Raw genomic sequence first — 57,671 nt, 5'->3', positions numbered from 1 at the left:
TCGCCCGTTGGGCCCGTCGCCCTTGCCCTCGCTGGGCAGGGAGGCCTTGACCCCGGTCGGAGCCTCGGGCACCGCCCAGGGGACGACGGCCTCCGACGGCGAGGACGCACCGGTGCCGCGGCCCACGGAGTTCACACCGATGTAGGTGAAGGTGTGCTCCTTGTTCCGGTCGAGGTCCCTGAAGGTGGCCGACCTCGTGCTCGCATCGACCGTCTGCTCCGCGCCGGAGGAGGCCTTGACGATGTACTCGGTGATCGGCTCGCCGTTGGCCTCGGCCGTGGTCATCTTCGGCCAGGTCACCTTGACGCTGCCGCCGAGCGCAGTGCTGACGCGTTCAGCGGTCGCGGTGCCGCTGGGGGCGGCGGGCTTGCCTGCCGGGTGCTCCGCCCGCGACCAGCCCGACCAGTCCGACGGCTGGTCGGCGAGGTTGTGGGCCCGCACCCGGAACCGGTAATCGGTCCCATTGGTCAGCCCCTCCCAGGCGAGCTCGGTCGAACCCGACTCCACCTCGCGGGTGTGGAGCTCACCGGTGGCGGTGTCCTGCATCTGCAGGTCGTACTTCTGGATGGCGGAGCCATGATTGACCGGCGCACTCCAGCCCACGGTCAACTGCTGGTCGCCGCGCTGGGCCGACGGGGTCTCCGGCTTCTCGGGGCGCACGTCCGGCCGTGCCGTGGCCGAGGCCACCGAGGCCTTCGACGGGCCCACCTCGTTGTTCGCGACGACCTGGAAGGTGTACTCCACGTCGTTCTGCAGCCCGGAGATGGTGCACGAGGTCGAGGCGCACTCCTGCGTCACGGACGGCCCGGTGGCCGTGGAGACCTCGTAGCCGGTGATCGGGGCACCGTTGTCGGCCCCGGCCTTGAAGTTCAGCTCGACGAACCCGTCGCCCACCTCGCCGATCCGCGGGGCCGACGGCGGCTCGGGCGCGGCACGCACGGTCACCCGGATCTCGCCGGTGACCTGCCGGTCCGGGTCGCCGGTGTCATCCTTGACGCCGTACTGCGCAGTCAGGATCCCGTGGAAGCCGGCATCCGGGGTGATCGTCACCTTGTTCCCATCCAGGCCGATCTCTCCCTCACCGCTGGTGATGGTGGGGCTGACGACCTCGCGCTTGCCGCCGGGGAACGGGTTGGAGTCGTTGGCGAGCACGTCGATGGACTTGGTCTGCCCCGCGTCGATCTGGTCCTTGTCCAGTACGGCGGCCAACAGCGGCCGGTTCGAGCCGCCCACGGTCAGCTGGACCTTGGCCGGGACCGGGTCGCTGTGCCCGTCGGTGACCGAGACCGGCACGTCCACGATGGTGCCCTTGGGCACCTCCGCCCCGGCCTTCGCGGTCACGGTCGAACCCTCCAGGCCGACGCTTACGCCGTCCGTGGCCGGGACCTCGCCGAGGGAGAAGGTGAGCTCGTCGCCCTCGGGATCCTCGGCGGAGGCGGCCAGGTCGACGCTCGCCTGCGGCCCGCCCTGCTCGACCTCCAGCACAGCGCCCTGCAGGGTCGGCGGCAGGTTGGAATCCTCCGGCGCGACCTCCACGGGGATCGCGAGGGTCGCGGTCGCCGCGGTGGAGTCGCCCACCTCGCCGTCGGTGACCTCCACCGAGATGGTGTCCTTGCCCGAGAAGCCCTCCGCCGGGCGGTAGGCCAGCGTGGATTCGTCCTGGACGAGTTCGGAGCCATCGCTGTGGGCAGCGGTGACGAGGCTGGGATCGGTGATCGTCGCCGGCTCCGCGCCCGGCCGCACCCGCACGTTCTCGGAATCGGAGAGGTCCACCGTCGCTTCGGCCCCGCCCTGGACCTGGATCGGCTCGCCCACCCACACGGGGGCCTGCTTCGAGGTGCCGGGCACCCAGACGTACCCGGCCGAGGTCAGGCCGTCGACGTCCTCGATGATGTAGCGCAGTCGCTGCTGCTCCTCCTGCGGGGTCACCCGCACGATCCCGTCGTCGCGCAGCTGCGTGTCTTCGGGAGCCTCGTCCAGCGAGACCTTCAGGTCACTGGTGCTGCCGTCGGGATCCGAATCGTTGGCCAGCACGTCCACGTCGACGTACTCGGCCTCGGGATCGAGCACCTCCTCGGCGGAGACGAAGTCGTCCCGCGCGATCGGCGCGCGCTCGGGCGCATTGGGATCGACCTTGATGGTGATCGTCGCCGAGCTCTTCAGCTGCCCGTCCGAGGCGCTGTAGAGCACGGTGTGGGTTCCCGGCTCCGACGGGGTGGTCACGGTGACCACGCCGTCGTTCTTCTCCTGGTCCGGATCGGCCACCTCGATGTCCGTCATCGCCTCGACGTCCTCGCGGACGACGCTGAGCGGCGCCCCCTCGGGGTCCGTGTCGTTCTCCAGCACCGGGATCTGCACCTCGCGGTCCGGTTTCACCTCGACGGTGTCGTCGACCGCGTACGGCTCGAGGTTCATCTCGTTCGGCGGCGCCACGCCGACCTGCACGTCCGCCGTGCCGATCGCGCCGTGCCGATCCATGACCTGGTAGCTGAACCGGTCGGTGCCCGCGGCGTCCTCGTGCGGCACGTATTCGATCCATTGGCCGTTGGCCTCGGTGACCTCGCCGAGCTGCGGGGTGGGGCTGGTGATGCCCGTGAGCATCACCGAGTCCCCGTCGGCATCGATGCCCGTGGTCGGCACCGGGATCCGCACCGGCGTGCCCGCCACCGTGCGGGCGGTGAGGTTGTCCGGCTCGGGCGGCGTGTTGGGCGCATCGCGGGGCACGATCGTGATGGTGGCGCGGGCGGAGCCGGTGCGACCGCTCTCGTCGACCACCTCGTAGGTCACCACCGCCTCGCCGCTGGCGTCGTCGTCGGCCGTGAAGCGCAGCTGGTCCTCGTGCGTCTCGGCGTGCCCCTTCGTCTCGGCGTCGGAGTCGTCGAGGATCTGGCCGAGGTGCAGGTCGAGATCCGTCGGCGAGACGTCGTTGCCGACGACGTCGATGTTGACCATGTCCCCGGCGCGGACGACGGCCTCGTCGGGCACCGCCGAAGGGTTGGCGAACTGGGTGTCGGTGCTGGCCACCATCGTGCGGATGGTGCCGGTCGTGGTGCCGGCGGAGTTGGCGACCTCGTAGGTCAGCGCGACCGGTTCGTCGGAGACCTCGGCCCCCGGCTCGGCCTCGACCCGGACCAGGTGATGGGACACGATGGTCGCCTTGAGCCCGCTGTTCTCGGGCACGGAGACGGAGTTGACCACCAGCACGCCCCCGGTGGGGTCGACGTCGTTCTCCAGCGGGTCGATCAAGGTGTCCGACCCGGTGGTCACGGTTCCCATGTCATCGACCGCCACCGGCGCGAGCTCCTCCGAGGCCGGCTCGATGACGTCGACGCGGATCAGACCCTGGGTGGCCGTGCTGGAGCCGGCGGCGGCGACCGTGTACTCGAGGTAGTACGTCCCCGGGCTCTCGCCGGAGACCGAGACCGTGCCCGCATCCAGTGCCGGCTCCACCTCGAGGCCCTCCGTCTCGGACACGTTGGTCAGCTCGAGGTCCCCGCCGTTGGGGTTAAGGTCGTTGGCCAGCGGTTCGATGGTGGTGTCCTGACCGGCGACGACGCTCGCGTGGTCGGCGGTGGTCACGGGCGGGATGTCGTTCTCGCTGACCGCCTCGACCTCGACGGTGCCCTCGGCGGTCTCACCGAACTCGTCGCGGAAGGTGACCTGGACCTGCTTCGTGCCCGTCTCCAGGCCCGCGTCGTTGAACGTCAGCTGGCCGTCGGGCCGGAAGGTGACGATGTCCTCGGGCTGCGTGGTGGCGTTGGCGAGATAGAACGCGTCGCCCTCGGGGTCCTCCCAGTATGGCTTGATGTTGACGCTGACCTCCTCGCCCGAGCGGACCTTCACCTTGGTCACGGCGTCCTCGGCCGGCGCCGGGGCAGAGTTCTCCCCCTCCGGGTGCACGTCGAGGGTCACGGTGGCGGTATCGCTCTGCCCGCGGCCGTCGTCGGCGACGTAGGTGAACGAGGCGCTGCCGCTGGCGTCATCGGCGACCTCGATCTGCATCTGCGTCCCGCCGCGGATGGGGGTGACCGTGCCGATCGAGGGCTGCTCCCCCTGCAGCGAGACGGTGAGGATGTCCCCGTCGGGGTCGGTGTCGTTCCTCGTCACCGGCAGCACCACGCTCTGGCCGGGTCTGACGCCGAACTCGTCGTCGTTCGCCGTGGGCGGGCGGTTCTCCTCGTTGCGCTCGGCCGCGATGTTCGTGATTGTGGTGGTGAGGGTCTCCTTCTCCTTCTCCTCGGACGTGTTCGTCTTGATGTCCTGGTTGATCACCCAGTCATCGACGATCTGCATCTTGTCGGTGATCTTCCAGGACAGCCCGAACTCCTGGTCGTTGAGGACGACCAGATCGTTGTTCACGCGCAGCGTCAGGTCCCCCGCGGTATCCGCCTCCGGGACCGGTTCGGCCACCGGCTCCTGGCCCTCGCACGCGCGCACGTAGCGCATCGACTTGTTCCATGCCCCGTACACGCAGCCCTTGGCCTGGGCAGGGACCACCGGCTCCCCGGTCCCGCCCGCCGGGATCTCCTGGGGATCGCCGCCGCTGAAGGGAATCACGAAAAGGCTGTCCTCGGTCGCGAGCGCGAAGTTCTTCGAGGTGGGGCTGGGCTTCTGCAGGCGCGCCGACTCGAGGCTGGAGACACCCTGATCGGTGAGATCGACCGTCCTGAACTCGGTGCCGACGCGCAGGATCCCGTTCTCCTTGTCCAGGATCACGGGCTTCTCGCCGACGGCGGTCAGTTCCAGCATCTCGGGGTCACTGGAGACGTTGCTGGCCACGTTCGGCTTCCCGGGCTTCGTCTTGCGCGTGTCCTGGGAGTGGGGGAACGTCAGCAGCTGGTCGCCGTCCAGGAGGAACACGGTGCCCTCGCTGGAGACCGTCACCAGCGGCGCGCCGTCCTCCGCGGTGTAGTTGGGGTCGACTCCGCTGGGGGTGAACGCCGCGGCTTCCTCGGGCGAGAGGATCCAGACGCGCCCGTCGGGGGTGGCGATCACCACCCGGTCCCCACCGAGCTTCACATCGGTCTCGGGCGGCAGGTCGACCAGCCCGCCGCGCTGGACCGAGGCGGTGTTGATGGGGGTCATCCCGTTCGAACCGGTCTCGAACACCGTGGTCCCGGACTGGATGATGTCGAGATCGTCGCCCGTGGTCGCCAGGCGTGCATCGAGCTCACCGGCATCGACGTTCATCCGGCCCATCAGCCCGTCCTGCTGGTTCATCACCCAGACGCCGCCGTTGGAGCTCTCGATGTCCGAGGACGTCAGCCCCGGGTAGTTCAGCGCGAACCCGGTCACGACCAGGGCGATCACCGAGAGGACAGCGCTCGAGGCGACGGTGGTGCGCCGGCGACGCCGCTTCACTCCAGCGGTGACGGACATGTGGTGGGACCCCTTCGAGACGACGTTCGCAAAGCGCGCCGACCCATTCCGTAGCTCCGGATCCACCCCCGAGGACGGCCCTGCCGCGCGCACGACGGCCCCAGAGTACCTATCCTCGGCACGGCACGCGACGGGTCGCACGCACGGTGGACGGCGTCTCAGGGCGGGGCGCGCGAGGCTGGGCAGGGCGGAGCGCGCGAGCGAGGGCCGGGCGGGGCGCGCGAGGCTTGGCCGGGCGGGGTGGGCACGGCTGGGCCGGGCTGGGCGCCGACAGATCCGTGACCCCGTTGGAATCGGAGCGTCTTACCAACAGCTTCACGGATCTGGCGTTACGTGTGGTGCGCCAGCGGCACGTGGGATCCGCCAGTGGCACGTGGGGCGCGCCGGCGGCACGTGGGATTCGCCGGCACCCACGACAGGGACGCCTCACGGGGCGCCTGAGGCACCACGGGTGCGGGCCAAGGGGTCAGCGCGAGTTGCGGACCAGTTCCACGACGGTGTCGGCGTCCCGGCGCAGCGGGTGCTGGGCACCGCGCGTTCCCGCGGGAACGTCGCCGGCACGCTCACCACGCGTTCCCGCGGGAACGTCGCCGGCACGCTCATCGCGCGTTCCCGCGGGAACGTCCCCGGTGCGCTCGCCATGCGTTCCCGCGGGAACGTTGTCGACACGCGGATCGCCCTGGGCGTCCGTCCCGGAGTGCGGCGAGCCCTCCCCGACCTGCGATGGGGCCGCGTCTGCCTGCGGCGTCTCCCCCTCGGGCACGGGCGCGGCGTAGCGGGCGGCGGTGTAGGCCGAGGCGATGCGGGCCGCGGCGGCGCGGTGCTCGTCGGTGACCTCGGTGTCGCCCTGGCCTGCCTGATCCAGCAGGTCGTCCAGCGCGCGGGCCGGGGGCAGCGTCTGGTCCAGGGAGAGTGTCTGCGGGGGGACGCCCCAGGCGCCGGTCCAGCCCAGCCACCGGATCGCCAGGCTGCGGACGGCCAGTTCCCGGGTCACCTCGGACCAGGCCAGCTCCCCCGCCCGGCGCCGCACTCGCTCGACGGTCGTCGGGGAGGCGGTGCCCGCCAGCACCGCCGCAGCCATCCCGTCACCGGCCCCGGAGCCGGTCCCGCCGGGACCTGCGGACCCACCGGCACCACCAGGCCCGCTGGACCCACCGGCACCACCGGGCCCGCCGGACCCACCGGCGCCACCGGGCCCGCCGGAGCCACCAGAGCCACCGCCACCGCCGGAGCCACCAGGCCCATCGCCACCGCCGCCCTCACCGAGCAGCAGGCTGTTCCACCGGTCCTCACGCAGTCGCATGCGGTGCCGCCGGATCAGCACCACGGCTGCCGCGCCCGCCGCGGCGACCAGGGCACCGATCGAGAGGCCGAGCACCAGCCCGCTCTCGACGCGATTGACGGTCTCGGGGTTGCTGCCCAGCCCGCCGCCGTCGGATGCCGCCGCTTCCGTGGAGTCCTCCGGGTCCTCGGAGGAGGTCTCCTCGGTGGTGGGGCTCTCCTCGGCCGCCTCCGGGCTGGGCTCCGTCTCCTCCTGCGCCGGCTCCTCGGCCTCGTCGGCTCCCTGGTTCTCATCGGTGACGCCGGGCGGGCGCACCCCGTTGTTGGCGGCGGCCGGCGTCGGCTCGAACCGCACCCAGCCGTACCGGGGCCCGAACCACACCTCGGGCCAGGCATGCGCGTTCTGGGAGTTCACGGACCATTCGTCACCGTTCTGCTCCCCGGCGGTGAAGCCGATCGCCACCCGCGTGGGGTAACCCTGCGAGGTCATCATCAGGGCGAAGGCGGCGGCGAACTGCTCGCAGTAGCCGATGCGGTCGGAGAGGAACGACTCCAGCGGGTCCTCCCCGGGCGGGGTGCTGACCGTCAGGGAGTAGGCGAAGGAGGAGCGGAAGTAGTCCTGGAAGGCGACGGCGGTGTCGAAGGCGTTGTCCGCTTCGGCATCGGCGGCGATCTCCTCGGCGAGGTCGGCGGCGATCGGCGGCACCTCGTCGCGGGAGGTGTAGCCCTCGTCGAAGGGGGGCTCGAACACAGCGGGGTCCACGGTGCGCAGCTGATCGGGGCTGGCGCTGCTCTCCTCGGAGGTCACCGTGTACTGCAGGCCCGTCAGCCCCGCGCGCCTCCCGGCCACGGCGATCTCCCCGTTGGAGGGCCGCAGCGAGAGCTGCTCCAGCACGGCCGGGTCGGCGGTGGAGACGTCGCGGATGTTGTCGGGCACGGGCAGCCGGTCCCCGGCGAGGCTGCCGATCTCCACCTGCGTCTCGACCAGGTCGTCGCCGCCGAAGACGGGTGCGCCGTCGTCGCGGGCGTCGGAGAACGCGGCGGTGCTCAGAGCCGGCTCCTCGCTGTCGGAGTCGCTGCGGTAGGTCTCCCCGTCGTAGGTGTTCAGCGTGCGCAGGCGCAGGTAGGAGGGCTCGGGATCGGTGGTCGTGTAGTGGGCGACCTCGACGTCCTCCTGCTGCAGCAGGGAACGGCGCACCGAGACGTCGTCATCGATCATCACCGGGCCCAGCTGGGGGATGTCGCGGTTCTGCCAGCGGTTGATCACGTCCATGTTCAGGGCGACGCGGGGCGAGGCGACCTGCGGGAGCGCGGCGCCGAGCGGGGCGGCCAGCCCCGCCACCAGCACCAGGCACACCGCGGTGACGGCGGCATGGCGACCGGGGCGGGCCAGCGGGCCTGCCTGCGGCCGGCGGTCGCCCTCCAGATAGGAGGGGTCGGCGTGGACGGTGCGGGTCGCCAGGATCATCAGACCGGCGAGCACGGGCGCGGCGACCGTCCACCACTGGCCGCCGGAGGGCTGCTGCAGGGCCGGGACCAGCAGGAAGCACAGCAGGGCGATGCCGACGGGCGTATGCCACCCCAGGTCCACGAAGACGAGGTCCAGCACCAGCGTGACCAGGGCCATCATCAGGATCACGATGACGGTCGCGCGGGCGCCGAGGCTCAGCGGCGCCATGCCGGAGGCCAGTTCGCTGACGGCGGCCGGGAAGATCGCAGCCTGGTCGGTGATCATGCTGATGGGGCCGTCCTCGAGCCGGACCACGCCCTGGTACAGCTCGATCACGAGCACCAGCAGCGCGACCACCACGACCTGCCCGAGGGGCACGAGCGCCTGGTGCCGAAGCACCTGGCGCAGCACGATCCCGCCGAGGATCACCGGGGTCGCCGCCGCGGCCGTCAGCATCAGCCAGGAGGACCCCGCCAGGAGCATGGACATGGGCGCCGAGGCCAGCAGGATCGCCACCAGCAGCAGCAGCGAGCGGCTGACGAGGTGCCGGCCGCGCAGGGCCGGGCGTCCGATCAGGGGACTCATGGTGTCTCCTCCGCCTCGGCCGCGGTGAGCAGGTCGGTCAGGCTGTCGGCCGTCGTGCCGCGCACCAGAGTCCATGCCCCGAGCCGGGACCGGGTGGGCGCGGGGCCGACGGCGGGATCGCCGAGTGGGCCGTCCGCCCCCACACCGTCGGCCGCGGTCCCATCGGCCCGTATCCCGTCGGCCCCCACGCCGTCGTGCCCCATCTCGTCGGCCTCCGCGCCGGGGCCGATCCGGCGGGCGGGCCGGCGCCGGCCGGAGTCCTCGTCGTCCTCGCGCAGGGCCCGCAGGGCGATGGCGGTGCGGTTCGCGGCGCGACCGGCGAAGCGGTCCAGTTCGAGGCCGGCGAACGGTTCGCCGTCGTCGGGCCCGAGGGCGATGGCCAGGGCGGTGTGCCCGGCGGCGTGGTCCTGGCCGATGCCGGTGCAGTCGTCGTCGAAGTCGAGTTCGGCCAGTGCCATCAGTGAGGAGCGCTGCTCGAGCGCGTCGGCCTCGCTGCCCAGAGGCGAGGTGCCGGAGAGGCCGCGGCGGGTGCCGGTGCGGGTGATCTCGTCCCCGGAGGCCTCCAGCACGCGCACCTCCCAGCCGTTCTGGCCCAGGGACTCCAGCACGGTCGCGGCGTGGGAGACCAGGCGGTCCTCCACCTCCGGATCGGGCTCGCCGCGCCGGGTGGTGTCCAGCACGACCACGGCGCTGTGGCCTTCGGCGGGCTCGTCCTCGCGGGTCATCAGCTGGCCGGTGCGGGCGCTGGCCCGCCAGTGGATGCGGCGGATGTCGTCCCCGGTGGCGTAGGGCCGGGCGATGGGCCCGATCTCCCCCACGCCGGGGGCCATGGCGGCGCCTACCGTGCCCTCGCGGGTGATGCCGGTGGCGCGGGCGGCGGCGGGGGTGAGCTCGGCGACGACCGGCAGTCCGGTGATGCGCTGGCCGTCCTCGATGGTGCGGCGCAGATGGAACAGCCCGAACACGTCGCGCACGATGATGCTGATCGGCCCCAGCTCGTGGGGGCCGCGGTGGCTGACTCGCAGCACGTGGGGCATGTGCCGGGCCAGCGTGAGGTCGCCCTGGCCGCCGAGGGCCGCGGGAAGGTGCTCGCGCACGGCGCCGCGGCCCAGCGGCAGCACGGTCAGCGGGGGCCGGCCGACGAGGTCCAGCTGCACGCGGGCCACGGAGCCGACGGGCACGGCGTCATCGAGCACCTGGCGCCGCGCATCCAGCCCGATGCGGGAGATCAGGATCCCGGCCGCGCCGATCAGCAGAGCCAGCAGCAGGGCCGCGGCGAGGTAGCGGGCGGGCATCACCCGGGTCAGGTCCGCCAGCACCCAGCAGGCCACGGCCAGCACGATCGCGACGATGCCGCGAGCGGTGGGCCGCAGGACCGTCCCCGGGCGCGGAGTCACGACTGGGGGGTGCTGCGCAGCACCTGGTCGAGCAGATCGCCCGCGCTCGCGCCCCGCGAGAGGGCCTGAGGGGTCAGGTGCATGCGGTGGCGCCACACGGGCATGAGCACGGAGCGGATGTCCTCGGGGTCGACGAAGGTGCGACCGGCGAGGGCGGCGTGGGCCTTGGCCGCGCGCACCAGGTGCACCGCCGCGCGCGGGGACGCTCCGAGGGTGACCTGCGGGTGGGAGCGGGTGGCGTCGGCCAGGCGGACCACGTAGTCCAGGATCAGCGGGGAGGCATGGACGCGGCGCACGTCGCGTACGTGCGCCGCGATGCGTTCCGGGGTGGTGCGCCGCTGCACGGCGTCGAGGGTCTCGCGGTCGCCCTCGGGCACGGGGCCGGTCTGGGCGGCGAGCATGCGCGTCTCGGCGGCCTGGATGGGGTAGCCCATCGTGGTCTGCGCGAGGAAGCGGTCCCGCTGCGCCTCGGGCAGGCGGTAGGTGCCCTCCATCTCGACCGGGTTGGCGGTGGCGACCACCATGAACGGCTCGTCCAGCTCGTAGGTGGTGCCGTCGACGCTGACCTGGCGCTCCTCCATGGCCTCGAGCAGGGCGGACTGCGTCTTCGGGGAGGCGCGATTGATCTCGTCGGCCAGCAGGATCTGGGTGAACACGGCGCCGCGGCGGAACTCGAACTCCCCGGTGGCCTGGTTGAAGATGCTGGCGCCGGTGACGTCTCCCGGCAGCAGGTCCGGGGTGAACTGGATGCGGTGGCGCTCGGCGCCGAGGGCGGCCGCGAGGGATTTGGCGAGCATGGTCTTGCCGACGCCGGGGATGTCCTCGATCAGCAGGTGCCCACCGGCCAGCAGAACGAGCACGGCGATGCGGGCCACCTCGCTCTTGCCCTCGACGATGGTGGCGACCTCTGTGACCACGGCATCGGCCTCGGCGGCGATGTCCTGGGCCTCGGAGTCGGTGAGCGGGGGCAGCGCCGGAGCCGGGGCGGTGCCGACGGCGTCCTCGTGGGCACGGTCGAGGCGATCGGGGCTCGGGCCTTCGTCGAGAGCGACGACTGGTCCTTCGTCCTGCGTCATGGCGGGCTCCTTCAGGTCGACACCGAAGAGGTCGTTCACGAAGTGTTTGCCCGAGGATGAACTCCATGCGGGGGACAACGGGGGGACCTCCCCATAGAGTATGACGGTCCCCCGTGTCTTTCGAGGAGTTCTCCCTGTGACCACCCGCCGTCGCCCGGCCACCGCCAGGATCGGAGCCGGGCTGCTGCTGGCTGCAGCGTGCTCGCTGGCTCCGACAGCTGTGTTCATCGCGCCGGGCGTCGCCGAGACGGCACCGATGGCCGGGGAGGTGTGCAGCAGCGCACGGGTCTCGGCCTCTCCCTCCGAGATCGCGCCCGGCGAGACGGTGACGATGACCGGTGAGTGCTTCCCGGCGAACTCCCCGGGCACGATCAAGATCGCGGGCCCCTCCGGGACCGGCCCGCAGACCATCCCGGTCACCTCCGATCGCGACGGCACCCTCTCGTCCACGTACGGCCCCGAGGTGCCGGGCGACTACTCGTTCGTCGTCGAGGCGGGCGGAGACCAGGTCACCGGCCAGTTCACCGTGACCGGGGCGGACGCAGAAGAGCCGGCACCGGAGCCCGACCCGACGCAGGAACCGGAGCCGACGGAGCCGACAGAGGAGCCGGAGCCGACGGAACCGCCCGACGATTCGACGGAGCCGCCGGAGGACCCGTCCGCTTCACCGACTTCGGACCCCGAGCCGGAGCCGGAGCCGGAGCCGGAGCCTGAACCCACCAGCCCGGACCCGACCAGCCCGGATGATGCCGACGACACCGCGCCCGACCAGGGCGACGGGTCGGACGGGGCCGACGGGGACGATGCGACGGACGGCGATGACGGAGCCGGATCCGGCGCCGACGGCGATGACGCTCCCGATGATCCGGCCGGCAACGACGGAACTGATGGGGCCGACGGGGCTGACGGGAACGTCGGGGCCGACGACGGGCAGAACCCTGATGCGCCCAACGACGGCACCGGACCCGACGAGCCGGCCGAGGATGGCGGCACCTCGACGACCACTCCCCCGGCCGACCCCGCCCCCGGGAATGACGAGGGCCCAGAGGACAGCGAGGATCCCGCACCGAACGGGAGCGACGACCGACCCGCCCGGCCCGAGGAGCGACCCGCCTCGCCCGAGCCTGCCACGGACGATTTCCAGCCCGATCAGGCTCGGAACTCCTCGGCCCGGCAGGCCGCTGCCCAGGCCCTGCTGATCGGCGAACTGCTCAGCGGTGGCGGCTCGACCGGTTCCGATACGAACGACGACGGCGCGGCCGACGGCGACGCGTCCACCGGGGACAGCTCCGATGGCGGCACCTCGGACGGCCGCAGCGACGAACTCGCCGAGACCGGCACCGAGCCGGGCCGAGCAGCGGCACTGACGACCCTCGCGCTCGGTGGCGGAGCTGCCGCGCTGTGGGTCAGCCGGCGCCAGCGCGAGGAGTAAGGGCACCTCGGGCGGGACGCCGACCGTCGAGTCGGTTCACCCCGGTCAGCAATCCGGCCCGCCCCGGTCAGGAACGGAGAAGCACCCCTGCGACGCCGGTTCTATCCTGGAAGCACGTATCCGGTGCTCCTCATCCACCCCACCTCCCGTGACGGCACCGGCGCCCGAGGTAAGGAGAACTCTCATGGCTGCACGCACCGCGTCACAATCTGACTCCAAGGCGCCGGCCATCCAGGGCCACGCGCGTGTGCGCGCCATCGGCGAGCGCCTGATCCTCCCGCTGCCGGACGAGGCCAGCGCGCGGCTCCCCTCCCGCGGCCAGGTCGCGGTCACCGGCGAGCTGAACGGCGTCGCGCTGGAGACCGTGATCGAGCCGGACGGACGCAAAGGCCACTGGCTCTCCATCGACACGGACCTGCGGCAGTCCGCCGGCCTGCACGACGGCGATACCGTGGCCTTCACCCTGACACCGTCGGCCACCTGGCCCGAACCAGAGATCCCCGAGGACCTCGGCACGGCACTGTCCGAGGCGGAGGACCTCGAGCAGACCTGGGCGAGTATCACGCCCATGGCCCGCTGGGAGTGGGTGCGCTGGGTAGGCGCCACCAAGAACCCCGACACGCGTGCCCGGCGGGTGGACGTCTCCATCGACAAGCTCCGCTCCGGCAAGCGCCGCCCCTGCTGCTTCGACCTGGCCTCCTGCACCGACCCGGAACTCTCCAAGAGCGGCAAGCTGCTCGAGATCGAGTGACGTGGGGCCAGCCAGCGACAGGGGGCCAGCCGAGTGACGACAGGCCGACCCAGCTACATGGGGCCAATCGGCGATCTCGGGCCAGCTGAGTAACACGAAGCCTGCCATGATCCGGCGGCGGACCCGGATTGGAGCCAGCATGTGCACACGTAGGCGCTATATAGAGCTATCGGTGCATATGCTGGCTCCAATTTCGAGCGCGGCAACTAGGACCGGTTCCGCTCCCGCTTCCGCCGACCGGACGAGCCCTCCCGGCCGCGCCGGTCGGCGGAGCCCTCCCGGCCGCGCCGGTCGGCGGAGCCCTCCTGGCCGCGCCGGCCCGACGAGCCCTCCCGGCCACCGGACGGGTTCTCCTGGCTGCGGCCGGCGCTCTTGCGGAGGTTCCGGCCGCGCTCGACGTCCTCGGCGTACTTCCGCGCCCGCTTGTCGCTGGCCTTGGTGTCCCGCGGCGGCAGCTGCAACTCTTCCTCGGCGGGGATGCCGGCCTGGAGCTCGCGGCCCCGCTCGATCTCGCTGTCGACCTCGGCGCCGAACAGCAGGATCGAGTTGATGATGTAGATCCACAGCAGCAGCACGATCACGCCGGCCAGCGCCCCGTAGGTGGCGTTGTAGTTGCCGAAGTTCGAGACGTAGAGGAAGAAGCCGACGCTGGCCAGGACCGCGACGATGATGGCCAGCAGTGCGCCCATGCTGACCCACCGGAACTTCGGCTGCTGCACGTTCGGGGTGGCGTAGTACAGCAGCGCGATCGTGAACACGACGACGGCCGCCAGTACCACCCACTTCGCGATCGACCACACGGTGATCGCTACGCTGCCCAGCCCGATGGCGCTGCCCACGGCCTCGGCCACCGGTCCGGAGAGGACGACGATCAGCAGCCCCACCGCCCCGAGCAGGAGGAACAGCGCGGTCAGCAGGTACATCTGCAGGTTCAGCTTGATCGCCCCGCGCCCCTCGGGCACGTCGTGGATGGTGTTCATCGCGCGGGCGAAGGCCTTGGTGTAGCTCGAGGCGGACCACAGCGCGGTCAGCAGACCGATGATCAACCCGATTCCGGCGGCCGGCGCGGTGAGGATCGATTCCAGCGCGGGCCGCACCGTCTGCCACATGTCCGGCGGGACGATGCCCTGGGCCTGGTCGAGCACGGCGGTGACGGTGGATTCGCTCTGGCCCACCAGGCTCAGGAGGGAGACCAGGGCGATCAGGGCGGGGAAGATCGACAGAACGGTGCGGTAGGTCAGGCCGGCGGCGAGATCGCTGCAGCCGTCGGCAGAGTACTCGCGCATCGTGGTGCGCAGGACGTACCGCCAGGAGGGGGCCGTGACGTCGGCCGGGGTGTCCGGCTTCCGCGAGTCCTCGGGGTGCGGGGCATCGGCGGGGTGGCTGCCCGCGGACGTCTCGGTGCCCGCCGTGGGGCCCGTGCTCCTCGATGGCTCAGTGCTCGTCGGGGGATCTGTGCTCTTCGATGACATCGCCGAGTCCTTTCGCCGCATGACACCTCTCGCGCTTCGTGCGGCGATCGAACCATCCCGGCGGCGGGCAGAGAACACCCCGGCGCCCGCTCGGCGCGGTCCGGAGGGTTCCGGCGCACGTCAGCGGCCATCACGTCGGCCCGGCCGGATCGCGACCATGCGGTCGACCCCACCGTCCGTCCGGTCCGTCACCGAACGTGCAGGTCACTAGCTGGCTCGGCGGTGGGGGCCGACGCGACTTCTTGACGGGCGGCGACGCCTGCCGAAGGCTTTGGCCCATCACACAGCGTCCGCTGTGGCTGATGGCTCGTCCCACCGCTGGGGCCCGCGCGAACCGACTGGCCATGCGGGCCGGCCGCAGAGACCCGTACAGGGATATCCGCAGCTGAGGATCCGAAGGGAGTATCCGGTGACAGTCCCCGATCCATCGAGAGAACCATCCGTCGCCGATTTGGTCGATCGGCTCTCCGAGCAGACCTCGCGCCTGGTCCGCGATGAGCTCAAGCTCGCTCAGGCCGAGTACACCGAGAAGGCCAAGCAGGGCGGGACCGCCGCAGGTCTGGTGGGTGCCGGCGCCGTGCTCGCCTGGTTCGGTTTCGGCATGCTCCTGGCCACGCTGGTGCTGGTCCTGGCGCTGTTCCTGCCCGCCTGGGCCGCAGCGCTGATCGTGACCGTCGTGGTCTTCATCGCGGCCGGCATCGCCGCCCTGATGGGCAAGAAGAAGGCCGAGGACCTGTCCCCCACGCCCGAGCGGACCGTCTCCACGGTTCGTCAGGATGCCGACGAGATCAAGCAGAGGATCTGACATGACCACAGCCCTGCCCCCCGAGGACCGACACGACCAGCCCAACAAGCCCGACCAGCCCGGTACCGCCGCTGCGGGCAATCAAGCAGAGCACACCCCCAACACGCGCCCGGCCTCGCAGACCGACCCCAACCCCGGGCCCGCCACCGCCCCGGGCGCCGAGACCGGCCGCCGGGCCGCCGGCGACGGCTCACGGGCCGATTCCGAGTCCGACGCCGTCAAGGCGGAGGACGACTCCCCCGAGGCGCTCGAGGCGGACATCGCCCGCACCCGCGAGGAGATGGGCGAGACCGTCGAGGCGCTGTCCAAGAAGCTCGATCCCAAGGCGCAGACCGAGCAGCTCAAGAACGAGGCGGGCCAGAAGGCCGAGGAGCTCCAGACGCGCGCCCGCGAGCAGGTCGAGCTTGCCCGGACCAAGGCCCAGACGTCCGTGGCCCAGGCGCGGGAGGCGCTCACCGATGCCGAGGGTCTTCCCAACCGCAACGGCTGGACGGCTCTGGGCGCAGCCGGCGCGGTGGCCCTGGCAACTGTCGCCGCGATTATCGTGCGCGCCTCGGGCGGGAAGCGCTCGAAACCCGCGCCCACTGCCGGTCGGGTGGGCGCGACCGGGATGGGCCGCGCCGCCCGGGCAGGGCGCGTGGCCGGCGCAGCGCGCGCCGAGGCCAAGGCCCGCGCCGCGTCCCCGCAGCGGCTGAAGCGCAAGGCCCGCACCGCCGCGCCGACGCCCCTGCAGAACAAGGCCCGCGCCACCGTCCCGGCACGCCTCACGCGCAAGGCCGGCGCCAGCCGCGGGCTTCGCGCAGCGCGCTGACCCGAGGTCGCGCCGGAATCGGCTCGAGCTGGGAAGCCCGGGCCCGTCGATCCCGGCCGCCGGCATCGCCCGCACGTCCAGCACCGCCAGTCCGGAAGGAGCACGTTCATGCCTCACAAGAAGTCGACGCATACGTCCGCGAAGATCCTCTACCGCCCCATCGGGCTGCTCAGCGGTGTCGTTAGCGGCGCCCTCGCGGGCGTGCTGTTCAAGCAGGCCTGGAAGCTCGTCACCCCGAAGGAGGCCGGTCAGGCGCCCAAGGCGCTGGAGTCCGACTTCCCGCTGCGGGAGGTGCTTCTGGCCTCGGCCCTGCAGGGCGCCATCTACGCGGCGATCAAGGCGGCCGTGGACCGCGGCGGGGCGCGCACGTTCGAGCGCCTCGTCGGCGAATGGCCCGGCGACTGAGCGCTCAGTCGCCAGGCCATCCCCTGCTCAGGCCGACGGGCCGGCCGCGGTCAACCCCGTAGACCGGTGCCCGACGGGGCGACGGGCCAGGTCACCGTGGCCATGAGCCCCGACGGGGCCGTGCCCCGGACCGCCCGGCCCGGGACCTCAGCTGCCGCCGTTGCCCTTGCCATGCCCATTGCCATGGCCATTGCCGTTGCCGTGGCCGTTGCCGTGGCCCTTGCCATGACCGTTGCCGTGGCCGTGGCCCTTGCCATGACCGTTGCCATGACCGTTGCCGTGGCCGTCGGCCTCGACCGGGATGGTCACCTCTATGGCCTCGGAACGGCGCTCACCGAAACCCTGGTCCAGGGTCAGCACCGTCTCGGCGTCGGAGAGCCGGTCGCCGGGAACGGTGAGAGTCCAGGTGCCGTCGCCCGCCACCTCGGCGCTGAGTGTCTCGCCGCTGCCGGGCAGCACGGCGCGCACCTCGGCGCCCGGGGTTCCGGTGCCCTCGAGCACAGCGTCCTCACCGGCCACGACCGCGGTCTCGGGCTGCTGGGTCACCGTGAGCGTGCCCAGATCGGGGCGAGCGGTCAGCCACTGGTCCTGGTCCAGGGGACGATCCGAGATGCGGGTCTCGCCCACGCAGCCGTGCCAGCCGTTGGTGGCCGCGTCGTCGACCCAGTCCGAACCGATGATCCAGGGCATGGACTCGTTGAAGGACTGGCCGAGCACGTCCTGGGAGGTGCGCAGCACGGGCGCGCCGTTGACGTACATGACGATGTCCTCGGTGGCCGGGTCGTTGACGATCGCGACGTGGTTCCAGGTGCCCGGGAGGATTTCCCCGGACCACGCGGTCTTGTCCCCGGCGGTCGCGTCCTGGCCGACGGTGGTGAACTGGTACTCGCGCAGGTTCGAGACGCCGAGGGCGGTGGGCGAGGCGGTGTAGTCCCACTGCGACCAGGGCATGCCCTCGATCTGGGAGCGGTTGCCGCTGCGCACCAGAGCCTTGCTCCAGCCGTTGGCGGACTCACTCCAGTCCTCGTCGATCTTCAGGAACGTCTCGATGGTGTAGCCACCGGAGAGGTCCGCGTTGTTGACCGCGGCCTCCGGGTCGGTGCTGAGGTAGCTGAAGCGCTCCCGGCTGGAGTCGTCGAAGCACACCGAGCTGCCCGAAGCCGAGTACCGCTGGGACTCGCGCTCGATGCTGACGTCCTCGACCTGGGCCTCGCTGGACCCTGACTCCTCGAGGCTCACGCGGTGCAGGTCGCTGTCGCCGGCGGCATCCTCGATCACCGCGCCTTCCTCGAGGGTGCCCTCGGGGGCATCCATCCGCCAGTGGGCGAGGGTGCCCGGGGCGCGCACGTAGTCCTGGGCCGATCCCGGCTCCTGCGTGCTGTTCTCGGGGACGCCGCTGAAGCCGTCGGTGACGAGGTCGACGGCGCGCTGGGACAGCGAGGGGTACAGCCCCTCCCCCGGACCGAAGTCCGGCGCGAAGCCGGCGAAGCGCTCGGCGAAGTCGATGTCGACGTCGAAGCTCTGCGCCGGTCCGGTCAGCGCGGGCTGGTCGAACTGGGTGAGCTGGTCCTGGGACTTCTCACGCACCCACGGGGAGACGGTCTCGCCGTGGATGCCGCCGCCGGTGAGGTCGAACTCGAGCAGGCCGAGGTAGCCGTTGCCGCCGTCCTGGGCCATCTGGTAGTCGATGAGGATCTGGGTGACGTCGTGGCCGGCGTCGTTGGCGCGGGTGGTGACCGCGGCGCCGTGGTAGTGCCCGTTCAGGGTGAGGAAGATCTGGTCGTTGCCGGCGATCAGGCCGTCCCAGAGCTGCTCGCCGTAGTCGCTGGAGAACCCCTGGCCCTCGGTGTCGATGGCGATGGTGTCGTGGGTGGTGAGGATGGCGGGCACGGTGGGGTGTGCATCCAGCACGCCCTGGGCCCACTGGAGGGTCTGCTCGGAGGCTCGCCAGGGCAGGGCGAGGACCAGGAACTGCTGGCCCTCGGCTTCGAAGAGGTGGAACTGGCTGAGGCCGGTGGGGTCGCTGCCGCCGTAGGTGGACTGCTGGGCGGCGCGCTCGGGGCCGAACCACTGGGCGAACGGCTCGGCGGCGAGGTCGTAGTCGGTGTCGGTGAGCTGGTCGTTCGAGTCCAGCACGTCGTGGTTGCCGGGGAGGATGGAGTAGGGCATGCCCGCCTCCTCCAGGGTGGCCATGGCCTGGTCGGCCACTTCCCACTACTCCTGGACGCCGGCCTGGTCCACGACGTCGCCGAGGTGCGCGGTGAAGGGGATGTTCAGCTCGTCGGCGTGATCGGCCAGCCACTGGGTCTGGACGTTGAAGGGATCGGTGCCGTAGTCGGGGATGAAGTTCGACTGGGCGTAGCGGGAGTAGAACTGCGTATCGGGCAGCACGGCGAGGCTGAAGCGGGAGCCCTCCTCCCCGTCCGCGTGCGCCGACGGAGCGGTCGGCGACCACAGCAGCGAGGTGGCGGCGAGGGCGAGGGCCAGCAGCAGCCAGCTGCTGCGGCGCATCGGGGAGGCAGGCACGGCGGCGCGCGCCGAGGGCGGCGAGGAGGGACTCATGGGGCGGGGACCTTTCGCGGGGATGCGCGTCGCCGGGGGCGACGCCGGGGATCGGGCCGCTCGACGGTATGAGCCCCACGTCACCGGGCCGTAGCCTCCCGATGACGCTCAGGGTTCAGCCGGGTTAATTTGTTGATTCCCGTGCACCCTTCGCGGCACGCCACGCGCTTCCCCGCCCCGGTCCCGTCCGGTCAGTTCTCGCAGCCGACTCCGTCGCCGTCCCTGTCGAGCTTGCGTGAGTAGCCGGGGTCGCCGACGCGCACCGGCGCCGCCCCGGCCGCTCGTGCCGCATCACAGTTCTTGTAGTGGACGCTGCCGCCGGCCGGTTCTTCGGGCTCGGGTGCGGGAGCCGGTTCGGGGGCAGGCTCGGGTTCCGGTGCGGGCTCGGGTTCCGGTGCAGGCTCGGGTTCCGGGGCGGGCTCGGGTTCCGGGGCGGCCTCTTCGCGCGCACCATCGCCCTCCCAGCGGTCCGGCGTGACCTCGTCGTCAGCGAATGCGGCGAAGCCCTCACAATCACCAAGGACCTGTTCGATGGCGTCCTTCTCGGCCGGCTTGACCCACAGGCCGTACTTGTCCTTCACCGCTAGTTGCCGAGAGACGTATTCGCACCGGTACGACTTGTTCGGCGGAAGCCACGTCGCGGCGTCCCCATCACCCTTCTGCTGGTTCAGGGAGTCTTCCACGGCAAGCAGATTGAGTGGGTCGTTGCCGAACTCCACCCGCTTCTCCTCATCCCACTGCGCGGCGCCGGTCTGCCAGGCGTCGGAAAGAGCCACGACGTGATCGATATCGAGAGAGTTGTCGTCCTCCTGGTGGAAGGAGACGTCCGCACCGCTGTAGGGCGAAGGCGCGAGAACGCCGGAGAGGACGACGCACCCCTCGGTGCCGTACTCGAGCACGATGTCGCTGAGGTCGCGGCGCAGGATGTCGTTGCGGGTGTCGCACCCGTTGCGGTCGATGTCATCGCGCCATCCGAAGGAATCGCGGTCATAGCCCGTCTTCGGCGCGCGGCCCTTGACCTCGAGCCCGGCGAGAACGCCGAGGGCGCTTGAGCGGTCAGGCGTCGGCTCGGGCGCGGCGGTCGGCGTAGGGGTCGGTGTCGGCGTGCTGGTCGGCGAGGGGGTGGCGGTCTCCGTCGCCGCTTCGGGCGCGACCGTCTCAGCGTCGGCCTCGCGGGCAGCGACCGTGGGCTGATCGGACGGCGTCTCGTCCACGGGAGGAGCGAAGACCGCTCCCAGGACGCCGGTGATCATCACCAGGAGAAACGCGAGCCCACCGCATCCGCAACATGACAGGGCGGAGATGACGCCGACCTTCTTCTTACCTTTGAGCGCGCCGAGCTGAGGAGCCATCGTGACCCTTACCTAGAACCTGAGGAGGAGAAGACACCGCTCGGCCTGTTCGGCCGCCCGCCGTTCACTATGGACTCGGGTGGTGTTCCATGGATGATTGAACACCACGCCACGCCTCTGGATACCTCGAAATCCGCCTCCGGAATGTCTCGAGACGGTCACAGGAATCGTCTCTTTCGACCCCGCGGCAAGGCCCCTACGGGCCCTGGCAGAACCAGCCGCGGCACCTACACTTCACGGCCTGATACGCCGCAGAGCCGCCTCTCGCTCCGCCTACCGGCAAGAGCCCCTCGAGCAGCCCGCGCGAGCAGAAGTCCTCGGCCGGGCGGACCTCGGTGCACGGTGGACGATGGCGAAACGCGACATGGAGCGGACGAGGCCCACGGCCTCGCCCGCTCCATGTCGTGCTGCTGTGCTGGATGCGGCAGCGCTGCCGCGAGCTGCGCTGCCGCGACTCGCACGACTCCGCGGCGTCAGGCGCAGGTGGCCCACACCTGGTCGATGTGGTCGTTCCACGCGCTGACCGGCTGGCTGCCTGCGACCGCGTCAGCAGGTGACGGACGACGGCTCCGCGGGCCTCACTGGCTCACGGAGGCCCGTGACGCGTCGGAGTCCGCGGCGGTGCCGCTCTCCTCGTCGGCGCCGGCCCCCTTTCCCGCTCGCCGGCGGCGGACTCGTGCTCGGAGTCCGCGTGCGAAGCGATTGCCGGTCACGGTGGTCCGCAGCCAGGTGACGATCGTGATCCAGGTGGCGCCGGAGACGAGCACGGCGTCGGCCGAGGCCATGATCCCGGAGAAGAACGGCAGTCCCATCGTCACCGCGATCGTGAGGTGCATGCCCAGCAGCATGAGCAGCGCGATCCGCCGGGTGATGGTGTTGAACAGCAGGAACGGGAAGGCGATCTGGGCGAGCACGGTCACGTAGGTCGCGATCACCACGGGCGCGGCCCAGTGGGTCATGAGGTCCGCCAGCGGCGGGAAGACGCCGTAGGCCTCGGACTGCAGCGGGTAGTAGACCGCGGTGCCCTCCTGCCACAGCGAGCCCTGGACCTTGTAGAGTCCCGCCTCGAGGTAGACGATGCAGATCTGCGCGACCACCAGGCACAACCCGATGTTGTGCAGCACGGATCCGGTCTGCGTCTCCGGGGCGTCCTTCGCGGCGCGGCGCCGGGCATCCAGCGACCAGCGACGGGAGATGTCTACCAGGATCAGGTAGATCAGCATGACCCGGATGAAGTAGTTGCCACCGTCGGAGATGGGCGTGTTCTGCCCGTTCAGCGTGGTGTAGGCGATGAACAGCAGCGGGGTGACGATCCGGGTGCGCCAGCCCAGGGTGAAGGCGACGACCAGGGCGATGGTGACGATGTACCAGGCCCAGAACAGCCCGGGCCCGGCCTTTTGGAGCAGGTCGAAGGGGAAGTTGTAGCCGAGGATCTCCCGGTAGGGCTGCCAGTATCCGGAGCCCGGGCCCCAGATGCGCGAGGCGATCGGGAGGTTCAGCAATAGCCACCCGAGCAGGAAGCTGCCGGAGGCGATGCGCATGATCGCGAAGCCGTAATCGGCGTGGCGGTCGGCGATGAACCAGGTGATCAGCCGATCGAACAGGCGCATCGGGGCGTCGCGGTGGGTGCGCAGCCAGTCCCGGACCGGGGCGGAGGTGCTGGAGTCCTTCACGACCATGCTGCGTACACCTCCTCGTCGAACTCCATCGCCGGGCGCCAGCCGATGTTCACCCACGACTGCGAGGGCTCCTCCGGCGGGTCGTGGCGCTGGTCGAAGTCGGGGACCGCGTCGCGGCGCATGCGCACTTCGACCAGGGTGACGTCCTCGCCGTACTCCTCGTACATGTACAGCGTCCCCAGGCCCACGGCGGAGTCCTCGAGCCGCTGATAGACGCGGAGGTCGCTGAGCTGGGCAGGGCTGTAGGTCTCCTCGGCCTCGGCGGAGTAGAGGTCGACGCCGAAGACGGGCTCCCCGTCGATGTGGTTGTTCTCCGCCATGGCCTGCTGGTCCTGGGAAAGGTCGCGCGCGGCGGGCCAGAGCCGGCCGTGGACCACCTTGGACTGGCGGGATTCGCGATTGGCGAAGATGTTGTAGTCGACCGCTTCGAGCTCCTCGGCGGTGACGTTGCGCCATGGGGTGAACTCGGCCCCGGCGTCGCTGCCGCCGGCGCAGACCTCATGGGAGCTGATGCAGGCGCGCACCAGCATGTTCTCGTCCTGGGAGTAGGGGCCGGGGGCGAAGAGGTTCCAGCCCTGATCGAGCGGGCCGAGGAAGTACCGGTTCAGAGCCGGCTGCAGGGACTGCTTGATCGGGGTGTCCGGACCGGTGTAGGCGAGGGTGGCGCCGATGTGGCCGGCGGCGAGGAGCCCGACGATCGCCAGGACCACCGCGGGAAGACGGCGGATGCGGGGCTTAGCCATGCGAGGAGAGTCCGTTCTGCGAACTATGTGGAGAAGAGAGGGGGTCTGCGAAGAAGCGGTTACGACGGGCCGATGGCCGCCGGGCGCGGCACCGAGGTGCCGGCCCGACGGCCATCAGTGTGTGTACTGCGAGTCGGTCAGCGACCAGCCCGACGACGGGTGATCAGCGCCGCGCTGCCCGCGAGGAGCAGCAGGGCAGCCAGCCCGGCCATGGCGGCGGTGCCGGCCGCACCGGTCTGGGCGAGCGAGCCGCCCCCACCGTTGCCGCTGGTGCCACCATCGTACGAACCACCGGAGCCGTTTCCGCCCCAGCCGCCCGGGGTGCCGCTGCCACCGGTGTTGGCGGACGTGTTGTCCGCACCATTGTCACCGGCATCGTCGGCAGTGTTGTCCCCGCCGTTGTCAGCGGTGTTGTCTCCACCGTTGGCAGCGCCGTTGTCCGCACCCGAACCGTCGGTGACGGGCAGGGTCACGGTCGCGGACTCACCGGTCTCGGCTTCGGCGACGATCTCGTAGTCGCCGGGAGCGGAACCCTCGGGAACCGTGATCTCGGCGGTGAAGCCACCGTCGTCATCGGTGGTGACGGTGACCGGGTCCCCGACGGGGTTGCCCTCGGGATCGGTCAGCTGCACCTCGACCTCGGTGTTCGGCGGGAAGTTCTCGCCGGTCACCGTGGTGGACTCACCGTCATTGACGGTGCTCGGATCGACCGAGATCGCCGGGTCCTCAGCAGGAGCATCGGCAGCGACCAGCGTGAACAGCTCGTACGCCTCCAGCTCCGGATCCGTCTGATCGATGGCGGTCACCGCGTAGTCACCGAGCTCGATGTCATCCGTGGCGATACGGAAGACCAGCTCGCCGTCCGCATCCACGTCAACGGTACCGATGTTCTCGCCGGGGTTCGCCAGCGCGAGCGTGGTGAATCCCTGGTTGGCGAGCTCGACCATCGGCTCGACCTCGGCAGCTTCCTCCTCGTTGATGACGTCTCCGTCCATCGGGCGGAGGAAGATGTCGGCGGTCCCGTTCGGGGTGTAGCCCGAACCGTGCACCAGCACGGTGTCGACACCCTGCACAGCGCGCTTCGGCGTGACGTCCAGCTCCGCAGTCGCGGTGTTGTCCGCCGTGTTGTCACCGGTGTTGTCGGCCGTGTTCACCTCGGTGTTGTCCGCATCGTTCTCCGCCGTGTTCACGTCCGTGTTGTCAGCGGTGTTCACCTCGGTGTTGTCCGCATCGTTCTCGGTCGTGTTCACGTCCGTGTTGTCAGCGGTGTTGTCCGCGGCGTTCACCGACGTATTGTCTCCGGTGTTGTCCGCCGTGTTCACCGACGTGTTGTCACCCGTGTTCACGGAGGTGTTGTCTGTCGTGTTCACAGACGTGTTTACCGACGTGTTGTCACTCGTGTTCACCGAAGTGTTCTCACCGGTGTTGTCCGCGGTGTTCACCGACGTGTTGTCAGCCGTGTTCACCGAAGTGTTCACCTCGGTGTTGTCCGCGGTGTTGTCGTCCGTGGGCTCGTCCGCGTTGGTCACTGCCAGCGGGGCGGTCGCCGTCTCACCGGAGGTGGCGGTGCCCTCGACGAGGTAGTCGCCGGCCTCCGTGCCCTCGGGAACGGTCAGGTCCGTCGTGAACGAGCCGGTGTCGTCCGTGGTGACCGGGACGGGCTCGCCGATGGGGTTGCCATCGAGATCGGTCAACTGGACGGCCACATCGGTGTTCGGCGGGTAGTTCTCACCCGTCACCGTGGTGACGCCGCCGTCCTCTACCGTGCCCGGAGTCACCGAGACGGTGGGATCCACGGCAGCTGCATCCGCGGCGCGCACCGTGGAGGACCCGAGGTTCAGGTCAACCGCGTCGGCGTTGGGCAGAAGCTCCAAGCTCAGAGCGTTGACCGTGAAGGACTCTGCACCGAGCAGGCCCGGCTCGGGCTGCTCGTTGAGCGTGATGGAGACGACCTGGGCCAGAACACCCGAGAGAACGGGCGAGAGGCTGTCGACCACCGGGTTCACAACTCCATTGAGAGTCGTGGTCAGGCCGCTGGTGGCGGTGTCGAGCACGCCGCCGACGACGCCCTGCAGCGGAGTGATCAGCGCGCTCTGGACGATCGGGTCCAACGCGCCGAGCAGCGCGTCCAGCGAAATGACGCCGCCCAGGCTGCCCTGAATATCGATCGTCGGATCGCCTTCGGTGGTGCCTGCGAGCTGGCCCAGCGTGGTCTCCACGAGGATGCTGACGTCAACAAGCGGCACGCCGGCCGAAGTGACGGAAGCAGGAACCTCGATGGTCAGCGCCGCGTTGTTGAGCACCTCGGTCACGGCCTCGCCGGCCTTGGTGGTGATGGTACCGAGCGCTTCACTGACAGCGCCCGTAATCTCCATGATGGTCTCCGAGCTGAGCAGCTCGGTGTTCGGATCCTGCCCGTTCAGCCCCTCCGGGCCGCCGAGCGCCTGCAGATCCACGGCGATGGTGCCCTCAGCCAGGTTGATGGAGACGAGCTCGTTCGCATCGACCAGCGGCTCGGACAGCAGCGTGGTACCTGCCTCGTCGAGCGCAGCCTGAAGTCCGTCGACCCCGATGGTGCCGCCGCCGGCGTCCAGCGCGAGGAGCCCGGCGAGGTCGGCGTCGAGATTCGCGGTCGCCGCAATTGCGCCGAGCGCCCCCTCGGTACTCACGGCCGAGTCGATCGTCGTTCCGACGCCGTCCAGCGCCGTATCCAGCTCGGTCGCGAGCGCCCCGACTGCGGGCGAGCTGAGAACGAGCCGGCCATCGGCGACCATGTACTCCGAGGAGACGTCGGTGCCGTCTGCCGTCGCCGTGGAGCCGACGGCTCCGAGCTGAAGCGTGAGCTCGTCGATGATGTCGTCGGTGAGTCCGTCCACTCCGGCCTGGCCGAGCAGCTGGGTCAGGTTGACCTCGGCGCTGCCGAATTCGCCCACGCCGCCCGGGTCCACGGTCAGCGCGCCGTCCTCGCCGAGCACGCCGGCGCTCGCGGTCGAGGAGTTGGGCGAGGGGGAGGTCGCGTAGCTGGAGAGGGTGCCGGCCTCGCCGAGGTAGAGCAGCCCGCTTCCCTCGGCGTCGCTGATCAGCGGCAGCGAGATCGAGCCGAGATCGAGGTTCACAGTTTCGAGCGCGGCGACGTTCAGCGGGTTCGCGTACGGGCCGGGGTCACTGGGGTTGCCGGACTGACTGGTGCCCAGATCGGCGGCATCGAGGCCCAGGGCATCGGCATTGATGACCTGACCGAGTGCCTCGGAATCATCGGTCGGTGCGGCGAGCGCCGGAGGCGCGGATAGAAGGGCAAGGCCTGCCGTGGCGACCGAGGCGACGACACCCTTGAACAGGGATGACCGGCGGCGGCGCGGGCGGTGGTGGGGACTTCAGACGTTCCACAATCGCTCCATCGTGAGTCGGGGGAGGGGCGTTGTGCGCGCCGGGTGGGGGCCCGGAACGCGAGACTGCCGTCACACTGGTGACTGTGGGAGGTTCGCAGACGAAATGCCCGCGCACATGCGCTTTCCCGGCCTCGAGGAGACCTGTATCCCGATCGTTACGAAGGCCGCAAAAGCGGACGGGTCCGACATGCCCGGTACGACCTGCACTGTCGTCTTATGACCCCTCAGTAGAGGCGTCACTCCCCTCACAATTGGTACGACCACTCCGTCCACCCCAACCAGTCGGTCGTTGAAAGTACAGCTAAAAGTGCAGGTGCGAGCGCCGGACCGGGTCGCGGGCCGGGGTCGCGCTCCGGCGCGCGCAGATGCCGGCACCCGACGCGACCCGGCCGGCACGCAAACCCCGGGAATGCGTGCCGGCCGACGGGCGTTGCGCCGCCAGTGACCGATACCGCGAATCCCGCCCTGTCCGTCCTCGATCTGGTGCCGGTGCGCACCGGTCAGAGCTCCGCCCATGCCGTGGCCTCATCCATGGCCCTGGCGCAGAGAGCCGACGAGCTCGGGTATCGCCGCTACTGGTTCGCCGAGCACCACAACATGGCGGCCGTCGCCTCCACGACGCCGCCGGTGCTGATCTCGGCGGCCGCCTCGCGCACCTCACGGATCCGTCTCGGCTCGGGCGGGGTGATGCTGCCCAACCACGCCCCGCTGATCGTGGCCGAGCAGTTCGCAGCGCTGGAGGCGATCGCCCCGGGCCGGATCGACCTGGGCCTGGGCCGCGCGCCGGGGAGCGATCCGGTGATCACGCAGCTGCTGCGCCGCTCCGGCACCACCAGTGAGGCCCAGGAGTTCCCGCAGAACGTCCAGGAGATCATGGAGATCATGAGCCCGGACGGGGCGAGCTTCTCCTTCAGCAACGGTGGCACCTACGAGGCCCGCGCGACCCCGGCCGCGACCGCCTCGCCCGAGGTGTGGCTGCTGGGCTCGAGCGACTTCTCCGCCCGCCTCGCGGCGCAGCTGGGCCTGCCCTACGTGTTCGCCAACCACTTCGGTGCCCCGGGCCTCGAGCAGGCGATGACGCTGTATCGCGAGACGTACCAGCCCAGCGAGCGCCATCCCCAGCCGCAGTCTTTCCTCACGGCCAACGTCTCCGTCGCACCCACCGAGGAGGAGGCCCACCAGCGCGCCCTGCCGATGCTGCGACAGTTCGCCCGGATGCGCACCAGCGCTCCGATGCGGCCGCTGGAGACCATCGAGGAGGTCCTGGCAGCGCCCTCCGAGGGCGCCGAGGCGCAGGCGCTGGAGCAGGTGCGCTCCTCGTGGTTCATCGGCACCCCGGAGCAGGTCGCTCCGCGGCTGCGCGAGTTCGCCGCCGCCAGCGGGGTGGACGAGATCATGGTCTCCGGCTCCCTGGGCGCCTACGAGTCCGAGCCCCTCGATGAGCCGACGGGCAATGCCCAGACGCTCCAACTGCTGGCCGAGGCGATGTTCACCGTCTGACCGCCCCGCGCAGCTGGAGCCCCGCCTCGTCGCCACGGGCCTCCGCGCCGCACCGAGCGAGCCTGAACTCCGGCGCCGGGAGCTTCACGATGCGTGCCACGAGCCACCCACAGCGCCCTCGGCGCACAACGATCGCATTACATCGGCGACGCGCAGGCACAGGACCCGTGGTTGAACCTTCCGCGGTCGCATGTGCCCGCCATACCCTGGAAACATGGCCAGCACTCCGTCCACTTCCCCGTCCGGACGCCCTCTTCCCGTCGCTATGTTGCAGTTCCTGTACCTGCTGCTGGGGATGATCGCCGTCTCGGCGCTGGGGGGCGTGCTGCTCGCCGCCTTCTTCCTGCCGGCGGTCTCGGCCGCCTCCGCGGTCGCCGAGGACGGGGTGGAGCTGTTCGAGTCCTACCCGACCGAGCTCGAGGTCCAGCCCTTGAACGAGGCCAGCCGGATCGAGGCGGCCGACGGATCATTGCTGGCGACGTTCTACACCGAGAACCGCATCATGGTGCCGCTGGAGAAGATCTCGCCGCACATGCAGCATGCGGTGATCGCGGTCGAGGACCGCCGGTTCTACGAGCACGGCGGCGTGGACCTCAAGGGGACCGCGCGCGCCTTCCTCAGCAACATGGGAGGCGGCCCCACGCAGGGCGGGTCGACTCTGACCCAGCAGTACGTCAAGAACGCCCTGCTGATGGATGCGGTCCAGCGCGGCGACCAGGAAGACATCAAGGAAGCCACGGAACAGACCTACGGGCGCAAGGCGCGTGAGGCGAAGCTGGCGATCTCGCTGGAGAAGCGCTGGAGCAAGGACGAGATCCTCAACGCCTATCTCAACGTCGCCCAGTTCGGCCCCTCGCAGTACGGGGTCGAGACCGGCTCGCGGCACTATTTCTCCAAGAACGCTGCGGATCTGAATCCGGGCGAGGCCGCCCTCCTGGCGGGTATCACCAACGGCCCGAACCAGTACGACCCGGTCGACCACCCCGAAGCCGGCGAGAAGCGCCGCAACGAGGTGCTCGCCGACATGCACAGCGAGGGCTACATCACCGACGAGGAGTACACGAAGTACACCGAGCAGCCGGTGGAGGACATGCTGCAGATCCAGAACGTGCGGGCGGGCTGCGCCGACGCGGGCCGCAGCGGGTTCTTCTGCGATTACGTCACCCGCACCCTGCTCAGTGACCCCGAGTTCGCCCCGACGTACGAGGAGCGCCAGAAGCTGCTCTACGGGGGCGGGCTGACCATCCGCACCACGCTGGATCCGGCCAAGCAGAAGATCGCCGGCGAGATCCTCGAACGCCGCGTGCCCGGGGATGCGCAGCACGGCTTCGGCCACTCGATCGTGACCGTGGAGCCGGGCACCGGCAACATCCTCACGATGGCCGAGAACCGCTCGTTCAACCCGTATCAAGAGGTCAATCCGGGCGAGACGGCGATCAACTACAACGTCCCCAAGGCCCTCGGCGGCTCCAGCGGCTTCCCCGTCGGCTCGACGTTCAAGCCCTTCGTGCTCCAGGAATGGCTGGAGACGAACCACAGCATCACCGACAGGGTGAGCACGGTGCGCGAGCCCATGTCCCGCTTCCCCGCGAAGTGCCTGCCTCGCGGCGCGTGGCGGGAGAACCCCGGGTACAACCCCGACAACGCCGTCTCGGTGCGGATCTCCCCCATGGAGACCGCGCTGAACGCCACGAAGTTCTCGATCAACACCGCGTACGCGAACATGGCCCGGCAGCTGGATCTGTGCGACATCGCCGAGGGCGCCCGGGAGCTCGGCGTGGTCCCCGCGACCCACGACCCCGCGGATCCGCAGACGTGGGACGCCAGCATCGAGGACATCTACGGCACCGAACTGGCCCCGGCCGTGATCGTGCTCGGCGAGGTGCGCATCTCCGCACTGGACATGGCAGGCGCCTACGCGACGTACGCCGCCGGCGGGACGTACTGCAAGCCGCAGGCGGTCACCGAGGTCATCGACCGCAACGGCGAGGCCATGCCGATCTCCGGGGCCGAATGCCACCAGGCGGTCGACAAGAAGGTCGCCGACACCATGGCCTGGACGNAAGGGCAAGATCATCGAGGGCCACCCCGCCGGCGGCAAGACCGGCACCTCCGGCTCCCAGTTCCACACCTGGTACGTCGGCTTCACCCGCCAGATGTCCACCGCCGTCTGGTTCGGCCACCCCCAGGCCAACATCTCCCCCGGCGGCTTCCCGGTCGACGGCCAGATGCTCCGCCACGGCCACGTGTGGGGCAACACGGTCTCCCTGCCCACCTGGCAGGAGTACATGAGCCGCGTCCACGAGGGCCTGCCCAGCGAACCCTTCCCGTCCGCACCGGCAGCGACCAAGGCGCCCCCGCCGCAGGCGGATCAGAACGGCGGGGTCCCCTCCGTCTCCGGCATGTATCTCTCCCAGGCCAAAGCCACGCTGCAGGCAGCCGGCTACAACTACGAGGTGCGCAACGAGCCCTCGAGCACGGTGGGCAAGTGGTACGTGATCGGCACTGATCCGCCTGCCGGCACGCCGCTGCCCCAGGGCGAGACGGTGGTCATCCGCCAGTCCACCGGGTAAGGGGCCGACGGTCCGGGCTCCGGGGCGAGGCACCCCGGCGCTGGGGCCCGCCCGCGCGCCTCGCCCGCCCGCGAGCCACGTCCGCCCGCGAGCGTCGCCCGCCGGCGGGTCTCGCCTGCCGGCGGGTCTCGCCGCGGCTCCTCGCCCCGGCCTGGAGCGGAGGCCTCAGCTCTCGACGCGTCCGCGGGTGTAGCGGGATTCGCGCTTGTAGGAGGTCAGCTCGCCTCGGTCGTCGACGTACACGCTGTACTCGGCCAGGATGTCCGTGGTGTCCGGGACCCGGCGGCATTCGAGGAACTCGAGACTCACCTTCCAGCCGTCCTCCTGGCGTTCGACCGCGATGACGGACTCGGGAACCCGACCGGTCAGCTCCGCGAGGTGACCGGTCGAGCGGCGAACCGCACCCTTGGCCGTCAGCACCTTCTTCCGTCGGCGCCGGCCGGAAGGCTTCTTCTCAGCGCGGGACCCTCTGTCCTGACGGCCCTGCTCCTTCTCGTCCTCAGTCCCGTCGCCGCCCGGATCGTTGTTCTGCGAGGCCTGTGCCATCACGAGGAACCGCTGGTGTCGTCGGAGTCGACCTCGACGTACTCGAAGTCGCCGTCCTCCTCCTGGGCAGGCTCGTCGGGCTCGGTGCTGGCGTCCTGCTCGGTGCTGCTGCCCTCCGCGTCGGCGGTGCCGCCGGCTTCCTCGGTGCCGTCACCCTCAGCGCCGCCGCTTTGGTCGCCGCCCTCGTCGGTGCCGCCGTCCTGGCCGTCGTCACCGTTCTCGTCGCCACCGTTCTGGCCGTCGCCACCGTTCTCGGCGTCGCCGCCCTGCCCAGCGCCGCCGCCTTCGCCGGTGCCGCCGCCCTGGCCGTCGCCACCGTCGCTCTGGCCGCCCTCGCTGTCCTGCTCAGTGCTGGCAGACTCCGGCTCCGCGTCGGCTGATTCCGGCTCGGCATCTGCAGCGTCGGAGCACTCGCCAGCATCGGCCTCGGAGGTCCCGTCGCCGTCCGTGGACTCGTCGGGCTGGTCGCGGCTCTCATCGTCGGCGTCGGCCGATTCGTCCTGCGGACTCTCCTCGTCGTCCTGAGCCTGCTGATCCTGCTGTTCCTTGCCTTGCTGACTCGGCTGGTCCTGTTCGCCCTGCTGGTCCTGGGCAGCGCGTTCGGCCTCGAGGGCCTCCTCGTGCGTGCGCACCACTTCGCTGTCGCGGATCTCCCCGCGCCAGCCCTCGACGGCGTCCTCGTCCAGGATCGTCTGCGTCATGACGTAGCGGGCGAAGAGCCGGGCCTCGACGCGGATGCGCCGGCCCACCGGGCGTCCCATGTTGCCGACCTTCTCGACGAAGCCCTGGGGGTAGTAGTTGACGACGATGAGGATGCGCGTCAGGCGCGGGCCGAGCTCGTGGAACGTGACCGCGCCGTCGAGGTGCCCCTTCTCGCCCTTCGAGCGCCAGACGATCTGCTCATCGGGAACCTGCTGGACGATGGTGGATTTCCAGGTGCGGTGCGAGAGGAACACCTGGCCCTTGAACTCCACCTTCTCCTCGGACTGCTGCTCCGCGTTCTCGACCTTCTTCATGAAGCCGGTCCAGTCCTGGAACTGCGTCCACTGGTTGTAGGCGACCCTGACGGGCACCCCAACCTCGACCGTCTCGACGATGTTGGAGAACTTCTTGACCTCCGAGGATCCACCCGAGGACGACCCACCGGATGATCCGGGGGTCAGTTTCTCCTTGGCTCCCGCAGCCAGCGCGGAGGCGCCTGCGGTCGCCGGGTTCTTGCCTTCGCCGAGCTTCTCGGCGCCCTTCTTCAGGCCCTCGCCGGCGGCGCCGCCCTCCCCCGGTGTCATGGACTCCGCGAAGTCGTTGAGCTTGTCGGTCAGGGCGGAGGTGCCCTTCTCGGCGAGCGCCGAGGCGTACTCGGTCAGGTCCGATCTCAGGTCATCGAGGGGAAGCTGCTCCAGGGCGCTCTTCCACCACGGCGTGGTCGAGGTGTCCTCGGCGGTGCGCTCACTCATCGGACTCATCCTTCCGGTCCGTGCTCTCAGGCTGGTCGGTGTTCTCAGCGCTGCCGCTCGCCTCGCTCTCGCTCGACGAACCGCCCTCGGCCGGCTTGTCGGACGAGTTCTCCGTGCCGCTCGCGGCCGACTCGGAGGAGTCGGAGGAATCCGAGGCCTCTGACGAGTCGGAGGATTCGGAAGACTCTGATGACTCGGGCTGGGAGGATTCGGCGGCCTCGGAGGCGGACCCGTCGCGCAGCTGCGCCGTGCGCTGCTGGAGGTTCTCGCTGAGGGTGTGGATGCCCTTGCCTGCCGCTGCGGTCGCGGCTCCGGTCGCGGCCGTGGCCAGGCCTGTGGTGATCTGCTGGGTGAGCGCCTTGGCCTCGTCGGACTCCATCAGAGTCGAGCGGACCGACTCCAGGCCGCGACCACCCTGCTTGACGGCGATGTATCCCAGCACAAGTGCTGCGAGTTTCGCCTGCCGTCCGCGACCCAGGACGTACCCGCCCAGCAGTCCGAGCGCTATCTTCGATCTCGCGTTCATGGATCTACTCCTCACGGGAGGATCGGCGCCGTCGGCCGATGATGCGGCAAGTGTTATCCCGCCCTCGCAGGCGGTCAATGCCTCGCCGCTCCCGGGGCCGCGGGGACGGCTGCGGCGCAGGCTTCGCCCCTGATAGCGGGGCTGTTCGCCGTCCTGCCGAGGAGGCGAACACTCGGTCAGTCGGCGGTCCGGTGATCTCGGCGGCAGGGCTGCGCGGCGTTGGCCTACCCTGTGCGGATGCCGAACGCCCGCCCCTCCCTGCCGTCACCGGACCCGGGCGCGGAGACCCGGCGCGTCGATCTCGTGCTGGAGGGCGGCGGGGTCAGGGGGATCGCGCTGGCCGGCGCGATCGAGGTGCTCGAGGAGCACGGGTATCGCATCAACCGGGTCGCCGGCTCCTCCGCCGGGGCGATCGCCGGCGCACTGGTCACCGCGGGGGTCCCGGCGAGGACGATGGTCCAGATCCTCCGCGAGACCGACTACTCGCGATTCGCCGACGGCCCGTGGTGGACCCGGTTCCTTCTCGGCAAGGCTCTGGCCATCCTGCTGCACCTCGGGGTGCACCGCGGCGACACCCTCGCCAGCTGGCTCGAGGAACAGCTGGCCGAGCACGGCGGCCCCGACCGCACCGGCACCTTCGCCGATCTCCTCTGCCACGATCCACACCTCGGCAGCGAGGGGCAGGGCGAGCAGCAGTTCCGCCTGGTCGTGACCGCCTCGGATCTCTCCGCCGGTCGCCTGCGCTTCCTGCCGACGGACGGCGCCGGGTTCGGGACCGATCCCGCGCAGCTGCGGGTCGTCGATGCCGTCCGCGCCTCGGTGGCGATCCCGCTGTTCTTCCGGCCGGTGCGGTGGCGCAACCGGCGGGGCGGGCCGGCGTGGCTGGTCGACGGCGGGATGCTGTCGAACTTCCCGGTCTCCGTCTTCGACCTGCCCGAGGGGCAGGTGCCGCGCTGGCCCACGTTCGGCATCAAGCTCTCGGCGCGGCCGCCGGACGGGACCGGCACGGTCAACCGGATCACGGGCCCGCTGTCCTACGGCAAGGCGGTCGTGGACACCGTCACCGGGTTCTACGACCGCCAGCACATCGAGGATTCGCACGCGCAGGCGCGCACGATCTTCATCGACACCGACGCCGTCGGCCCCACCAAGTTCTCCCTCTCGGACGAGGAGTGCGAGCTGCTGTACGCGCGGGGCCGGCAGGCTGCGACCGATTTCCTCGAAGGTACGGCCGACCAGCCGGCGTGGGACTTCCAGGAGTACCTCGCGAGGTACCGCTCCCCCGTAAGGGCGTGACGCTCCCCGCCCCGCCTTGCTCCCCGCTCCCCTACTGCGCTCCGACCCGCCACCGAGGCTGACGCTCAGCCGAGGATGAGCGGCGCGATCAGGCCCGGGTCGGTGCGGTCGACGGTGCGGGTGTTGTTGACCCGGCGATCCACCGGGTGGGTGACCAGGGCCTGCGCCTGGCGCTCGGAGACATCCCCGAGCTCGCCATGCAGGCGCTCCCTGCCGGTGGCGTCGAGCTTGCCGGGGGCGAGCCAGTCCGCCAGCAGATCCTCGTCGAGGAAGGCGGGCATGCGGTCATGGACGTCCCCGGCGGCGTCGCGGGCCTCCCGGGTGATGATCGTGAAGCTCACGTCCCACTCGCCGTCCGCGTTCTGCGCGGCCGTGGTGAGGCCGGCCGCGTGCAGCAGGCGCTCATCGGTGGGGTGGACGTAGTAGGGCTGCTTGCCGGTCTCGGTCTCGACCCATTCGTAGTACCCGGACATCGGCACCACCGCCCGGGAGGAGGCGAAGGCCGCGCGGAACATGCCGTTGGTCGCGGCGGTCTCGAAGCGGGCGTTGATCGGCCGCGGCCCCTTCTCCTTCGCCCAGGAGGGCTGGAAGCCCCAGCGGGCGAGTTCGAGGGTGCGCTGCAGCTGCCCGCTCTCGTCGACGTACTCGCGGACGACGGGGGCCTTGGTGCGCGGCGCGATGGAGAAGATCGGGTACCAGTCCAGCTCACGCGCGGGCTGGGCCGCATAGGCGCGCATCTGCCCCTCGGCATCGATTTCGAGCACATAGCGTCCGCACATGGTGGCGTCTCCTCCGACTCGGTGGGCACGATCGTACTCGGCGAGAGTGGGCACGCACTTAGGGAGTCGAGGGCAGCGAACTCAAGACTCCAGCGCGTCTCGAGCGCGCGCGTCCTCCTCTTGCTCGATAATGAAAGCATTTAGAATGTCGGAACGGAGGGCCTCAACTCTTGTCTTCAGTGCAGACCGCTCCGACTTGGAAGAACCCGGCGTTTTCAGAAGCCTAGCGGCATGGTCACACTTATCCAGCTGCTTGCCCCATGCCTTAGCGCGCCGCAATTCGTCCTCATCGTCCGCAGACTCCACGAGGTACGAAACTTGCTCCCGAAGTGTTTCAATCGTGGACAGCATGTCGTCGACACTGTTGCCACCATGGTGGACCAACCGAGCGAATTGATCCTTAACCATCTTCCACAGATCCGGGTCGTTGTAGATCCTCATGATGGCAGGTAGTGCTACAGGACCGATCCACTTGAGAGCCTTAACTACCACGTCAACTTTCCCAGCCATGCCCATCCCCTATCTTCGTGTGCTTGAACCCCACATACATTGCGGCAGCGCGTACCTTGCCCTACCCGCCGGCTCATCCAACACCGAGCGCATCACCCCTGACCAGCAGAGGGAAGCTCAGCGGTCCTCGGTACCAGTGCTTACCGGATGAGAAACTGTCCGGCGCGACGCAAGCGTACAGACGAGATCGGACAGACCGTGGACCACCGAGGAAGCTCGGCAACGGCGAGGCTTCCGCTCAGGACCGCGTTTGGGACGCACGTGCCCCGAGCCTCAGAGGGTCCCCGCACTCCGGCAAGCGTTACGCACGGGCCACCTGCTTTTGGCAAACCTTCAGAACTGGTGTCACCACGGTGAGTTTAATCCGGCACTCTCTCAGTGATCATCCTGCCACGGAGAAGCCGGGCTGATCCTCATCGTTCTGCGCCGTCTGGGACGAGCAGAATAATTCTCCCCTGTCGAGGCCGGCCCAAGACTGACCCGGGGCCGGGTCGCCACGTACCACTGGTGCAGCAGCAGCACGATGAGCGCGACATCGATGGCGTCACCGCCGTAGTACATGAGCTGCGCGCCTGCCCGGCCGTCATCGGGCGCGACGCCGGCCGGCGGACTGGCCCAGAGCCATTTCGCGAGGATCGAGTGCCCCGCGATGAATGCGACGAGCACCGCCGAGCGGACCCGGATCGAGGCCCGGTGGGGAGTCGGATCCGCCCCGACCAGCGACGCGGTGAAGAGATAGCCGGCAAGCACGATGTGGGCATGCACGAGAGCGTGGACCAGCGCCGAGGAGTGCATCAGCGGGTAAAGGCCTGTGGCGTACAGCAGCCACAGCCCGCCGAGGTTGAGGACACCGGCGACCGCCGGATGGGTGAGAGCCCGGATCACCGCCGTGCGCAGCAGCCGCGACAGTCTCCGGGCACCCGTCACCGGGAGCGCCCGCAGCGCCAGGGAGACCGGCGAGCCGAGCACCAGCAGCAACGGGCCGAGCATCCCTGCCAGCAGGTGCCCGGCCATGTGCGCGGTGAAGCTGGTGTGGGCGGCCGCGGCGAGCGGGCCGACGAGCCCTGCTGCGGCACATCCCAGTCCGGCGAACCAAGCCGCGCTGCGCCGGGCCGGCCACGGGCTGCGGTCGCGAGCCGCCCACAGCGCGAGCGCGTACCCCGCCGCGGCCACGAGGAGGACAGCCCCGACGGCGCTCTCGAACAGCGCCCATCCGGCAACATCCGGCGCGGGGACCGGGCCGAGGTCGTGCTCGTGGTCCATGGCCGTCAGCCGGCAGTGCCGGTCGAGCGCACCGGGCGGGTGCGCCACAGCATCACCACGCCGATCACCAGCACGAGCGCGGAGGAGCCGATCCACACGGCGTCGTAGGGCAGCAGGTCCACGCCGTAGCGGATCTGGTGGATCCGCAGCAGCTTGTGGTCCACGATCCCGTCGAAGAGCTGGAACGCGCCGACGCCGGTGATCACGGCCGCGATCCAGCGCGACCACCTGACCGTGGCGCGGCGGCGGACGTCGGTCAGGAGGAACAGTCCCCACACGGTGATGAACCAGGCGATGGCATGGAAGAAGCCGTCGGCGGTCAGCGCCACGCGCGTGGTGGAGAGGTCATAGAAGTGGTGCCACTGCAGGACGAGGTGGAAGATGAACAGGTCGATGATCGAGGCCGCGATCCCGCAGCCGAACAGGACTCCCGAGGCCACGGTCCGACGGTCCGGATCGGGCGCCGCGTGGCGTCGCACGCCGGTGTTGCCGCGTCGTGCGCCCGGCTCTGCAGCGCTCATCGTGGCCTCCTCCGCTCGCCGGCGCTCGGCGATGCGCCCATTGTTCTGGTCGCCCACACCGCGGGCAACGGTCATGACCGAGCGGTTCCGCGCCGATGCCGCAGATGGCGACGCACCGACACCCAACCGTGACCGAATGCCCTGCCGGCGGGCGGACGGGGCCATTACTGTTCGTTCTGTCGGCTGGCCCCCTGTGGCGCCCCGGCCCCTCCCCCACCTCGGTGCGCTGCGCCCATCTCGGAATGATGCCCTTATGCCTCTGGCCTCCCCTGCCCAGATCTTCCGTCTCCGCCCCGTTCGTGTCGTCGGCTGGACCGCTCTGGCCTTCGCCGGGCTGACCATCACCGCCGGTGTCGCCCACGCCGAGGAGGCATCCCCGCCCGCGCCCTCCGTCGCTGCTGACACCGTCGCCGCGCCGGAGGCGCAGCACGCCCCGACCGAAGCCCACGACGCCCCGGCCACCCCGAGCGAGGCACCGCCCGAGGTCCCGGCGAGCGCAGCCGACGCCCAGGACATCCCGCCTGCCCCGCCGAGCCCGACGGATAAGAGCGAGGACGAGCAGACGGCGTCTGCCGACGAGCACGCAGCCGCGGACACCGACGGCCAGGCCGCGGCACGAGCCGACGAGGTGCCGCCGAGCGAAGCCGGTCAGGCTGCCCCGCAGGTCGCCGCAGAAGAGTCCGGCCAGGCTCCGCCGGAGGACGCCTCGGGCGAGGCTGATCAGGCGCTCCCGCGGGATTCTGAGAGCGAGACCGACCAGGACGCTCCGGCCGGCACTGCGGATGAGACCGGCCAGGACGTTCCGGCCCAGTCCCCAGAGGGCGAGGAGAACGACACCGTCCCCGCCGCCGGCGCGGACTCCGCTACCGCCCCGGTCGACCCCGCGGATCCGCGGCACGACAATGCCGACGGGGACCTCGCGGCGGAGCTCGAGAACGCCGACGAAGACCCCGCGGCCGACGCCGAGACGGAGAACGCCGGCGAAAACCCCACGACAGACGGCGAGGACGAGAACCCTGCCGAGGAGCTCGTGGCGGACGTCGAGGATGAGGGGGCGCAGAGCGACACCGACACCATCGATGACGCCGCCGCGGACGCCGCCGACGCCCCCGAGGCTGTCGGCGACCTGCTCCTGGACGGGCCGGGCGCACTGCCCGCCTCGATGCTCGTCGAGCAGCAGCGAGTCTTCAGCGCCACCGCGACCAGCTCGCGCCGCGGGTTCACGGACGTGCCGGCCGGGATGATGTATGCCGACGAGATCCTGTGGATGCAACGCGAGGGCTACGCGACCGGGTGGCCCGACGGCACGTACCGCCCGCTCGAGGACATCAATCGCGACGCGTTCGTGGCGATGATCTACCGCGTCCACGCCCCCACGAGGTACGTGGCTCCTCAGCGCAGCCGCTTCGTCGACGTCGGCACGGACAACATGTACTACCGCGAGATCTCCTGGGCCGCCGAGCAGGGGATCACCACCGGGTGGTCCGACGGCACCTTCCGCCCGCTGGACTCGATCGACCGCGACGCCGCCCTGGCGATGATGCAGCGCTCCTTCGGCGGAGGCGTGCCTGCCCCGTCCCGCTCACCGTTCACGGACGTCACCCCGCGAACACAGCACTACGGGGCGATGGCCTGGGGCTACGCCAACGGCGTCACCACCGGCTGGTCCGACGGCAGCTTCCGCCCGCAGGACGGCATCCACCGTGACGCGATGGCGGTGATGATGCACCGCCTGGTCGTGCTGGGCCCGGATTCCCAGCGCGGCCTGACCAGCGGCCCCACCGGCACGCATTGGGCCTCGCACGGCGGCAGATCACTGATCGGCAAGCCCTCCGGGTGCCAGTACCGCTACGGCTCCGGGCTGCGGCAGGATTTCGCCGGCGGTTCGGTGCTGTACTCCCCGTCGTCGAACTCCGCCGTGATCATCCGCGGTGAGGCGAAGCGGGTCTACGACGCCCGGGGCGGGCAGGCCGCCTTCGGCATGCCCATCACCCCGCAGATCTCCGCGGCGGGCAGCACCGCCCTGCAGTTCGCCGAGGGCGGGATCTACTCCACCGACGGGTTCACGTTCGTCGTCACCGGAGCGATGTACGACAACTACCGGTCCCTCGGCGGCATCCGCAGCTACCTCGGCGCACCGATCGGCAACCAGCGCACCGGCAGCTCCGGCATCACCTACCAGAGCTTCAAGGGCGGCCAGCTCACCTCCCCCACCTTCCGGGACACGCCCCCGCCGACCACCGTCTCGGGCGGGACCCGCATCAGCTACCGCACCCTGGCCAGCGGCGCCCGCGGTGATGACGTGTACGCGGTCCAGGTGAAGGTCGGCGCCACGCCCGACGGGAAGTTCGGCCCCCAGACCCGCGCGGCCGTGATGCGCTACCAGCGTGAGCAGGGCCTGCCGGCCACCGGCATCGTCGACATGCGCACGTGGGCGAGGATCATGTCGGTCCCCAATCAGCGCTTCGACGGCAGCAACGGGCGGCTGGCCGCGAACCAGCTGACGGTGATCGCTCCGAACTGGACGCTGCCGAACCAGGCCGCCGCCGCATTCACCGCGATGCAGCGCGCCTTCACCGCCGCCACGGGCCGCACGTTCACCCTCAACGACGCCTACCGTCCGATCGACCGGCAGATCCAGCTGCTGGTGGCGCTGGGCCGGCCCACCGCCGCCTTCGCGGGCACCTCGCCGCACGGCGATGCCCGCCGGGGCGCGGTGGATATCCAGGTCACCCGCGGGGATGTCACCCACCGGTGGTTGGTCGCCAACGCCTCCCGCTACGGTTTCGGGCAGACCTCCTGGCAGGCGAGGAACGAGCCTTGGCACTGGGAGCGGCGGTAAAGATCGCACCTCCGCGTGAGGTCCTGGCGCGCCCGAGAGCCGCGAATGGCTCGCGGTGCTCGCGCGCGCCTTCCAGCTGCTCGACGTGAAGGATGTCCTCGAGTTCGACCGGGTGCTGGAGACAACGCCGGAGGACATGGAGAGCCACCGTCTTGTCCTGCGAGCGGCGCGCCAGCACCGGTGGAGGAGATCGCCTCGTGCACGGTACGGGCGGTGGAGCGTGCGGAGTCCGCTGCCTCCACGGCGAACTCGAAGGTGCTTCTGCATCCCAGTTCGGCGAAATCGGTGGTGCGTTCGAGCAACGCAGTCTCTGGCGGTGTGATCCAGTTCCGAGGTCATCTCGGATCGATGCCGATCATGAGGCCGTCACGGCGCGGCGGTGGATCGATGCCGCCGGCGAGCTCCGCGACGGGGTGAAGCAGACCGGCGGCGCCGGCGTCGATGCCGCCCAGCGGTTCGGCGGCAGCACGGTGGAACGGGCTCGCTCCGCGCGCGGCGGAGTCTCCCACGGGATCGGCGATCGGCTCCGGCCGCGCGGGAGAGGCAGCGCGGAGGAAGACGTCTAGGACGGCGTCGCGAGGCTGTCATGCGGGCGTACTGGAAAGGCATCTCCACGTGCTGGTGAGACGGCACGTATCGGCCGTTCAATCCCGTCAAGCGGGACGCCATGGCGGCGCTCCGGCAGCGATTCGATGGGATGGGCTCGGACCGCGACAGGGCCGTCCGAGCTATTCGAGCGGTCCTGATCTCGCGGGAAACCTATTCTTCGTTATCCGCGTCGCTCGATGACGCAGCCGACGGGTTCGCGTCGTGCCTGCCGCCATCTGACTCATCCTCAGCCGGCGCTGACCCGGCAGCAGGACCGCTCGCCGCCACGCCGTCCTCCGCGGTCGCACCAGACGTCGACTCGCCGCGGCCGAGCTGTGCGAGCAGCCTGTCGACGATCTCCTCGTACACATCCTGCGTGTAGTGGAAAGGTGCCAGCCCCCAGCGGTGCTCGGGATCGGCGAGCACCTTGTCCTCGGGGAACTCGAGCATGGAGAAGCCGATGTTGCGCAGGTGGTCGTAGTAGCGGCGGTACGCCTCGTTCGCCTCGTCGGCGCTGGTCCCCATGCTGGCCGGCGTCGGCTGTCCGGCGACGGTGGTCCGCGCCCACGGCACGTGCAGCACGACGGTCCGTCCGAACAGACCCATCGAGCGCAAGTTCCTGCGGAACTCATCGGCACGCTCGGCCCACGCCGCGAAGTGCTCATCCGTCCCGAAGGCGATGTGGCGGGCGTCCTCGACCACGGCGAGCGCCTCCGGCACGGCGATCAGATCGATGCTGCGGGTGACCACGGTGCCGTCGTCGAACACGTGCACCCCGTGCCGCTCGTCCGTGAGGTCCCACAGCAGGATGTCGGTGCGGCCGCGGACGCTCCTGAGGCGGGCCTCGACGTCACCGGCGAAGTCGGCGGCCATCATCCGCTTCTGGAACCGGTGGGCGACGTGCGCATCGGCCGGGAATTTGGCGGAGAGGTCGTGGCCGGCCGAGAGGAGTGACTGGCGGGCGATGTAGTCGATGACCGCGAGGCGGCCGTGCCCGGCGAGGTCCACGGAATCGCGCGCGACACAGCTGCCGTACACGGTGACGCGCACGGGCGTTCTGTCGGCCGGCTGCTGGGTCACGGTTCTCCTCCCGCGTCTTCTGACGCCCCGGCCTGGCCGGAGCAGACGCCAGGGTACCGCCGCCACTTCCGGCCGCCCCCCGACCAACCCCCGCCCTGTGGCGCTCCCGACAGCCCATCCCGACCGCCCGCCTACGCTTTGCGAGGCAGGTCACCGTGGGACCATGAGACGCCCGTCCGTCCGCTCCCCAACCCAGAGGTGCCCATGCCCGCGCAGTCCCCGTCCCGTCTGCAGACCATCCGCACCGGCCTGTGGCATCTGCGAAAGGGCGGGATCAGCCAGCTGCGCACGTGGCAGCAGCGTCGGCGCACCGTCACCTACGGAGTGGGGGATGGCGTGGGGAGCTTCGACGGTGAAGGGCGCCTGTCCTTCCCACCCCTGAAGCTCCCGGAGCGCGCCCCGCACCTGGCCGGCCTGCGTGCCGCGGTGATTCTCGACGACTTCTCGATGCTCGCCTGGAGCCACGAGTTCGAGACGGTCGCCGTCACCCCGCAGCGGTGGCGTGAGCAGCTCTCCGAAACTCCCGTGGACCTGCTGCTGGTGGAGTCCGCCTGGCACGGCAACCGGGACCTCTGGCAGTACCAGCTCACCGGTTCGAAGGCCCCGACCCAGCCGCTGCGCGAGCTCGTGGACCACTGCCGGGAGCACGCCATCCCCACGGTCTTCTGGAACAAGGAGGATCCGCCGCACTTCGAGGACTTCCTGCCCACCGCGAAGCTGTTCGATCAGGTCTTCACCACCGACGTGACGCTCCTGCCGCGCTACCGGCAGGAGCTGGGCCATGACCGGGTCGCGGTGCTGCCGTTCGCGGCGCAGTCCGCGGTGCACAACCCGATCCGCCTCAAGCACGGCCACCAGGCGCGCGACGTCGCCTTCGCCGGCATGTACTTCGCGCACAAGTTCCCCGAGCGCCGCGAGCAGATGGACATGCTGCTCGGCGGGGCGCTGGACGCCTCGGCGCGGATGGGCAAGGGCCTGGAGATCTTCTCCCGTTTCCTCGGCGACGACGAGCGCTACCAGTTTCCCGGCGCGCTGGCCGACCGCGTCGTGGGATCCCTCAGCTACGACCGGATGCTCACCGCCTACAAGGCGTACAAGGTGTTCCTCAACGTGAACTCCGTGACCACGAGCCCGTCGATGTGCGCCCGCCGGATCTTCGAGATCACCGCCTCCGGCACGCCCGTGGTCTCGGCGCCCTCCCCCGCCATCGGCGAGTTCTTCACCGAGGACGAGGTCCCCGTGGTCAGCGAACGGGAGGAGGCCGCGCAGGTGGTGCGGGCGCTGGTGCGCTCCCCCGAGCTGCGCGACCGCACCGTGCACCTCGCCCAGCGCCGCGTCTGGCATGAGCACACATACACCCACCGCGCCCGCCAGGTGCTCGATACCGTCGGCCTCGGGGGGAGGGCCGGGAAGATTGGATTGCCCGGCGGGGCGGGTCTGCCGACTGTGAGCGTCATGGCCGCGACCAACCGGCCCGAGCAGCTCGAACATCTCGTCTCCCAGGTGGCCGGGCAAGCGGGCGTGGAGCGTCAGCTGCTGCTGGTCACCCACGGCTTCGCGTCCCCCGCTGCGACCGCCGAGCGGACGCGGGAGCTCGGCGTCGAGAACGTGGTGGTCCTCGAGGCCCCCGGCAGTTGGAGCCTCGGCGCGTGCCTGAACGCCGCGATCGAGCGGGCCGACGGGGAGGTCGTGGCCAAGATGGACGACGACGACCTCTACGGCCAGTTCTACCTGCACGATCTGCTGCGGGCGCGCGAGTTCTCCGGGGCCGACGTGGTGGGCAAGCACGCCCACTACATGTATCTGGCCGGGACCGATGCGACGCTGCTGCGCTTTCCCTGGATGGAGCATCGCTTCACCGACCGGGTGATGGGACCGACGGTCACCGCCGGCCGCGACGTCTTCGTGACCCACCCCTTCGCGGACGTCTCCCGTGGGGAGGACACCGGTTTCCTCGAGGCCGTCGTCGCGGCGGGTGGCCGCGTCTACTCCGCGGACCGCTTCAACTTCACCCAGATGCGCCACGGCGAGGTGGGTGGCCACGCGTGGTCCGCGAGCGACCGGGAGCTGCTGGCGACCGGCGATGTGGCGTGGTTCGGGCGCAACGACGCCCATGTGATGGTTTGAGGTCTCCCGGCCTCGGGCTCCCCGACGAGCGGTGCTCTCGCCAGTTTGTGCATGACCCGCCAGGGAGCGGTCTCCGAGAACGGCGGCACCAACGTCCGCTCGCAGAGGCCGACCTACGTCGAGTCGGCGAGCAGCATCTCGTACGGTGAGAGAGTGACCAGCAGGCCGGCGTCGCGCATGGCGGCGATGTAGTCGAGAACCTCAAGGAACTGCGCCGTCGAAAGGTTCCCTGTCGCGTCGAGCTGGGAGGGGTGCAGCATTAGCTGCAGGCCCGTCCGATTGGTGATCGCCTGGTCGATCGATGCCTTCAGGCCGGCGACGCTCTGCCGGTTCATCGTGACGTGCCCCTGTCCGTCGCGCGGGGTGCCGTCGATGACGCGCTGCGAGGTGCCTGCCAGATAACCGAATCCGATCGCGTGGTGCTGGAGGATCAGGCGCCCCGCGTAGGTGCCCCAGCGCTTCGGGGTGCGCCCGTCATTGAACCCGCCATAGTTGCCGGAGGACACGCCGGGCGGGGCGAATCCCCACACCGTGCCGGCGGCAGCGGGGACCTCGGCCTCGATCTCGGCGAGGCCGTTCACAATCTGATCGAACAGCGCGGCCTGCGTGTCGGCGGGCAGGTGATTCGCCGAGTGGTTGATGATCTCCACGTCGCCGGCGGCGACCCACCCGTTCAGGTCATCAGCGGTCACACCTTCGTTCTCAGCACGGTGCCAGTTGCGGGGGTTGTACGCCTGGGCGACCTTGATGCCACGGGCCCGAACGGCGGGCAGCACCTTGGCGGCGAAGCCAGTGCACCCGTGGTCACAGCGGAGGGCCACCGCGGCACGGCCGCCGGTGCTGATCGGTCCTCCCATCGAGCTGGTGAACTGGGCGCGCCGGATCTCGTGCTGCGCCACGGCAGTGAAGTCGTCTCCGCTGGTCGGCTCCCACGGCGACCATTCGCTCCACTCGTCGGTCACAGCGTCCAGCAGCTTGCGGACGTATCCGCACGAGGCGCCGTCGCAGCCGTACGGAAAGAACATCTGCATGCCGGTGGTGCTCTGAAGGACCAGGAATTCTCCCTGCTGCCCGGAGGCGTCGGCAGGCAGCCCGATCACGGACTCGGCGACGGCCGAGTCGATGTGCCACAGGCCCGCGTGCCGCGCGGAGATGAAGTGATCAGCGTCGGCACCCGGCGGCAGCGTGCCACGGTTCATCCGGGACGCGTTCAACAGCTCTGTTGCCACACGAGCATTCTCGCTGATCGCCGCCCGGCTCGCGTCTCGTTGCGCCACGAATAGGTCACCGATCCTGAGACGACCGCCCTTCCCCTCACACCGGCAGTAGAGGCGAATCGCTCACTCGAGGCCGTCTCGGTCTCCGGCTCTGCCATCCTTGGTGGTCGTGCCCCGGGGCGGGGCTGGCTCACCGCGCACCAGGGGAAGGGACGAGATGACTCGACGCCGTTGGCTCATGAGCGGGGCCGGGGCCCTCGTCGTCGTCCTCCTCCTGGTGATCGGTGCCCTCGCCCTGCGCCCGACGCTGCCGTCGTCAGACCCCGGAAGCACAGCGACGACCGCCCCGCAGCCGCCGGACTCCGAGACCCTGTTCCTCCCCGGTCACGACCCCTCCCCTGGCGGATTCACGATGACAGACCCGGCCGACGCCCAGGGCAGCGCGGTCTCGACGCGGCTGGTGCTCGAGGACGGCGCCGCCCGCACGGGCGGAACCGTCGGCCTCAGCTTCGACGCCCGCGAGCTGGCCTCCCCGATGTGGGACTCGGAGGACTCAAACCTCGCCCTGACCCTGGACGAACTGGGCAGTCCTGCCCTGCGCTTCGGGGGTAACGGCATCGACCGGCACGTGTGGTGGACCTCCTCCGACGAGCCCGCCCCGGAATGGGCCCAGGCGACCGTCACCCCGGAAGACCTCGAGCGCGTCGCCGCGGTCGCCGAAGACGTCGACGCGACCGTGACGATCGACCTCGATCTCGGGCACGACGACCCCGCGCGCGCAGCCGACATGGCCGCCCACGCCCAGAAGGCGTTCGGGGACCGCCTGCTGGCGGTCGCGATCGGCAACGAGCCCAACGGGTTCTTCCACGCGAACCAGCCCCAACTCGCGGTCCGCGACGCGACGTGGACCCCGGAGACGTACCAGCGCTCGCTCACCGAGTACTCCGCGGCCCTCGAGACGGCGGCCCCGGGTCTGCCGGTCGCCGGACCCGGCGCCTACGACGCGCCGTGGTGGCGCGCGTTCGCGGAGTCCGGCATCCCGAACCAGCGGGCCCTGAGCCTGCACTGGTACCCGCTGTGGAACTGCGAGGGGCCGGCGTCCTCCATCGCGAACCCCACCGTCGAGGATCTCACCTCCCCCGCGATCCGCGAGCGCGCCCGCAGCATCGTCGGGATGGGCGCCGAGGTCGCAGAGCAGCACGGCCTGCCGCTGTGGATGGAGGAGACCGGCCCGACCTCGTGTCCTGGCGCCAACGACACCTCCCGCACCCACGCCCAAGCACTGTGGACCGTGGACTACGCGATGACGCTCGCCGAGCTCGGGGTGGAGCGCACCGCCTTCCACTCGACGTTGAAGGCCTGCGAGGGTGGTGCCCCGATGAGCCCGATCTGCGCCCGCGGGACCCTCGAGGAGCCGGGAAAGATCGTCCAGGGCCGCACGAGCTATCTGGCGCTCATGATGCTCGGCGGGCTCCCCGAGGGCACGGTGCTGAGGCCGACGGTCAGCGGTGACGGGCTGGTCTCCGTGCACGCCGTCCTGGGGGACGACGGCGAACTGGCGATCATGATCGTCGACCTGCGAGATCCGTCAAACGGTGCATACATGACACGACCGGTCGAGATCAGCGCGCCGGAGGGCGCCGAGGCCATCGCCCCGAACGGATGGGAGCTCACGCTCGGGTCCCGCCTCTCCGGCGAATCGCTCGACGCGACGCGCAGCCGGCTGGCGGATCCCGTGCCCGTCACGGGGGAATTCGCCGGCGCCCCGCTTGCCCGCTCGCAGCCACTCACGGTGCCGAGCGACCCGGGGACGGTCACGATGCTGAAGCTCGATGCGGCCGACGCGCCGTCGCCCGCGCCGTCGGACGGAGGCGGGGCCGACGCGCCCGTCTCGTGACCGCGAGCACGCCCCCGACCGTGGTGACGACCACTCCGACCGTCCACGAACCATCAAGTGTTGCCTGGCCGACAACCACGCCGCTCCTAGTTCCTCGTCACACGTCGAGGCGATACCGTGAGCGAGGCCCTCGGGTCCCCCACGTCCCCGTCCCCGTCCCCGCGCCCAGGAGAACTTGATGAGTCCGAACGTCCCCCTCGACACCGTCAGCGTGATCGGCCTCGGCTACATCGGACTGCCGACCGCCGCGGTGCTGGCCCAGGCCGGCAAGACGGTGATCGGCGTCGACGTCAAGCAGGCCAACGTGGACGCGATCAATGCCGGCACGGTGCCGTTCGTCGAGGAGGGGCTCGAGGCGGTCGTCGCGGGCGTCGTCGCCCAGGGCAAGCTCTCCGCCCAGACCGAGACCCCCGAGGCCGACGCGTACATCGTCTCGGTCCCCACCCCGTTCACCGGTGACCACGACGCCGACCTCTCCTACATCGAGGCCGCCGCCCGAGGCATCGCGCCCCAGCTCTCGGGCGGTGAGCTGGTCGTGCTCGAGTCGACTGCCCCTCCCGGAGCGACCGAGCGCATGGCCGAGGTGATCCTCGAGGCCCGCCCCGAGTTCACCCTCGAGCCGAACCTCCGCAGCTCCCTGTACTTCTCCCATGCCCCCGAGCGCGTCCTGCCCGGCCGCATCATGATCGAGATGGTCGACAACGACCGCATCATCGGCGGCATGACGCCGGAGGCCGCGGAGCTGAACCGTGACCTCTACGCGAGCTTCTGCAAGGGCGACCTGCTCATCACTGACGCCCGCACCGCGGAGATGGCGAAGCTGACCGAGAACGCCTTCCGCGACGTGAACATCGCCTTCGCCAACGAGCTGTCGATCATCGCGGACCGGCAGGGCATCGACGTGTGGGAGCTCATCGAGCTCGCTAACCACCACCCGCGCGTGAACATCCTCCAGCCCGGCCCGGGCGTCGGCGGCCACTGTATCGCCGTGGACCCGTGGTTCATCGTTTCGGCGGACCGCGAGTTCTCGAACCTGATCCGCACGGCTCGCGAGGTCAACGACTCCAAGCCCCAGCTCGTGCTCGAAAAGGTCCTGGAGAAGGCGGACCGCTTCAAGGACCCCACCGTCGCCGCCCTCGGCATCGCCTTCAAGGCGAACATCGACGACCTGCGCGAGTCTCCCAGCCGCACCATCGTCGGCGATCTCGCCGAGAAGCTCACCGACGGCACCGTGCTCGTGGTCGAGCCCAACGTCGAGGAGCTCCCGAAGGAGCTGGCCGAGCGCGACAACGTCGAGCTGGCCGATCTCGACTCGGCCCTCGAGCGCGCCGACATCGTCCTCCTGCTGGTGGACCACGACCCCTTCAAGGAGCTCGGCCGCGAGCTCCTGCGGGAGAAGATCGTCATCGACACCAAGGGGCTGTGGCGGTGAACGTGGGCATCTCGAACAGGTACCGACGACTCCGTGCCGCCGCCCGCGGGACGACAGCTGCGCCCGGGCCGGCCACGCTGTCGGAGGCTCACGCGGCCGACGCCGTGAACGAGACCCGTACGGCGGAAGCCCTGAACGAGGCCCGCGCGGCGGCCGAGCGCCCCGACAGGCCCGAGACCGCTCTCGCGGCTTTCCGTGAGGCGTCCGCGGCCTCCGGCTTCGACGACGCCGTGATGCTCGAGTACGCGCGCTTCCTGATCCGGAAGTCGCGCGGCAGCACCGCCGAGGAGGTGCTCGGGCTGGCCCTGGCCCGCAACGGCGCACAGATCGATGCCCTTGAGCTCTATCTCGAGCTGGTCCGCGAGCTCGACCTTCCCACCGCCCGCAGCGCGTGGGCGCTCCGCCGCCTGGAAGAGGATCTGTCGGGCCACCCGGAGGCGCATCGCGCCGCCCTGGACTACGCGATCCCACATCAGCTCGACCGGGCGCTGGACGCTGTCGCGGCTTCGAGCGATCCCGTGAACCAGGCGATTCTCGCCCTCAACGCGGCCTATGCCGAGAAGTCGTTCTCCGAGGAGATCCTGGCCGCAGCGGGGCGCGGGCTCGGCGCGAACGATCTCCTGCGCGCTCACCTGACCGTGGCGCTCGCCCGGGGGAACCGCACGGTGGCCTCCGCGCTGCTGAAGGACGCCGACCCGCGCGCGGTGCCGATGAACGCGCTGCGGCGAGCGATCCGTCGTGCCCGCGCCGCCGGCAAGCAGAAGCAGCTCATCGAGTACCTGCGGGCCTACCGCACGCTCGTCCCGAACGACTCCTGGGCGAAGAACCTCGATAACGAGGTGCAGCGCAATGCCGTGAGCAACTACCAGCTCGGCAAGACCGGCTTCCCCTTCCCCGCGATGCGAAAGACCCCGGCGTACCAGGCCGAGCAGCACCGGGTCTTCTATCTCTTGCACAACTCCCTGCCGCACAACTCCGCGGGCTACGCGACCCGCACTCACGGGCTGCTCTCGGAGCTCAACCACATCGGCTGGGATGTCGACGGTGTGACCCGCCTGGGATACCCGTACGACATGCCCGGCAAGGCCGAGATCCCCGACGTTCCCGTGCACGAAGTGGTCGGCAACGTCGACTACCGCCGCCTGCTGCGCAGCCGCGAGATCGAGAAGAAGAACCCTCTGTTCCACTACACGGAGCGGTATTCGGGAGCCCTACTGGACCTCGCGAAGCGCGAACGGCCCGCGATCCTCCATGCGGCGTCGAATCACTGGAACGGCCTCACCGCTGTGAAGACGGCGCGCCAGCTGGGCCTTCCCTCGATCTACGAGGTGCGCGGGCTCTGGGAGGTCACGCGCGGCTCGCGGAACCCCGAGTGGGCACGCAGCAACATGTTCCAGTACATCGCGCGCATGGAGGCCGACGCCGCCAAGGGCGCGACGAGGGTCTTCACCATCACCGAGGCGCTGCGCGAGGAGATGATCTCCCGGGGTGTCGACGCGGAGAAGATCCGCGTGGTGCCCAACGGCGTGGACACCTCCCGCTTCACCCCGATCTCCCGTGACGAGGAGCTGGCCTCCGCGCTCGGCGTGGCCGGCAAGACCGTGATCGGCTACGTGGGCTCGGTGCTCGACTACGAGGGGATCGAACTGATCCTCGAGGCCGCCGAGGTCCTGAACCGCACCCGCGAGGACTTCCATGTCCTCATCGTCGGCGACGGCGCGGAGCTCGAACGCTTCACGGCGTGGGTGCAGGAGCACGAGCTCGACCACGTCATCACCTTCACCGGCCGCGTGCCGCACGAGGAGGTCGAGAACTACTACTCGCTCGTCGACATCACGCCGTTCCCGCGGCTGCCGCTGCCGGTGTGCGAGATGGTCTCCCCACTGAAGCCCTTCGAGGCCATGGCGATGGGCAAGGCCATCGTGGCCTCCGACGTCGCGGCGCTGAATGAGATCATCACGCCGGGGCTCAACGGCTTCCTGCACGAGAAGGGCAGCGCCGAGTCGCTCATCGAGCAGCTCACCCGGCTTCTCGACGACAAGGAGCTGACCCGTACGATCGGCGCCCAGTCCCGTGAATGGGTGGAGACCCATCGCGACTGGAAGCAGCTGGCCACGATCATCGCAGACGCCTACGCCGAACTGACCGACTGAGCCGAACTAACCGACTGACGACCCTGGACCCCGCCCACGACGTCGTGGGCGCGGTTCGCCTATCCCCGGAGGCCCGACCCCGATGAGTCTCGACTTCGCCGTCTCCGAGCGGCAGGCATTCGGATACGCATTCCGTCCCGAGGCGGTCGCTGAGCTCCTGGGCGGGTCCGTAACGATCTCGCCGCACCCCACGTGGAAGCTACCGGCCATCATCGACTGGCGCGCGGACCCCTTCGACGACAACAACTGGCGTCACCAGTACCACATGCTCCGCTGGCTGGATCCGCTGCGCCGCGCCGCCGTCTCGGGGAATGCCGAGGCCTTCGACATGTGGATCCGGTACGTCCGCGACTGGGTCGAGAAGAACCCCTCGAACCGGCCCCGCTCGCCGTACGCCTGGAAGGACATGGTCGACGGGATCCGGGCGCTCCAGCTCTGCGTCGCCGCTCCCCTGGTCCGGGACCGCTCCCCCGAGGATCTCGAGTGGCTGGAACGGGCGATCGCCGATCATCTCGCCTGGCTCTCCGACCCGGCCCATCTCGGGCATTCGAACCATGCGTTGCATCAGCACCAGGCGCTCTTCGTGTGTGCCCGGATGCTCGGGGATGACGCAGCGACGAACCTCGCCGTCTCGCGACTCGGGGAGCTCTTCACCGAGCAGTACGACGAGCAGGGTGTCAACGCTGAGGGCGCCATCGCGTACCACTACGCCAACCGGCTGTGGTGGGAGAAGGTCTTCCGCCGGCTCGACGTGGAGGACGTCGCCCGTCCTCCGGGCGCCGAACGGCTGGAGCTGGCGCCGGAGGAACTGGCTCATGCCACGCGCCCGGACGGGACCTTCGTCTCCATCGGAGACACCGACGGCGGGAGTCCCCGGCCTGTCCGGACGCCGGTGACCGACTACGTGTCCTCGGAAGGCGCCCTCGGCGAGCCCCCCGAGAATCTCGTCAAGGTGTACGACGCCGGCTACCTCTTCGCCCGCAGCGGATGGGGAGAGACAGAGAAGTCCTTCAAGGAGGAGACTTTCTACTCCGTCAGCTTCGGGCGATCGGACCGCGTGCACGGACACCCCGACGGTGGATCGCTCACCTTCAGTGCGGATACCGTCAACTGGGTCGTCGATCCCGGGAAGTATCAGTACGGGAAGAGCATTCCCCGCAGCCATTTCCTCTCCCACGACGCCCACAGCCTCGCCTACGTCGAAGGGCTCCCGCGCCGCCCGGGATCGACGGTGACGCTCACGAAGCGCGTGGTCGAGCCGCGTTTCCACCACTGGATGTTCGATGACGACGGGTACGACGGCGTCAGGTTGCGCCGGCACGTCAGCTATTCGGTGAGCGGGGACTATCTCGTCGTCATCGACGCGTTCCAGTCGGCGGGCGAGATCACCGGGGTCCAGCGCTGGCAGCTCGGTCATGAGGTCACCGCGACGGTCTCTCGCAATCACGTCGCCCTCGACGCCGAAGGTCACCATGCCGCCCTCTGCTTCACGGGCACCGCCACGGACCTGTCCACGGTGCGGGGCCGGATGGAACCGTTCGACGGTTGGGTCGCGACCGGATGGAAGACGAAGAAGCCGGCTCCCGCCGTGCTGGCCCGCAAGCACGGCACGCACTTCCGGTTCATCACCGTGATCGCCGCGGGCAAGGGAGACCACCCGAGGATCGAGACGCTCCCCGGTGCTCGGAGAGGTGCAGTCCTGCTGCGGGTCACGACGCATCGTCTCAGCGAGATCGTCGAGGTCTCACAGGACGGCCTCGAGTTCCCGCTCGATCTCCCTGACCCGGACCAAGCCGGAACCACTCCCGCCGCCCCGCAAGCCGCTCCCCGTGTGGGAGAGAAGCCGTCGCACCTCGTCCCGGAACGGCGAAGGGAACTGCTCGAACTGATCACGGAGGCCCGCCGCGCCGGCTGGGAGGCCACGCCTGGCGGGCGGTGGGATCGCGCGAACGCGCTCCTGCAGAGGACGGCCGAACTCGGATTCACCCCGGATGTCGACCTCGGTGTCCGTGCCTGCGCCGCAGACCTCCTGGTCACTTCCCGGAGCGCGCACTCCAAGGACGTGCCGCGGCACCGTACGGGTCTGGTCAACTGGGACGGAGTGGCCTCCTGGCGCCCGACCTTCTATCCGCTGCCCGTGGCTGGCCATGCCGGGACGCCGGATCTCGCCGATCACCTCGACGAGCCGAAGATCCACACACGGGATGCGGGCCCATTGGCACTGCCCTTCGCTCTCGATCCGGCCGACGGGGACACCCTCACCGTCCTGTTCCATGGAGCGATCGATCGCGGGCGCACCCGGCTCCCGATCTTCCAGCGGTGGCGCTTTCAGACCGAGATGGGAGCCGGTCCGACCATGTCCATCGCGGATCCGACCCTGGACCTCTCGGCCGATCTCCGCCTGGCCTGGTATCTCGGCACGGAGGAGACCGACATGGCACCGATCATCGCCGAGACGATCACGACGGCTGCCTCCGCGCTAGGGGTGACGAGCATCGTCCTCGTGGGGAACTCCGGCGGCGGGTTCGCCGCGCTTCACGTCGGAGCGCACATCGATGACGCCGTCGTCGTGGCGATGAGCCCGCAGACCGACCTGCGGCAATATGTGCCCCGCCTCATCCGCCCGGTGTACGAGGCGGCCTTCGGCAGGAAGCAGGACCCAACGACCAAGATCCTCACGAGGCGCATCTCGGCGATCGAGCGCATGAGAGCGACGGGCAAGGTGCCCCGGACGTACATCGTCTCCAACACCGGCGACGACTTCCATGTGTCCAAGCACGAGAAACCGCTCCTCGAAGATCTCGCGACATCGGGTCACCGGGATCGGGCATCGGTCCTCGAGTTCGACCTGGGCAGCGGACACCGCTCCCTCTCGAACGAGCAGTACCAGGCGATGCTCGGCACCGTCTATGGGGGTCTGTGAGCCGGCTCGACCCGCCCGCGTCGAATCACAGGGCGGCGAGCTCGGAGTCGTAGCGCTCAATGAGCCGATGGAGCAGCGCGGGACCGAAGCGCTCCTCGTCCGGCAGGCCCCATGCGGTGCTGAAGAGCTTCCGGCTGTTCATCGCGGAATGAGAGTTCACGACGACGGAGAACTCCGCGTGCTGGATCGCGGTCCAGGTCCCCATGCGCTGCTCCCAGTAGATGAGGTCCCCGGCGTCCGCGCCATGCAGATCGGCGCCATAGTTCGCGCGTTCCAGGTACCCCCGGATCGCGGCACGCGTCGTCTTCGCATACTCCGCTCCCGCCGTGAGGCGGATCTTTCCGGCATACAGGGCGTACGCAAGACTCTCGTGATCGTCCGAGGGCAGATGCGCCTTCACGCGCGAATTGAACGGCCCCCGCATGACCTCCCCGCCGAGCCCCTTGACGAAGAGGTCCCGGGACGAGACGACCTGGGCGATCTGCGCGGGCAGCAGCGGAGTTCCTCGAGTGAGTCCCGTGGCAGATCGTGCCGCCTGCCTGATCTCGTCGATCTCCGTCCCCGTCGGACGCTCGTCCATGCACACCCAGGAATGTCGGCCGCCCAGATGCCCGGCCAGTCGAGGAATCCGCACTGCCTCGTCCTCCGGCATCTTGTCCCAGGTGATGTAGTGCGCATCCACGCCCATGCTGTGGAGCGTGGCGATCACCGCACGGGAATCGAGGCCCCCGGTCAGGCCGATGACCGGGCGATAGTGCCGCTGGAGGAAGCCGGCGTACGCCTGGAAGTACCCGTCCCAGACCTCGACGAGGTCTTCGAACGAGCTGGGGGGGATGCTCTCCCGCGGCCAGTACCGATGCGTTCGTCCCGTGCGGAGATCCAGCTCGTTGTTGGGAACGAGGTGGACGATCTCCTCGTACAGGGACAGGTCTCCGGGAAGGAACCGGGTCGTGCGCGCGCGGTACTCGTCAGTCGCCATGTACCGCGTCAGGCGTGGCGAGACGGCCAGGCCGTCACAGGCGGCGATCAGCGATGAATGGGAGGAGACGACGGGCTCCGGCCCCAGGGTTCGGAAGAGCGCCTGCGACCCCAGCGGGTCGTGCATGATCCGACCCTCGTCCCCGTCGAGCACCGCCAGGGCGAAGCGACCGGACAGGTCGTCCAAGGGTTCCCGCTCACCGGCAGCGACGCGGATCAGGAGCTCATCGAGCTGGTGCCGGCCATGAGCGACCAGCACATCGCCGATGACGAGGAGGACTCGGCCTTCCGCATCCTCGATCCGGTGCAGTGGCGCCTCGGGATGGATGAAGAACTTGAAGCCGGGGGCGAGCACACGGTTCCATCCGCTGACCGTGGATGGCTCCGCGAAACGGTGCCGACGGGAGGCACCGATGAACCCCAGGCGATAGTCACGCCAACCCATGCTTCGACTCCTTGCCGTACGAGTTCATCAGGTGTCGCGCATTGTCGCGACGCGTCCCGGCCTCGGGGACGATGCGCGCTCCGAGGACAGCTGAGGCAGAGCGCCCTCTCGGCTGCACCGATCCGATTCCCGCTCTGCCGACGGTGATCAAGTCTATTGCCTGGGGAGCACCATCAAGGTCGTGTTGGACCGGTGCACGACCAGGGGCGCCGGACCGTCGTTCTCCACCGCGACCACGTAGCGCACGGTGGGGCCGCAGCTGCTGGGCGGATCGGTCGTAGTGAGCATGGTGTCCAAGACCTGATGGTGGGTGAGCCTCGCGATCTGCGTGTCGTGCGACGCGAGCAACCGGCTGGAACAGACTTCGCCGTCGCTGCGGAGCACGTCCTCGCGGTACGTCAGCTCGAGGGAGCTGCCGCGGGCGTCCGTCTCCCCGGACTCGCACCATGCCTGCCCGTCCTCGATGGAGCCGTTGACCATGGTGCAAGCCGTGAGGTGCACGGTGCTCAGCAGCTGCTCGGGAACCGCGGGATCTCCCTCGTGATCCAGCTTAAACCGGAAGACCGCCGCCCGTTCTCTGGGAGCGACGACTCTGGGTAGGCGCTCCTCCGCCGATGCCTCGAACGCCTCCCCTTCGACGCGGTGGGCCAACCAGACCGAGTCCACCTCGGCGGTGACGCCCGCGGCCGCCGCTTCGGCGTTCGGGGAGTTCACGGAGAGGCGACAGGAGTGCGTGCCGGTGTGCTCGACCTTGAGCAGGAACTGGTTCGTGATGACGACCCGCTCCCCCGTACGGACGTTCTGCGTCCCCCCGACGGACCGCAGCGTGCCACCGTCCGGGCCTCCTCCGCAGGCGAGGCTCGCCCCGAAGTACATCGCGGATCCCTGGGAGCCCGGTGGCTTCTCCATCGCGGCACGGAACTGAACCAGATACGTCTGGCCGGCTTCCGCCTCGAAGGACCGGGCCGGCAGTCGGAGGGACTCGGGGACGGTGAGTGACGCCGTCTGCCGCGCGACCACCGGATCGTCGTCCATGGGGGCCGACGTGTCGCTCGGGGCGGGGGCGTTCGGGAGCGAGAGGTCAGCGGGTGGATGCCAGACCAGCAGGACCACGGCCACCACGAGCAGCACGGTCATCAGCGCGCCGGCCACCCAGCCAGCACGCCGCCGCCCGTGATCTCCTGGTCGTTCCGGCATCGCTCTCCTGGATGGCTGTCGTCATCGCGGGCAGGGGCTCAGCGTAGGCGATGACCTGCCGCGATCCCTCAGCGGGACGGTGCGATCTCCACCATGCTCTGGTCCCGGGCGGATTCCAGCACGGCCTCGACGACACGGACCGTGTGGAGACCCTCACGCATCGTGACGATGTTCGAGACGTCGCCGTTGATGGCGTCGCGCAAGGCCTCGTGCTCGGTGCGCAGAGGCTCCTTGCGCTGCAGCGAGTAGCGGATCGAGTCGCCCTCGCTGACTCCGCGGAACGATGCGATCGACTCCCACTCGTTGTTGGAGGTCTCGGCGTTGGCGTGGAAGGTGAGGTCGGCGTTGATCGTGTCTCCGATCAGCGCACCATTCTCCCCTGTCACCACGGTGATGCGCTCCTTCAACGGTGACAGCCAGTTCACCAGATGGTTGGTGATCGTGTCGTCGGCCAGGCGGCCGGCGATGGAGACCATGTCTTCGTCGTCGCGGCCGCTGCGCCGTGTGGAGGTGGCGCCGACTGTGGCGTACTCCGAGTCGGCGACCCAGGCGGTCAGATCAAGGTCATGGGTGGCTAGGTCCTTGACCACGCCCACGTCCCGGATACGCGCCGGGAAGGCGCCCTGCCGACGGGTGGTGATCTGGTAGATCTCTCCGAGCTGGCCATCCGCGATGCGCTTGCGCATCTCCTGCAGCGCCGGGTTGTAGCGCTCGATGTAGCCGACGGCGCCGACCAGGCCGGCCTTCTCGAAGGCCCCGGCGATCTCCTCCGCCTCGCCGATGTCGAAGGCGAGCGGTTTCTCGATCATGCAGTGCACGTTGGCCTCGGCGAGGGCCAGTGCCACGTCGAGGTGGAACTGGGTGGGCACGGCGACCACGGCGTAGTCGATGCCGGCAGCGATCAGGGCCTCGACGTCCGGCAGGACTTCCAGGTCATCCGCTACCCCGTGCGGGTCACCGAAGGAATCGGCGACGGCGACGAGATCGACGCCGTCCACCGATCGAAGGTTGCGGGCGTGATGGCGTCCCATCATGCCCAGGCCGATCAGTCCGGCCCGAAGGTTCGTGGTCGCCACACTCATGCTCCTGTCGTTCCCGCCGTGTCCACGGCGTCGAGTTCTCTCTGTGCTGCTTGGTGGTTCGCCTGCACGGTCAGGAGTCCTGGTCCTGCTGGTGGGTGGAGGCGGAGCCGTCGCCGAGGACGAGGCGGGGGGTGCCGGCCCAGTTCTCGGCCGTGGTGATGTTGCGTCCGTCG

General features: G+C 70.0%; 38 protein-coding genes and 1 pseudogene (1 of these 39 running past the window's edge). 15 read left to right on the top strand and 24 right to left on the bottom strand.

Annotated elements, in window-relative coordinates:
* The 4 genes from ACFQRJ_RS11825 to ACFQRJ_RS11810 form a co-directional block, all read right to left on the bottom strand.
* Positions 1–5,379, bottom strand: partial view of an Ig-like domain-containing protein gene (locus ACFQRJ_RS11825; protein WP_377019315.1) — the 5' portion only. 846 nt of this gene lie to the left of the window's left edge; 5,379 of the gene's 6,225 nt are visible here — the first part of the coding sequence; it begins with the start codon at positions 5,377–5,379; the stop codon falls past the left edge of the window.
* A gap of 466 nt (positions 5,380–5,845) precedes the next feature.
* A complete protein-coding gene (locus ACFQRJ_RS11820; protein WP_377019314.1) occupies positions 5,846–8,695 on the bottom strand; it encodes a DUF3488 and transglutaminase-like domain-containing protein in 2,850 nt (949 codons plus the stop codon).
* Entirely contained in the window at positions 8,692–10,092 is a 1,401-nt protein-coding gene (locus ACFQRJ_RS11815; RefSeq protein WP_377019312.1) for a DUF58 domain-containing protein, read from the bottom strand. The genes ACFQRJ_RS11820 and ACFQRJ_RS11815 overlap by 4 nt, the downstream gene beginning before the upstream one ends.
* Positions 10,089–11,168: an AAA family ATPase gene (locus tag ACFQRJ_RS11810; protein WP_377019311.1), complete on the bottom strand. Its 1,080-nt coding sequence runs from the start codon at positions 11,166–11,168 to the stop codon at positions 10,089–10,091. Before ACFQRJ_RS11810 ends, ACFQRJ_RS11815 begins: the two co-directional genes overlap by 4 nt.
* Before the next feature lie 136 nt (positions 11,169–11,304).
* On the opposite strand from ACFQRJ_RS11810, the gene ACFQRJ_RS11805 reads away from it, so the two are divergent.
* Together ACFQRJ_RS11805 and ACFQRJ_RS11800 are read left to right on the top strand one after the other, a co-directional pair.
* Positions 11,305–12,600, top strand: a complete 1,296-nt coding sequence (locus ACFQRJ_RS11805) for a hypothetical protein (protein WP_377019309.1) — start codon at positions 11,305–11,307, stop codon at positions 12,598–12,600.
* A gap of 184 nt (positions 12,601–12,784) precedes the next feature.
* Entirely contained in the window at positions 12,785–13,351 is a 567-nt protein-coding gene (locus ACFQRJ_RS11800) for a YdeI/OmpD-associated family protein (protein WP_377019308.1), read from the top strand.
* Positions 13,352–13,557: 206 nt separating this feature from the next.
* On the opposite strand, the gene ACFQRJ_RS11795 is transcribed toward ACFQRJ_RS11800, so the two are convergent.
* Complete coding sequence (locus ACFQRJ_RS11795; protein ID WP_377019307.1) at positions 13,558–14,823, bottom strand: YhjD/YihY/BrkB family envelope integrity protein; 1,266 nt, start codon at positions 14,821–14,823, stop codon at positions 13,558–13,560.
* A 409-nt stretch (positions 14,824–15,232) separates the two neighbouring features.
* Here ACFQRJ_RS11795 and ACFQRJ_RS11790 point away from each other — a divergent pair, with 409 nt between their 5' ends.
* The 3 genes from ACFQRJ_RS11790 (at position 15,233) to ACFQRJ_RS11780 (ending at position 16,844) form a co-directional block, all read left to right on the top strand.
* The gene (locus tag ACFQRJ_RS11790; protein ID WP_377019305.1) at positions 15,233–15,628 is read left to right on the top strand and encodes a phage holin family protein; all 396 of its coding nucleotides are present in this window, start codon (positions 15,233–15,235) and stop codon (positions 15,626–15,628) included.
* 1 nt (position 15,629) lies between these two features.
* Positions 15,630–16,439: a DUF3618 domain-containing protein gene (locus ACFQRJ_RS11785; protein ID WP_377019304.1), complete on the top strand. Its 810-nt coding sequence runs from the start codon at positions 15,630–15,632 to the stop codon at positions 16,437–16,439.
* A 108-nt stretch (positions 16,440–16,547) separates the two neighbouring features.
* Positions 16,548–16,844, top strand: coding sequence for a DUF4235 domain-containing protein (locus tag ACFQRJ_RS11780; RefSeq protein WP_377019303.1), 297 nt, complete (start codon positions 16,548–16,550; stop codon positions 16,842–16,844).
* A gap of 147 nt (positions 16,845–16,991) precedes the next feature.
* Here the strand turns inward: ACFQRJ_RS11780 and ACFQRJ_RS11775 are convergent, their stop codons facing one another.
* The 6 genes from ACFQRJ_RS11775 to ACFQRJ_RS11750 form a co-directional block, all read right to left on the bottom strand.
* Complete coding sequence (locus ACFQRJ_RS11775; protein WP_377019302.1) at positions 16,992–19,052, bottom strand: LamG-like jellyroll fold domain-containing protein; 2,061 nt, start codon at positions 19,050–19,052, stop codon at positions 16,992–16,994.
* A 6-nt stretch (positions 19,053–19,058) separates the two neighbouring features.
* Positions 19,059–19,406, bottom strand: coding sequence for a hypothetical protein (locus ACFQRJ_RS11770; protein ID WP_377019301.1), 348 nt, complete (start codon positions 19,404–19,406; stop codon positions 19,059–19,061).
* Positions 19,407–19,597: 191 nt separating this feature from the next.
* Positions 19,598–20,758, bottom strand: a complete 1,161-nt coding sequence (locus ACFQRJ_RS11765; protein ID WP_377019300.1) for a DUF1524 domain-containing protein — start codon at positions 20,756–20,758, stop codon at positions 19,598–19,600.
* 578 nt (positions 20,759–21,336) lie between these two features.
* Positions 21,337–22,437 carry an HTTM domain-containing protein gene (locus ACFQRJ_RS11760; protein WP_377019299.1) on the bottom strand — a complete coding sequence of 367 codons (1,101 nt, stop codon included), beginning with the start codon at positions 22,435–22,437 and terminating at the stop codon, positions 21,337–21,339.
* Positions 22,428–23,180 (bottom strand): DUF5819 family protein, encoded by a 753-nt coding sequence (locus tag ACFQRJ_RS11755; protein ID WP_377019298.1) that lies wholly within the window; start codon positions 23,178–23,180, stop codon positions 22,428–22,430. Before ACFQRJ_RS11755 ends, ACFQRJ_RS11760 begins: the two co-directional genes overlap by 10 nt.
* A gap of 137 nt (positions 23,181–23,317) precedes the next feature.
* Entirely contained in the window at positions 23,318–26,518 is a 3,201-nt protein-coding gene (locus ACFQRJ_RS11750; RefSeq protein ID WP_377019320.1) for a choice-of-anchor G family protein, read from the bottom strand.
* A gap of 492 nt (positions 26,519–27,010) precedes the next feature.
* On the opposite strand from ACFQRJ_RS11750, the gene ACFQRJ_RS11745 reads away from it, so the two are divergent.
* The 3 genes and pseudogenes from ACFQRJ_RS11745 (at position 27,011) to ACFQRJ_RS11735 (ending at position 30,642) form a co-directional block, all read left to right on the top strand.
* Entirely contained in the window at positions 27,011–28,069 is a 1,059-nt protein-coding gene (locus ACFQRJ_RS11745; RefSeq protein WP_377019297.1) for an LLM class flavin-dependent oxidoreductase, read from the top strand.
* 190 nt (positions 28,070–28,259) lie between these two features.
* Positions 28,260–30,023: pseudogene (locus ACFQRJ_RS11740) on the top strand (transglycosylase domain-containing protein); the annotation flags it as partial.
* 202 nt (positions 30,024–30,225) lie between these two features.
* Positions 30,226–30,642: a PASTA domain-containing protein gene (locus ACFQRJ_RS11735; RefSeq protein ID WP_377019296.1), complete on the top strand. Its 417-nt coding sequence runs from the start codon at positions 30,226–30,228 to the stop codon at positions 30,640–30,642.
* A 165-nt stretch (positions 30,643–30,807) separates the two neighbouring features.
* On the opposite strand, the gene ACFQRJ_RS11730 is transcribed toward ACFQRJ_RS11735, so the two are convergent.
* The 3 genes from ACFQRJ_RS11730 to ACFQRJ_RS11720 are packed head-to-tail and all read right to left on the bottom strand — an operon-like array spanning position 30,808 to position 33,168.
* Positions 30,808–31,188 carry a gas vesicle protein gene (locus tag ACFQRJ_RS11730; RefSeq protein WP_377019295.1) on the bottom strand — a complete coding sequence of 127 codons (381 nt, stop codon included), beginning with the start codon at positions 31,186–31,188 and terminating at the stop codon, positions 30,808–30,810.
* Entirely contained in the window at positions 31,188–32,642 is a 1,455-nt protein-coding gene (locus ACFQRJ_RS11725) for an SRPBCC family protein (RefSeq protein ID WP_377019293.1), read from the bottom strand. Before ACFQRJ_RS11725 ends, ACFQRJ_RS11730 begins: the two co-directional genes overlap by 1 nt.
* Positions 32,635–33,168, bottom strand: coding sequence for a hypothetical protein (locus ACFQRJ_RS11720; protein WP_377019292.1), 534 nt, complete (start codon positions 33,166–33,168; stop codon positions 32,635–32,637). Before ACFQRJ_RS11720 ends, ACFQRJ_RS11725 begins: the two co-directional genes overlap by 8 nt.
* A gap of 237 nt (positions 33,169–33,405) precedes the next feature.
* On the opposite strand from ACFQRJ_RS11720, the gene ACFQRJ_RS11715 reads away from it, so the two are divergent.
* The gene (locus ACFQRJ_RS11715) at positions 33,406–34,464 is read left to right on the top strand and encodes a patatin-like phospholipase family protein (RefSeq protein WP_377019291.1); all 1,059 of its coding nucleotides are present in this window, start codon (positions 33,406–33,408) and stop codon (positions 34,462–34,464) included.
* A 65-nt stretch (positions 34,465–34,529) separates the two neighbouring features.
* Here the strand turns inward: ACFQRJ_RS11715 and ACFQRJ_RS11710 are convergent, their stop codons facing one another.
* The 4 genes from ACFQRJ_RS11710 to ACFQRJ_RS11695 form a co-directional block, all read right to left on the bottom strand.
* On the bottom strand, positions 34,530–35,243 hold the full coding sequence (locus ACFQRJ_RS11710) for an SOS response-associated peptidase (RefSeq protein ID WP_377019290.1): 714 nt from the start codon (positions 35,241–35,243) through the stop codon (positions 34,530–34,532).
* Positions 35,244–35,324: 81 nt separating this feature from the next.
* Complete coding sequence (locus ACFQRJ_RS11705; RefSeq protein WP_377019289.1) at positions 35,325–35,684, bottom strand: hypothetical protein; 360 nt, start codon at positions 35,682–35,684, stop codon at positions 35,325–35,327.
* 444 nt (positions 35,685–36,128) lie between these two features.
* Entirely contained in the window at positions 36,129–37,064 is a 936-nt protein-coding gene (locus tag ACFQRJ_RS11700) for a cytochrome c oxidase assembly protein (protein WP_377019288.1), read from the bottom strand.
* Complete coding sequence (locus ACFQRJ_RS11695; protein ID WP_377019319.1) at positions 37,022–37,537, bottom strand: DUF2243 domain-containing protein; 516 nt, start codon at positions 37,535–37,537, stop codon at positions 37,022–37,024. The genes ACFQRJ_RS11700 and ACFQRJ_RS11695 overlap by 43 nt, the downstream gene beginning before the upstream one ends.
* Before the next feature lie 253 nt (positions 37,538–37,790).
* Between ACFQRJ_RS11695 and ACFQRJ_RS11690 the strand changes: the two genes are divergently transcribed.
* Positions 37,791–40,379 (top strand): S-layer homology domain-containing protein, encoded by a 2,589-nt coding sequence (locus ACFQRJ_RS11690; protein WP_377019287.1) that lies wholly within the window; start codon positions 37,791–37,793, stop codon positions 40,377–40,379.
* Positions 40,380–40,714: 335 nt separating this feature from the next.
* Here the strand turns inward: ACFQRJ_RS11690 and ACFQRJ_RS11685 are convergent, their stop codons facing one another.
* On the bottom strand, positions 40,715–40,888 hold the full coding sequence (locus ACFQRJ_RS11685; RefSeq protein ID WP_377019286.1) for a hypothetical protein: 174 nt from the start codon (positions 40,886–40,888) through the stop codon (positions 40,715–40,717).
* A gap of 250 nt (positions 40,889–41,138) precedes the next feature.
* Positions 41,139–42,047 (bottom strand): DUF6270 domain-containing protein, encoded by a 909-nt coding sequence (locus ACFQRJ_RS11680; RefSeq protein WP_377019284.1) that lies wholly within the window; start codon positions 42,045–42,047, stop codon positions 41,139–41,141.
* Positions 42,048–42,251: 204 nt separating this feature from the next.
* Between ACFQRJ_RS11680 and ACFQRJ_RS11675 the strand changes: the two genes are divergently transcribed.
* Entirely contained in the window at positions 42,252–44,174 is a 1,923-nt protein-coding gene (locus tag ACFQRJ_RS11675; RefSeq protein WP_377019283.1) for a glycosyltransferase, read from the top strand.
* 113 nt (positions 44,175–44,287) lie between these two features.
* Here ACFQRJ_RS11675 and ACFQRJ_RS11670 read toward each other — a convergent pair whose 3' ends face one another.
* Positions 44,288–45,403 (bottom strand): hypothetical protein, encoded by a 1,116-nt coding sequence (locus ACFQRJ_RS11670; RefSeq protein ID WP_377019282.1) that lies wholly within the window; start codon positions 45,401–45,403, stop codon positions 44,288–44,290.
* A 205-nt stretch (positions 45,404–45,608) separates the two neighbouring features.
* On the opposite strand from ACFQRJ_RS11670, the gene ACFQRJ_RS11665 reads away from it, so the two are divergent.
* The 4 genes from ACFQRJ_RS11665 (at position 45,609) to ACFQRJ_RS11650 (ending at position 53,796) form a co-directional block, all read left to right on the top strand.
* Entirely contained in the window at positions 45,609–47,288 is a 1,680-nt protein-coding gene (locus ACFQRJ_RS11665; RefSeq protein WP_377019280.1) for a hypothetical protein, read from the top strand.
* Between the two features lie 178 nt (positions 47,289–47,466).
* Entirely contained in the window at positions 47,467–48,720 is a 1,254-nt protein-coding gene (wecC, locus tag ACFQRJ_RS11660) for a UDP-N-acetyl-D-mannosamine dehydrogenase (protein WP_377019279.1), read from the top strand.
* Between the two features lie 104 nt (positions 48,721–48,824).
* Complete coding sequence (locus tag ACFQRJ_RS11655; RefSeq protein WP_377019278.1) at positions 48,825–50,873, top strand: glycosyltransferase; 2,049 nt, start codon at positions 48,825–48,827, stop codon at positions 50,871–50,873.
* An 82-nt stretch (positions 50,874–50,955) separates the two neighbouring features.
* On the top strand, positions 50,956–53,796 hold the full coding sequence (locus ACFQRJ_RS11650) for a heparinase II/III family protein (protein ID WP_377019277.1): 2,841 nt from the start codon (positions 50,956–50,958) through the stop codon (positions 53,794–53,796).
* A 25-nt stretch (positions 53,797–53,821) separates the two neighbouring features.
* Here ACFQRJ_RS11650 and ACFQRJ_RS11645 read toward each other — a convergent pair whose 3' ends face one another.
* The 3 genes from ACFQRJ_RS11645 to ACFQRJ_RS11635 form a co-directional block, all read right to left on the bottom strand.
* A complete protein-coding gene (locus ACFQRJ_RS11645) occupies positions 53,822–55,219 on the bottom strand; it encodes a hypothetical protein (RefSeq protein ID WP_377019275.1) in 1,398 nt (465 codons plus the stop codon).
* Between the two features lie 153 nt (positions 55,220–55,372).
* A complete protein-coding gene (locus ACFQRJ_RS11640) occupies positions 55,373–56,416 on the bottom strand; it encodes a hypothetical protein (RefSeq protein WP_377019274.1) in 1,044 nt (347 codons plus the stop codon).
* Positions 56,417–56,484: 68 nt separating this feature from the next.
* Positions 56,485–57,492, bottom strand: a complete 1,008-nt coding sequence (locus ACFQRJ_RS11635; protein ID WP_377019273.1) for a Gfo/Idh/MocA family protein — start codon at positions 57,490–57,492, stop codon at positions 56,485–56,487.
* Positions 57,493–57,671: the final 179 nt, after the last annotated feature.

Origin of the sequence: Brachybacterium sp. GCM10030252, assembly GCF_042666535.1 — a bacterium.
Lineage (GTDB): Bacteria > Actinomycetota > Actinomycetes > Actinomycetales > Dermabacteraceae > Brachybacterium.
The sequence above is the reverse complement of the archived record's forward strand: the minus strand, read 5'-3'. Positions and strand labels throughout refer to the sequence as shown.

What these genes read in the sequence shown, in the direction of transcription:
- ACFQRJ_RS11820 (WP_377019314.1), bottom strand. Translation starts at nt 8,695, where the DNA reads ATGAGTCCCCTGATCGGACGCCCGGCCCTGCGCGGCCGGCACCTCGTC.
- ACFQRJ_RS11810 (WP_377019311.1), bottom strand. Translation starts at nt 11,168, where the DNA reads ATGACGCAGGACGAAGGACCAGTCGTCGCTCTCGACGAAGGCCCGAGC.
- ACFQRJ_RS11800 (WP_377019308.1), top strand. Translation starts at nt 12,785, where the DNA reads ATGGCTGCACGCACCGCGTCACAATCTGACTCCAAGGCGCCGGCCATC.
- ACFQRJ_RS11795 (WP_377019307.1), bottom strand. Translation starts at nt 14,823, where the DNA reads ATGTCATCGAAGAGCACAGATCCCCCGACGAGCACTGAGCCATCGAGG.
- ACFQRJ_RS11785 (WP_377019304.1), top strand. Translation starts at nt 15,630, where the DNA reads ATGACCACAGCCCTGCCCCCCGAGGACCGACACGACCAGCCCAACAAG.
- ACFQRJ_RS11780 (WP_377019303.1), top strand. Translation starts at nt 16,548, where the DNA reads ATGCCTCACAAGAAGTCGACGCATACGTCCGCGAAGATCCTCTACCGC.
- ACFQRJ_RS11770 (WP_377019301.1), bottom strand. Translation starts at nt 19,406, where the DNA reads ATGAGTCCCTCCTCGCCGCCCTCGGCGCGCGCCGCCGTGCCTGCCTCC.
- ACFQRJ_RS11765 (WP_377019300.1), bottom strand. Translation starts at nt 20,758, where the DNA reads ATGGCTCCTCAGCTCGGCGCGCTCAAAGGTAAGAAGAAGGTCGGCGTC.
- ACFQRJ_RS11760 (WP_377019299.1), bottom strand. Translation starts at nt 22,437, where the DNA reads ATGGTCGTGAAGGACTCCAGCACCTCCGCCCCGGTCCGGGACTGGCTG.
- ACFQRJ_RS11755 (WP_377019298.1), bottom strand. Translation starts at nt 23,180, where the DNA reads ATGGCTAAGCCCCGCATCCGCCGTCTTCCCGCGGTGGTCCTGGCGATC.
- ACFQRJ_RS11735 (WP_377019296.1), top strand. Translation starts at nt 30,226, where the DNA reads ATGTCCACCGCCGTCTGGTTCGGCCACCCCCAGGCCAACATCTCCCCC.
- ACFQRJ_RS11730 (WP_377019295.1), bottom strand. Translation starts at nt 31,188, where the DNA reads ATGGCACAGGCCTCGCAGAACAACGATCCGGGCGGCGACGGGACTGAG.
- ACFQRJ_RS11725 (WP_377019293.1), bottom strand. Translation starts at nt 32,642, where the DNA reads ATGAGTGAGCGCACCGCCGAGGACACCTCGACCACGCCGTGGTGGAAG.
- ACFQRJ_RS11720 (WP_377019292.1), bottom strand. Translation starts at nt 33,168, where the DNA reads ATGAACGCGAGATCGAAGATAGCGCTCGGACTGCTGGGCGGGTACGTC.
- ACFQRJ_RS11715 (WP_377019291.1), top strand. Translation starts at nt 33,406, where the DNA reads ATGCCGAACGCCCGCCCCTCCCTGCCGTCACCGGACCCGGGCGCGGAG.
- ACFQRJ_RS11710 (WP_377019290.1), bottom strand. Translation starts at nt 35,243, where the DNA reads ATGTGCGGACGCTATGTGCTCGAAATCGATGCCGAGGGGCAGATGCGC.
- ACFQRJ_RS11705 (WP_377019289.1), bottom strand. Translation starts at nt 35,684, where the DNA reads ATGAGGATCTACAACGACCCGGATCTGTGGAAGATGGTTAAGGATCAA.
- ACFQRJ_RS11695 (WP_377019319.1), bottom strand. Translation starts at nt 37,537, where the DNA reads ATGAGCGCTGCAGAGCCGGGCGCACGACGCGGCAACACCGGCGTGCGA.
- ACFQRJ_RS11690 (WP_377019287.1), top strand. Translation starts at nt 37,791, where the DNA reads ATGCCTCTGGCCTCCCCTGCCCAGATCTTCCGTCTCCGCCCCGTTCGT.
- ACFQRJ_RS11675 (WP_377019283.1), top strand. Translation starts at nt 42,252, where the DNA reads ATGCCCGCGCAGTCCCCGTCCCGTCTGCAGACCATCCGCACCGGCCTG.
- ACFQRJ_RS11665 (WP_377019280.1), top strand. Translation starts at nt 45,609, where the DNA reads ATGACTCGACGCCGTTGGCTCATGAGCGGGGCCGGGGCCCTCGTCGTC.
- wecC (WP_377019279.1), top strand. Translation starts at nt 47,467, where the DNA reads ATGAGTCCGAACGTCCCCCTCGACACCGTCAGCGTGATCGGCCTCGGC.
- ACFQRJ_RS11650 (WP_377019277.1), top strand. Translation starts at nt 50,956, where the DNA reads ATGAGTCTCGACTTCGCCGTCTCCGAGCGGCAGGCATTCGGATACGCA.
- ACFQRJ_RS11645 (WP_377019275.1), bottom strand. Translation starts at nt 55,219, where the DNA reads ATGGGTTGGCGTGACTATCGCCTGGGGTTCATCGGTGCCTCCCGTCGG.
- ACFQRJ_RS11640 (WP_377019274.1), bottom strand. Translation starts at nt 56,416, where the DNA reads ATGCCGGAACGACCAGGAGATCACGGGCGGCGGCGTGCTGGCTGGGTG.